The following is a 57,671-nucleotide window of genomic DNA, read 5'->3' on the forward strand; positions in this document are numbered from 1 at the left end:
AACTTCGTGACGCTCGGCATCTTCGCGGCACTGCAGGTCGTGTTCATCGCGCTGCTGTCCGGGTCGTTCGGGCACGTGTGCCTCGGGCTCCGGGTCGTCCCGGTCCGTGGCGGCTACGTCGGGGTGTGGCGGCCGCTCGTCCGCACGGTGCTGCTCTGCATCGTCGTGCCGGTGCTCATCCACGCGAAGGACGGGCGGCCGCTGCACGACGCGGTCGCCGGCACGGTGCTCGTCCGCCGCTGAGGCCCTGTCGGTGCCCCGCGCAGAGGTCGCACGACCTGCCGGGCCCCGTCCGCCGAGGTCGCACGACCCGCCGTGGCCGCTCGGCCGAGGTCGCACGATCTGCCGCCCCGACGCCAGGCGCGCGGCACATCGTGCGACCTCGACCGGCGCCACGCCTCACCTGCACGCCACACAGCACGACGCCCCCGATCCGCAACGGGATCGAGGGCGTCGAGGTGCTCGGACGACCGAGGTCAGCGCGGGCGACCGGCACGGACCCGCGTCGGGTCGATGCCCTTGGGGATCGCAGCGGCCGGACCGTGGGTGAGGGAGTCGAGACGGTTCGAGACCGCCAGGACCTCGTTGCGGTTCAGCGCCTTCTTGTACTTGTTCATGGCACGCGGCAGCTTGTGGAGGGTGACCTCGTCCTTCCCGTCACCGACGTTGACGACGTGGATCGGGACGTTCGGCACGATGCGCGCGACCTTGCGCCGCTCTTCCTCGACCTGGCGCTTGAGGTTCGTGACCGGGCCCTCGGTGATCAGGACGACACCCGGGGTGCCGACGGCACGGTAGACGGCCGCCTGCGACCGGCCGTGGACGGCGACGGGCATCTCACTGGAGCGCCACTGCCGACGCAGCGAGTTCGACAGGACGGCGCCGACGGCACCGGGCTGGCCCTCGATCTGCGAGTACGCGGCACGCTCGGCCAGACGGCTGAGCACGATCAGGAAGAGCAGCACACCGAGCATCACGCCGGCGATGATCCAGAGCGTGATCGCGAGCCAGTTCTGACCCGGGATGAGCAGCGCCGCGAGGACGCCGACCACGACCGGTCCGAGGAACGCGAGGGCGAACCACCAGACGGAGCTGGGGTCGGCCCGACGGGTCATGGTGAAGACCTGGTACATCTGCTTGAGACGACCGGGCTCCTTCGCCGGGGAGCTGGAGGAACTGCTGCGTGCCATGCCGACAAGGATACGGCCTGGCACGTCGATCGGGGACCGCCCGCCGCCAGGCTGTGGGCGAACAGGAGTTGTCCACAGGGCACCGCCCCGGCCGGGAGGCGCGCCCAGCCCCCGACACGATGGTCGCCATGGAACCGTGGGAACAGATCGACCTCTGTTGGCGCGTGCCGGAGCCCGCCGACGCGTTCGCCGAGTGGCTCGCCGACCGGAGCACCATGACGCACGACCACCTGGTGGGGGTCGCCGAGGTCGGTCGTGACGAGACCGGCGCGCTGGTCGCTCGGGCATCGGCACCCGCCGGCCTCGCACTGCCCGCCGCCCTCGACCGCATCGGAGCACCGACCGTGGGCGTCGCCGTCACGCTGACGCTCCCGCTGCTCGAGATCGCCCTGCTCGCCGATGCCGGGGCGCTGCTGCTCGGTCGCGCCGGGCTGGACGACGTCCTGGTCGACGACGCCGGGGCGGTCGTCCTGGTCGACCGTCCGCCGGGCGCCACCGGGGACACCGGACCGGGCGTCGTCACGGGTGCCGAGGCGCTGGTGCTCGCCGTCCGGGCGGTCTGGGACCGGGTGGATCCGCGCGAGCCGGGCCGCGACGCCATCGACCAGGCGTGCGCCGCGGCTCGTCGAGACGGCGGAGCATCGCTCCTCGCGCTCGACCGCCTGGTCCGTGCGACCGCCCCGCCCCGGCCGGTCCGGTGGGACCCACCGCCGATGACGTTCACGTTCGCCCTCGATGCGGGTGCCGCACCCCCCGCGGCTCCGGAGTCCGTGGCCGGCCGGCTGCTCGCGGCGGTGCGCGCGCTCCTCCGGACCGGCCTGCCGGTCGGATCGCACCGGATCGGGCTGCGCGGGCTGATCACCGCGGGCGTCGTCGTGACCGGGGTCGTCGTGGCCGGGCTGTGGGGTGTCGGGTGAGTCACGCCGGAAGCGCGGACGACGGCGGCCCCGCCTCCCACCGGGGGAGACGGGGCCGCCGTCGAACCTGTCAGCTCCTGGAGATCAGTAGCCGAGGTTGGGTGCGAAGTTGCCCTCTTCGAGACGGTTCTTCACGGCCACCAGGTACCGGGACGCGTCAGCGCCGTCGATGATGCGGTGGTCGTAGGAGAGCGCCAGGTAGACGAACGACCGGATCGCGATCGCTTCCTGCCCGTCGACCTTGACGACCGCCGGGCGCTTGGTGACGATGCCGGTGCCGAGGATCGCCGACTGCGGCAGGAAGACCACCGGGGTGTCGAACAGCGCGCCACGCGAACCGGTGTTGGTCAGCGTGAACGTGCCACCGGCGAGCTCGTCGGGCTTGAGCTGGTTGTTGCGCGTGCGCTCCGCCAGGTCCGCGATCGACTTCGAGAACTGGGCGAGGTCGAGCGACGCCGCGTCCTTGATCACCGGGGTGAGCAGGCCGCGCTCGGTGTCCACCGCGATGGAGACGTTCTCGGACTCCGGGTAGACGATCTCGTCGCCGTCCACGGTCGAGTTGATCTTCGGGTGGGCCTTGAGCGCCTCAGACGCCGCCAGGGCGAAGAACGGCATGAAGGAGAGCTTCGAGCCGGTCTTCTCGAGGAACTCGGCCTTGCGGGCGTCGCGGAACTGCGCGACCTTGGTCACGTCGACCTCGACCACGCTGGTGAGCTGTGCCGTCGAGGTCATCGACTGCACGGCACGCTCGGCCACGACCTTGCGCAGGCGGGTCATCTTCTCGCGCGTCCCACGGAGCGGCGAGACCTCGGCGACGAACGGACCGGACTGTGCCGACGCGGACGAACCCGAACCGGATGCGGCCGGGGCGGCAGCAGCAGCGGAGGCCGCGGCGAGCACGTCCTCCTTGCGGATGCGTCCACCGACACCGGTGCCGGTGACGGTCGCGAGGTCGACACCCTGCTCGTTGGCGAGCTTGCGCACGAGCGGGGTGACGTAGCCGGACGCCGCACCGTTGGCGGTGGGGTTCGGGACCGCAGCGGACGGCGTCGACGACGGAGCCGCGGCGGCGGGGGCAGCGGCCGGAGCAGCCTTGGCCGGTGCGGGGACCGCGGCCGGCGGTGCGGCGGCGGGCGGCGGGACCGGGGCTGCTTGCGGCACCGGCGACGCGGCCGGCGGGGCCGACGGCGCCTGGGGTGCTGCGGGCTGGGTCTGGCCGGCCGGGGTCGGCTCGGGCTCGGTGGGCTCCGGGGCCTTGGCCTCGGTGTCCTGCTCCGTGCTCGGTGCGGTCTCGGGCTCGGTGTCCTCGGCGGCGGCCTCGGTCTGGTCGTCGGCGGACTCGGACCCACCCTGGTCGGACGAGTCAGCGCCACCGGAGCCGTCGCCGATCTTCACGAGGGCGGTGCCGACCTCGACGGTCTCGTCCTCCTGGACGAGGATCTCCTCGATGACGCCGGCGACCGGCGACGGGATCTCGGTGTCGACCTTGTCGGTGGAGACCTCGAGCAGCGGCTCGTCGACCTCGATCCGGTCACCGACGTTCTTCAGCCATCGGGTGACCGTACCCTCGGTGACGCTCTCTCCGAGCGCCGGGAGGTTGACGGATTCGCTCATCGGGTGGACTCCTTCTCGCAGGCGTGGTTCTGGTTTGTGGTGTTCGTGGTGCGCACGACGGCGCTGCTCACAGTGCGTGGAGCGGCTTGCCCGCGAGGTGCAGGAGCGCTTCGCCGAGTGCTTCGCTCTGCGTCGGGTGTGCGTGGATGAGCGGCGCGACGTCTTCCGGGTGCGCTTCCCAGTTCACGGCGAGCTGGGCTTCGGCGATGAGCTCACCGACGCGGGCGCCGATCATGCTGATGCCGACGACGGGTCCGTCGACGACGCGCACGACCTTGACCGCACCGGACGTGCCGATGATGTGGCTCTTGCCGTTGCCGGCCAGGTTGTACTCGTACGAGTCGACCTTGTCGGCGCCGTACTGCTCTTCGGCCTTCGACTGCGAGAGGCCGACCGAGGCGACCTCGGGGTCGGAGTACGTGACCTTCGGGATGTTCGTGTCCGAGATGACGACGGGGTTCAGACCCGCGATCTCCTCGGCGACGAAGATGCCCTGCTGGAACCCGCGGTGGGCCAGCTGCAGGCCGGGGACGATGTCGCCGACGGCGTACACGTTCGGCAGGTTGGTGGCGAGGCGCTCGTTCGTGGTGACGAAACCGCGGTCCATGGCCACACCGACCTCTTCGTAGCCGACGTTCTGCGTGAGCGGGCCACGACCGACGGCGACCAGCAGGACGTCGCCGTCGTAGGTCTTGCCGTTCTCCAGCGTCACGACGACGCCGTTCTCGTGCTGCTCGACGCCCTGGAACCGGACACCCAGCGAGAACTCGATGCCGCGCTTGCGGAACGCACGCTCGAGCTGCTTGGACATCGACTCGTCCTCGGCCGGGATCAGGTGCGGCAGGCCCTCGACGATCGTGACCTCGGCGCCGAAGGACTTCCAGACGCTGGCGAACTCGACGCCGATGACGCCGCCGCCGAGGATGACGACCTTGTTCGGCACGTAGTCCATGCGGAGCGCGGTCTCGGAGGTGATGACGCGCCCACCGATCTCGAGTCCGGGCAGCGACTTCGAGTAGGACCCGGTGGCCAGGACGACGTTGCGACCGGTGACGGTCTGGTCGCCGACCTGCACGGTGTTCTGCGAGGTCAGACGACCCCAGCCCTCGACGACGGTGGTGCCGCGGGCCTTGATCAGGCCCTGCAGGCCCTTGTACTTCGAGTTGATGACGCCCTGCTGGTACTCGATGACCTTGGGCACATCGACGCCGGCGAACTCGGCGATGACGCCGTACTTCTCCGCGTCGCGGGCGCCGTCCGCGATCTCGGCCGAGTGCAACAGCGCCTTCGTCGGGATGCAGCCGCGGTGCAGGCAGGTCCCTCCGAGCTTGTCGCCCTCGATGAGCGCGACGCTCATCCCGAGTTCAGCGGCTCGGAGCGCTGCGGCGTAGCCGCCGCTGCCGCCACCGAGGACCACGACGTCGTAAGTCTGTTCCGTCACCTGGTGCAACTCCCTCGTGCGTGTCGGGGGCGGCTTCGTGTCTCATGGACGCCGTCCCGGTGGACACCGCGCGGCGGCGTCCGGCGGTCGGACCGTCTGTACCGGTCCCGTCCCGTCAGTTCCGGCGGGGAGCGCGCGCGGACGCGGCGGCCCCGCCGGAACCCAACCTACTACTTGGACTGCAGGTCTTCTGCGAGTGCGACCAGGGTGCGGACCATCACACCGGTGGCGCCCTTGCCGAGCCAGCCGTACCCGGCGCCGCGGTTCTCCGACGGGCCGGCGATGTCGAGGTGCGCCCACGGGATCGTGGTGCCCTCGGCGGTCTGCCCGACGAAGCGCTCGAGGAACTTCGCGGCGAGCAGCATGCCGCCCGCGGTCTGCCCGACGGTGGCGTTGACCATGTCGGCGACGTCGCTGCTCAGGCGGCCGTCGAGCTCTTCCGGCATCGGCATCGGCCAGATCGGCTCCGCGACCGTGTCGGCGAGCGTGCGGACCCGGGCGACGAGGTCGTCGCTCCCCATCAGGCCGGTGGTCCGGTCACCGAGGGCGACCATCTGCGCGCCCGTCAGGGTGGCGATGTCGACGATCGCGTCGGGCTGCTCGAGCGACGCCGCGGCCATGCCGTCGCCGAGGACGAGTCGGCCCTCGGCGTCGGTGTTCGTGACCTCGACGGTCTTGCCGTTCTTCAGGGTCAGGACGTCACCCGGACGGATGGCGGAACCGGAGGGCATGTTCTCGGCGAGGCAGAGCCAGGCCGTGACCTTCGTGTCGAGACCCAGGCGAGCGGCGGCGACCGTCGCTGCGAGGACCGTGGCGGCACCGGTCATGTCGGTCTTCATGCCGAGCATGGAGGCAGCCGGCTTGAGCGAGAGTCCGCCGGAGTCGAACGTGATGCCCTTGCCGACGAGCGCGAGGTGCTTGGTCGCACCGGCCGGCTCGTACCGCACGACGACGAGCCGCGGCGGGCGGACCGAGCCCTGGCCGACTCCGGCGATCCCGCCGAAGCCCTGCTCTGCGAGTTCGGTCTCGTCGAGGACCTCGACGGTGAGGGGCAGGCCGTCGGCCTGCGCGTGCGCGACGTCGGCGACGTCGGACGGCCCGAGGTCCCCGGCGGCGGTGTTGACGAGGTCGCGGACCAGCGCGGCCGCGTCGGCGACGATCGCCGGGCGGACGGTGGCGTCGGCGCTGACCGAAGCCGGTGCGACGACCGTGATGCGCTGGTCGCCACGGGTCGGACCGGTCGTCCCGGCGCCCTTGTGGCGGGTGAAGGAGTAGGTGCCGAGCGCGGCGCCCTCGAGTGCTGCGGCGACGGTGGCGTCGTCCTCGGTGGGCAGGGCGAGTGCGATGGCGGTGACGTGCGGCAGCTGGCGCACGGCACTGCCGGCGGCGCTGCGCACGGCGGCCGGACCGGTGGCACTGCCGAGACCGACGAGCGCGATGCCCGCGGCGGCGACGCCGACGGCCGAGCCGCCGGGGATGCGCACGAGCTGGTCCTTCGCGCCGGTGGCACCGACGGCGGCGAGGTCGAGGTCGGCCAGTCCGTCGACGGGGCCGGCCGCGGACGGCACGAGTGTGGCGGGCGCGCCGTCGGCGCCGGGGCGGACGCCCAGGACGAGCACGTCGGCGTCGACGGAGGAGGGGGCGGAAGAGGTGGTGGAGAGCGTCGGTCGGACCATGCGTCCAGCCTACTGACGGCGTCCTGCCAGGCGGTGAGGACCGCCGGACGGGTGACGCGCCTCCAGTCAGGCTGTCGGACTGGAGGCCCGTCACCTGTTCGCTGTCGGCGTCGCGACCCGACACGGGTCGCGTCGGTGCCCCCGCCTAGCATTGGCGTGATGAACCACCCCGAGGACCTCTACACGCTCGACGCATCCGCCCCGACGGTGCCGGCCGGGCTGCACCTCGTCGCTGCCCTGACGGGGTTCGCAGACGCGGGCTCGGCGGTGGCGCAGATCACGACGTCGATCACCGGATCGCTCGAGTCGCAGCTCGTCGCCGAGTTCGACCCCGACGTGCTGCTCGACTGGCGTGCCCGTCGCCCGGTCATCACGTTCGAGCACGACCACATCACGGCCGTCGAACCACCCCGGCTCACGCTGCACCTGGTGCGCGACGAACTCGGGCAGCCGTTCCTCTTCCTCTCCGGGTACGAGCCCGACTTCCAGTGGAACCGCTTCGTGCAGGCCGTCCTCGACCTGGCCGAGGACCTGCAGGTGACCGACACGACGTGGGTCCAGGCGATCCCGATGCCCGTCCCGCACACCCGGGCCATCGGCGTCACGGTCTCCGGCACCCGCGCCGACCTGGTCGAGTCGATGAGCGTCTGGAAGCCCGAGACCCAGGCGCCGGCGAACGTCCTGCACCTGGTCGAACACCGCCTGTCCGAGATCGGCCAGCAGGTCACCGGGCTGGTGCTGCTCGTCCCGCACTACCTGGCGGACACGGAGTTCCCGGACGCAGCCGTGGCGGCGCTCTCCGGCATCTCGGCCGCCACCGGACTGATCTTCCCGACCGATGCCCTGCGTGAAGAAGGACGTGAGTTCCTTGCGCGCGTCGACGAGCAGGTCGCCGGCAACGCGGAACTGCAGCGCCTGGTCGGGACGCTCGAGCAGCGCCACGACACCTACATGGAGGGCAACCCGGTCGCCTCGCCGCTGACCGGGGCGGACGGACAGGTGCCGACCGCCGACTCGATCGCCGCCGAGCTCGAGCGCTTCCTGGCGGACCGCCGCACCGCAGCCGACGAGGACTGAGCACCGGCTGCTGCGTCCGGACGGCTGACTGCCGACCGATCGCTAGCCTGGTCCGGTGAACTCCCGCCGTGCCTTCGTCGTCTGGGGCGTCGCCGTCCTGGCCTACGTCCTGGCGGTCATGCAGCGGTCGTCCCTCGGGGTCTCCGGGGTCGACGCGCAGGACCGCTTCGCCGTCTCCGCCGCCGTCCTGTCCACGCTCGCGGTCGTGCAGATCGCGGTCTACGCGGGGCTGCAGATCCCGGTGGGCATCGCGCTCGACCGGGTCGGACCGCGGCGCCTGGTGCTGCTCGGCGCACTGCTGCTGACGATCGGCCAGGCGGTCGTCGCGCTGTCCCCGACGATCGGGCCGGCCATCGTGGGCCGGGTGCTGGTCGGCGCCGGGGACGCGATGACCTTCATCTCGGTGATGCGCCTGTTGCCGATGTGGTTCAGCGGGTCGCTCCTGCCGCAGATCTCGCAGTGGACGGGCAACCTCGGCCAGATCGGCCAGATCGTCTCGGCGTTCCCGTTCGCCCTGCTCCTGCACTCCGTCGGCTGGGACGCGGCGTTCGGCGTGGCGGCGATCGCCAGCGCGGTGGGGCTCGTCCTGGCGGTGGTGTTCGTCCGTGCCGGGCCGGTGGCCGTGCGGACCGACACGATCCCGCTGCCGCACTCGTGGGGAGCGGCCTTCCGCACCTTCGGGCACGCGCTCCGACGCCCGGGCACGCAGCTGGGCTTCTGGTCGCACTACGTGACGCAGTCGTCCGGCACGGTGTTCAGCTTGCTCTGGGGGGTCCCGATGCTCCGGGGGCTCGGCTACTCGGCGACCGAGGCCGCGACCTTCCTGACCGTGATCGTCCTCGTCGGGTTCGTCGCCGGCCCGGTCCTCGGTCTGCTCTGCGCCCGGTTCCCGATGCGTCGGTCGAACCTGGTGCTCGGGATCGTGACCGCGCTCGGTGTCGTCTGGACGGCGGTGCTGCTCTGGCCGGGGCAGCCGCCGACCTGGCTGCTCGTCCTGCTGGTCGTGGCGATGGGCGTCGGCGGCCCGGGCTCCCTCATCGGGTTCGACTTCGCGCGCTCGTTCAACCCGGTCGGTTCGCTCGGGTCGGCGAACGGCGTGGTGAACGTCGGCGGGTTCCTGGCGGCCTTCGTGATGATGTTCGCGATCGGCTCGCTGCTCGACGTCCTGGCGGCGGCGTCCGGCACCGACACGTTCGCGTGGCAGAACTTCCGCGTGGCGATGACCGTGCAGTACGTGGTGGTCGGGTTCGGCGTGGTGATGCTGCTGCTGGCCCGCCGACGGACGCGCGCACGGCTGCACGCGGAGGACGGAATACGGGTGGGTCCGCTGTGGGTTGCACTGGTTGCACGCTTGCGGAACGGTCGCGTGCAATAATGACCACGGACCCTTTCGGGTTCCTCGCGTTCAGCGTCGGGGGACTTGACATGGGTCCTAGTGCTGCCCGGAACGGTAGGACCAGACGACGTGGGGGACTGCGGCGGTGGCCCTGGGTGGCGAGGGAAGGCCACGACCCCAGGAACGTGGCACGACGAGGAAGGTGATCGCATGGCTGCCCGGAGCACGACGGTCGATCCCACGAAGGACACCACGCCCGACGGCGTCGTGGCGGAAGACGCCACGACCACGACGGAGGGCACGGCCGCGCCGAAGAAGCGCGCCCCCAGGACCACCACCGCCGCCAAGAAGGCCGCCCCGAAGAAGGCGGCCCCGAAGAAGGCGAGCGGCAAGAAGGCCGCATCGTCAGAGGACGACGAAGCGAGCGCCGAGGACGAGACGCCGGTCGAGGTGGCCGAGGACGCCACCGACGACGCGACTGAGGACTCGGACGACGACTCGGCTGCGAAGCCCGCGACGGAAGCGGCCGCGGTCGCCGCCGGAGCGCTCGTCATCTCGCAGACCGACGACGACGAAGCGCCGGTCTACTCGACGACCATCACGGGTGCCACCGCGGACCCGGTGAAGGACTACCTCAAGCAGATCGGCAAGGTCGCGCTGCTCAACGCCGAGCAGGAGGTCGAGCTCGCGATGCGCATCGAGGCCGGCCTGTTCGCCGAGGACAAGCTGCAGCACTCGACCGGGCTGTCGAAGCCGGCCGAGCGCGAGCTGCGCTGGGTGGCCCGTGACGGGCAGCGTGCGAAGTCGCACCTGCTCGGCGCGAACCTCCGCCTGGTCGTCTCGCTCGCCAAGCGCTACACCGGTCGTGGGATGCAGTTCCTCGACCTCATCCAGGAAGGCAACCTGGGCCTGATCCGTGCCGTCGAGAAGTTCGACTACACGAAGGGCTTCAAGTTCTCGACCTACGCGACGTGGTGGATCCGTCAGGCCATCACCCGCGCGATGGCGGACCAGGCACGCACCATCCGCATCCCGGTGCACATGGTCGAGGTCATCAACAAGCTCGCCCGTGTCCAGCGGCAGATGCTGCAGGACCTCGGACGCGAGCCCACGCCGGAAGAGCTCGCCCGCGAGCTCGACATGACGCCCGAGAAGGTCGTCGAGGTCCAGAAGTACGGTCGCGAGCCGATCTCCCTGCACACCCCGCTCGGTGAAGACGGCGACTCCGAGTTCGGTGACCTCATCGAGGACACCGAGGCGGTCGTGCCGGCCGACGCGGTGGGCTTCACGATGCTGCAGAAGCAGCTCGAGAGCCTGCTCGACTCCCTCTCCGAGCGCGAGGCCGGCGTGATCCGGATGCGCTTCGGCCTGGGTGACGGTCAGCCGAAGACCCTCGACCAGATCGGCGACACGTTCGGCGTCACGCGTGAGCGGATCCGCCAGATCGAGTCGAAGACGATGGCGAAGCTCCGCCACCCGTCCCGGTCGCAGTCGCTCCGCGACTACCTCGAGTAGGCCGACCGGTGCGTTTCGTGGTCCCGATCCTGGTCGGGCGGATCCTCCGTGCCCTCGCGCGAGCGCGGGGCGGCGGGTCCGCCTACCCGGGATACATCGTCCTCAAGCTCGTGCCGGACTTCCTGCAGCACGTGACGCGGCAGTTCCCGAACGGCGTCGTCTTCGTGCTCGGGTCGAACGGCAAGTCGACGACGACCCACATGATCTCGGAGATCGTGCGGGCGCACGGCCTCCGGGTGTTCACGAACCCGTCCGGCGCGAACCTGCCGCAGGGCATCGCGTCCGCGCTGCTGTCCGAGGTCTCGCTGGGCGGCAAGCTCAAGGCCGACATCGGGATCCTCGAGGTCGACGAGGCCTTCGCGGTCGAGCTCGCCGGCATCCTGTCGCCGTCGACGGTGACGATGCTCAACGTCCAGGTCGACCAGCTCTACCGGTTCTTCGAGACCGAACGTGTCGCGACGATGATGCTCGACACCGCCGCACTGTCGAGTGCGAACGTCATCACCAACCACGACGACCAGTTCCTCGACGCCTACCCGGCCGTCGACGGGCAGCGGGTCCTGCGCTTCGGCGCGAGCACCGACGTGGTGGCCGCGGCCCCGAACGGCCTGCAGAACGCCGACGACTTCGTGGCCGGCGCCGACCGGGCACAGACGACTGCTGACGCCGAGATCGTGACCTTCACCGGTGACGCCGCGACCATCGCCTTCGCCGGTGCCGAGATCCCGGTCCGCCTGCCGGCCCGCGGCCTCCACTACGCGGTGGACGCGGCCGCGGCTGCCGCGACGGCCAGCGCGGCCCTCGGCGACCAGTTCCGTCCGGCCGCCGTGACCAAGGCGTTCGAGCGGATGAAGCCGGCCTACGGGCGCGGCGAGCGTCTGCCGATCGCGGGGGAGTCCGCCGAGTTCACGATGTTCAAGAACGCCGCGAGCCTGCAGCTCAACCTGGACGCCCTGCCGGCGCACCCGGAGCAGGTCCTCATGGCGATCGACGAGGGCACGCCCGACATCTCGTGGATCTACGACATCGACTTCTCGAAGCTCGACCACGTCGACGTCGTGTCCGGCGACAAGGCCTGGCAGATCGCGATCGCGCTCGAGCACGCCGGTGTCCGCATCGGTCGCGTCGAGCCCGACGTCGAGTCGGCGATCCGCCACATGCAGGGGCTCGGGTCGACCACGACCGGCACGAAGAACTTCATCGTCAACTACGAGATCATGATGATCGCCCGGAAGGCCCTCGGCCACCCGGACATGGAGAAGACCGCATGACGGCCGATCGCCTGACCATCCTGCACGTCTACCCGCGTCAGATGGGCGTCTCGGGGGACCGCGGCAACGTCGCAGCCCTCGTCCGCCGCGCCGCCGCCGCCGACATCGCGACCGAGGTCCTCGAGTACGCGCCCGGCGACGCGTTGCCGTCGACGGCCGACGTGGTCGTCGTCGGCAACGGCCCGCTCAGCGCGATGCGCTCGCTCGGGGCCGACGTCGTCCGCATCGGTGCCGCCCTGCGTGACTTCGCAGTCGCCGGTGTTCCGGTGATCGCGGTCGGCGGCGGGTTCGACCTCGCCACCAACCAGGTCGTCCCGACCGACGGTGCCCCGATCGACGGCTTCGGCGTGTTCGACGCCCGCGCCGTCCGCGGTGCCGAGCGTCGGGTCAACTACTTCGTCCTCGAGTCGCGGTACCCGGTGCTGCCGGGCGCGTCGACCCGACTGGCCGGCTTCGAGGACCACGCAGCCCGCATCGAACTCGCCGACGGGGTGTCGCCGTTCGCGGACGTCGTCTCCGGTGGTGGCAACCAGGCCGGCTCGCCGGTCGAGGGTGCGGTCAGCGGCAACTCGTTCGGCACCCACACCCAGGGGCCGATCCTGCCGCTCAACCCGCAGCTGACCGACGGTGTGCTCGCCGCCGCGACGACGCGCCTCGGCCGCGGCTACACGCCGGACCCGGCGCGGATCGCGACGATCGACCGCTACGCCAGCGAGGCTCGCGCGACGATCGACCGCTACGTCGACAAGGCGTTCAAGCGCATCGCCTGACGCTCGTCAGGCCCGCCCGCCAGGGCAACGCGCCAGGTCCGCCTGCCAGGGCAACGCACTGGAGGCCCGGTGCCGGTTCTCAGAACCGGCACCGGGCCTCCAGTGCGTTGCGGGTGTGTCGCCTACTTGGACTCGCGGAGCCGGGACGACTCGTCGTGCCACTCGAGCGCGGTCGCAGCGAGCTTGTCCTTGAACTCGGCGCCGTGGTGGGCGCAGAACAGGAGTTCACCACTGGCCATGGTGGCGCGGATGTAGGCCTGCGCACCGCAGCTGTCGCAGCGGTCGGCCGCGGTGAGCTGGTGGTTGTCGTTGAGTTCGTCGACGGGGAGGTCCTGCACGGTCTGGGTCATTGCTGTGCTCCTCACGGATCGCAGTACGGTGCGGTGAATGCACCCATTCCAACACGTCCTGGCTGGATGCCCGGCATCCTGAGGCCCCTCGTTCGCTCTGCGCGCAAGGGTTGTCCCCAGGCCGAGGCACACCGGCCGTGCGCCCCGGCAGTGTCGGTCTCGATCGCTACGCTCGTCAGGTGAGCTCCGACTACTCCGCACGGCATCTCTCCGTCCTCGAAGGACTCGAGGCGGTCCGGAAGCGTCCCGGCATGTACATCGGCTCGACGGACTCCCGCGGCCTCATGCACTGCCTGTGGGAGGTCATCGACAACTCGGTCGACGAAGCCCTCGCCGGACACGGGGACGAGATCGGCGTGATCCTGCACGCGGACGGATCGGTCGAGGTCTCCGACGTCGCCCGCGGCATCCCGGTCGACGTCGAGCCGAAGACCGGCCTGACCGGGGTGGAGGTCGTGTTCACCAAGCTGCACGCCGGCGGCAAGTTCGGCTCGGGGTCGTACGCGGCGTCGGGCGGACTGCACGGCGTCGGTGCCTCGGTCGTGAACGCGCTGTCGGAGCGTCTGGACGTCGAGGTCGACCGTGGCGGCAAGACCTACGCCATGTCGTTCCACCGTGGCGAGCCCGGCGTCTTCGACGACGCGCAGGGCATCGGCCCGGACGCCCCGTTCGCGCCGTTCACGTCGGGCAGCGAACTCCGCGTCATCGGCAAGGTGAAGAAGGGTGTCACCGGCACCCGGGTGCGGTACTGGGCAGACCGGCAGATCTTCACGAAGGACGCCGCGTTCAGCACCGGGGACCTGGTGAACCGGGCGCGCCAGACGGCGTTCCTGGTCCCCGGCCTGGGGCTGACGATCACCGACGCCCGTCCGGCGTCGATCCGGGCCGCGGCGGAGCGAGCCGCGTTGGCGGCACCAGCGCCGGCGCTGGCCACGACCGGCGCCGACGTCGATGCCGACGCCGAGCCGAGTGCGCTCGTCGAGCAGGGCCCCGTCATCGAGCGGTTCCGCTACGAGGGCGGGATCGGCGAGTTCGTCGAGCACCTGGCCGTCGACGGCGCGAAGACCGACGTCTGGCGCATCCAGGGCTCGGGCACGTTCAAGGAGACCGTGCCGATGCTCGACGACAAGGGCCACATGGTCTCGACCGAGGTCGAGCGGACCTGCGAGGTCGACGTGGCCCTGCGTTGGGGCGACGGCTACGAGACGGTGTTCCGCAGCTTCGTCAACATCATCGCCACGCCCAAGGGCGGCACGCACCAGGCGGGCTTCGAGGCCGGACTGGTCAAGGCCGTACGCACCCAGGTCGAGGCGAACGCCCGCAAGCTCAAGGTCGGCCAGGACAAGCTCGAGAAGGACGACGTGCTCGCCGGCCTCACCGCCGTGCTGACCGTCCGGCTGCCGGAGCCGCAGTTCGAGGGGCAGACGAAGGAGATCCTCGGCACGCCGGCCGTCCGCCGCATCGTCGACTCCGTCGTGTCGAAGCGGATGACCGAGATCCTGACGTCGACCCAGCGCACCGAGAAGGCGCAGGCCGCCGGGCTGCTCGAGAAGGTCGTCGCCGAGATGAAGACCCGCATCTCCGCTCGAGCGCACAAGGAGACGCAGCGCCGCAAGAACGCGCTCGAGAACTCCTCGCTGCCGACCAAGCTCGCCGATTGCCGGTCGAACGACGTCGAGGGCACCGAGCTGTTCATCGTCGAGGGCGACTCGGCCCTGGGCACCGCGAAGCTCGCACGGAACAGCGAGTACCAGGCGCTGCTGCCGATCCGCGGCAAGATCCTCAACGTGCAGAAGGCGTCCGTGTCGGACATGCTGTCGAACGTCGAGTGCGCCTCGATCATCCAGGTGATCGGTGCCGGCTCCGGCCGCACGTTCGAGCTCGACCAGGCCCGGTACGGCAAGGTCATCATCATGTCGGACGCCGACGTCGACGGTGCCCACATCCGGACCCTGCTGCTGACCCTGTTCTTCCGCTACATGCGCCCGATGATCGAGCAGGGCCGGGTGTTCGCCGCGGTGCCGCCGCTGCACCGGGTCGTGGTCGTGAACCGCGGCAAGCCGAACGACACGCTGTACACGTACTCCGAGCAGGAGCTGACGACCCTGTTGAAGAAGCTCGAGCGGTCGAACAAGAAGTACCTCGAGCCGATCCAGCGCTACAAGGGCCTGGGGGAGATGGACGCCGACCAGCTCGCCGAGACGACGATGGACCGCGCGCACCGCACCCTGCGCCGGGTGAACGTGTCGCACGCCGAGTCGGCCGCGAAGGTCTTCGAGCTGCTCATGGGCAACGACGTCGCGCCCCGCAAGGAGTTCATCCTGGCGGGCGAGGGCCTGGACCGCGAGCGCATCGACGCCTGACCGGGCGCCGACGTAGCGCCCGACGACGGAACGCCCGCGTCAGGCCTCGCCGCGCGTCCCGTCCACCGCGGCGGCACTGCCACCGATGGTGACGACCTCGGCGTCGAGCGGACTGCCGGACCCGTCGCGCTTGGACAGCCAGTCCGGCAGCGTCCGAGCGGCGCCGTCCGAGCCGACCGCGTGCGGGGGCGCGACGCCCGCCCACGCGACCGTGAGCCCGTCCTCGCCCTTCAGGAAGGCGTGTGCCCGGACACCCTGGGTGCCGCGGCCCTTCGCCGGGAACTCGGTCAGCGCCGAGACCTTGGCACGACCGGCGTCGGTGCCCGGCAGGGCGCTCGAGGTGGTCGAGACGGTGGCGACGACGGTGTCCTCGGTGACGGCGACGGAGCCGAACCAGATGACGCTGGCGCCACCGGCGAGCGACACGCCCGCGACGCCACCGGCGGGGAGCCCCTGCGGACGGACCGCGCCGGCCGGGAACCGGAGCAGCTGGGCGTTCGAGGTGACGAAGACCAGGTCGTCGGACTCCGGTGCCTGGGCGGCGCCGACGACGTGGTCGCCGGGCTTCAGTCCGATGGCGGGGAAGTCCGGCTTGTCCGGCCAGGCAGCCGGGACGACGCGCTTGACGACGCCCTGGGCGGTGCCGATGGCGACGGAGTCCGCGACGGCGGCGTCGAGGGACACGAGGGCGACGACGGTCTCGCTCTTCGGCACACCCAGGTACTCGGTCACGCGGACTCCGGCGTCGAGTCGCACCGACGCGGGCGGCACGGCGGGGACGTCGACGGGGGAGAACCGCACGACACGCCCGGTCGAGGTCAGCGCACCGACCTGTCCGCGGACGGTGCTGACGACGGTGGAACGGACGGCGTCGTGCTTCGAGCGCTTCGGCACGTGCACGATGCCGGACTCGGCCGCCGGGATGTCGACGCGGACCAGGCGCCCGGTCGTCGAGAGCAGCACCCGGCAAGGAGCGTCGGCGACCTGCAGCGACTCCGGGTCGACCGTGGCCTTCCGACCACCACGGACCGGGGCGTCGGCCTCGGTCAGGAGCGTGCGGCGGGGCGTGGCGAACTTGTCGGACACCTCGGTGAGCTCGGTCGCGACCTGGGCTCGGAGCCGGTCGTCCGACGCCAGCAGTTCCTCGAGCGCGGCGATGTCGGCGAGCAGCTGGTCGCGTTCGCCCTCGAGCTCCATGCGCGAGAACTTCGTCAGGCGGCGCAGGCGGAGTTCGAGGATGTACTCGGCCTGCACCTCGGACAGGTCGAACACGTCCCGCAGTCGGCTCCGCGCGGCCTCGGAGTCGTCCGAGGTGCGGATGACCTGGATGACCTCGTCGATGTCGAGGATCGCGATGAGCAGCCCCTCGACCAGGTGCAGGCGCTCACGGCGTCGGGCGAGCCGGTACTGGGAGCGCCGCGTGACGACCGACAGGCGGTGCTTGACGTAGACGTCGAGCAGGTCGCGGAGCCCGAGGGTGCGCGGCGAGCCGTCGACCAGTGCGACGTTGTTGATGCCGAAGTTCTCCTCGAGCGGCGTGTGCTTGTACAGCTGCTCGAGCACGGCCGTCGGGTTGAAGCCGGACTTGATGCCGATGACGAGCCGGAGGCCGTGGTTGCGGTCCGTCAGGTCGTTGACGTCCGAGATGCCGACCAGCTTCTTCGACTGCACCCCGTCCTTGATCTTCTCGATGACCCGCTCGGGGCCGACCAGGTAGGGCAACTCGGTGACGACCAGCCCGGTCTTCCGGGGGGTGAGGTTCTCGACCGAGACCTTCGCCCGGGTGCGGAACGTGCCGCGGCCGGTGGCGTAGGCGTCACGCACGCCGGAGAGCCCGACGATCGTGCCGCCGGAGGGCAGGTCGGGCCCGGGGACGAACTCCATCAGCTCGTCGAGCGTGGCTTGCGGGTGCATCAGCAGGTGCTTCGCGGCCTCGACGACCTCGCCCAGGTTGTGCGGCGCCATGTTCGTCGCCATGCCGACCGCGATGCCCGACGCGCCGTTGACGAGCAGGTTCGGGAACGCCGCCGGCAGCACGCTCGGCTGCATGATCTGGTTGTCGTAGTTCGGGACGAAGTCGACGACGTCCTCGCCCAGGCCCTCGGTCATCGCCATCGACGGTTCGGCCAGGCGGGCCTCGGTGTACCGGGCGGCAGCGGGGCCGTCGTCGAGCGAGCCGAAGTTGCCGTGGCCGTCGATGAGCGGCACGCGCATGGTGAACGGCTGCGCGAGTCGGACGAGTGCGTCGTAGATGGCGCCGTCACCGTGCGGGTGCAGCTTGCCCATCACCTCGCCGGTGACGCGGGCGCTCTTCACGTGACCGCGGTCCGGCCGCAGGCCCATCTCCGCCATCTGGTAGAGGATGCGGCGCTGCACCGGCTTCAGGCCGTCGCGGGCGTCGGGCAGTGCGCGGGAGTAGATGACCGAGTACGCGTACTCCAGGAACGACCCCTGCATCTCCTCCGAGACGTCGACGTCCTCGATGCGCTCACCGTCGGGCAGCCCGACGACGTCCGTGCGTGCCATGACACCTCTCTGCCGACCCAGCTCGATCTGGAAGACTCTGGGGGTGGGAACAAGCGTACCGACGGCCCCCGACGCCGCCGTGAACCTCGCCGACGTGCTGCCGAGTTGCCTGGTCGCGCTGGGCGCCGCCGACGACGCCTGGTTGCGGGACACCGGACGGGAGGCCCGGATCACCCTCCGCCCCGCCCGTTCCGCGATCGTCGTCCTGGTCGACGGCCTCGGTGCGAACGCCCTCGCGGCACGCGCCGGCCACGCCCGGTTCCTGACCACGACGAAGAAGCGCCTGCGCAGCGGCTTCCCGACCACGACCGCCGCGGCACTGACCACGCTGACGACCGGCCGGCAGCCCGGCGAGCACGGCGTCGTCGGCTACAGCGGCTGGAACCCGGAGGAGTCCCGCGTGATGAACCTGCTCAGCGGGTGGGACACCGAGGTGCCCGCCGGGTGGCTGCGCTCCGAGACGGTGTTCACCGCGGCGTCCGGGCTCGGCGTCGACCCGGTCGTCGTGGCACCGAGCCGCTACCGGTCCTCGGGCATGACGGCGAACGTCCTCGGCGGTGCGCGCTTCGTGGCCGCTGACACGATCCCGGCCCGGATCGACGCCGCGCTCGACGCCACCGGCAGCGGACGGCAGCTCGTCTACCTCTACATCCCCGAACTCGACTCGATCGGGCACAAGCACGGCTGGCAGTCCGACCGGTGGACCGCGGCACTCGAGCTCGTCGACGCCGAGCTCTCCCGTCTGGACGCCCGGGTGGACCCGGACGTCGGGGTGCTCGTCACGGCGGACCACGGCGTGCTCGACGTGCCGCCGCACAGCAACGTCGCGATGGACCCCGCCCTGCTGGTGGACGTCGTCGGTGTGGCCGGGGACCCGCGCTGCCGGCAGCTGACCGTCGCACCGGGTACGGACGTGCCGGCCCTGGTGGACGCGTTCCGGGCGTCCCTGGGCAAGCGTGCGGTGGTGGCCAGCCGGGACGAGGCCGTGGCCGCCGGGTGGTTCGGCCCGGTCGACGACGCCGTCCTGCCGCGCATCGGCGACGTGCTGCTCGTCGCGAAGGGGTCGTGGGCGTTCAACGACGACCGCGAGGTCCGCGACGGCACCGAGCCTGGCCGGATGATCGGTCAGCACGGGGCGATGAGCGACGACGAACTGCTCGTGCCCTTGCGCCTCGCGGGCGCGTTCGCCCAGTAGGACCCGCCGGTCCTGCGCCGGCCCCGACCGCATCGGGCCCGGGGACTCGGCCCCGAGACGGACAGGAGGCCCGCCCCACGGACGTGGGACGGGCCTCCTGTCAGAGTCGGTCGGGTCAGACGGTGTCGTCGTCCGGACGGGTGCCGAAGACGATCTCGTCCCAGCTGGGCATCGCCCGGCGGTTGCGCTTGCGGCGGTCCGAGCGGCTGTCGCCGTCCGGGACGGCGGTGGGCCGGGCCTCCGGCTGCGGGGCGGTGTCCGAGTCGTCGACGGGGGACACGGGCAGGTCGACGAGTCCGACCGAGGTGCCGCGCGGGGCGTCCTGCTGGTCGGGGAAGGACGCGGCCTCGCGCTCACCGCGGCGGCGACGGAGCGCCTCGAGCAGGTCCGCGGTCTCGTTGCCGGGCGCGCGCTCCTCGACGTACGAGGTACCGATGCGGGGGAGCGGCGGACGCAGCGAGGTGCGCTCGACCGCCTCGGGGGCAGCCGGTTCCTCGGCGGCGGGCTCCTCGACGTGGAAGGCGCCGGAGTCGAACCGGGTGCCGTCCTCGTCCTGACGCTCGTACTCGACGGCGCGGAGACGCGGGGCGATGCCCTCGTCCTCGGTGTGGGACAGGCGGTGCGCGTCACCGTTGTCCGGCACGAGCGTGGCGGTCTTCGGGTCGAAGCGCCACTGGGCGTCGTGCTCGACCTCGGCCGCGGTGTAGCGGACCTGCACCTGCCAGCCGTTCTCGACGTGCTTCCAGCTCGACCACGCGATGTCGGTGGCGTCGCCGGACTCGAGGCGGGCCGTGATGGCCGCGCCGAAGGTGTCGGGGGAGGCGTCGTCGACCGGGGTCACACTGACCCGACGGGCGGCGTCGAGGACGAACGCGCGCTCGGCGAGCACCGGGCCCTCGAAGCGGCGGACGTAGTCGACCTCGACCCCCAGGACGGCGGCGACGTCGGCGGCGTCGGAACCGCTGCGGATGCGTGCCTGCACGTCCTTCGGCGAGACGCGCTTCTGCGGCCCGGAGTCGGGGTTCGCCTGCCGGACCTGGCCCGGGAGCGACGCGGTGACGGGCAGCCGGAACTCGGTCCCGCCGTCGGTCGCCAGGAGGAGTGACCCGGATTCGACTCCGATGACTCTCACGTCTTGCATGGGTTCCGCCCTCCGCTGCCTGCGTACGGTCGTGCCTCGTACCCGAGGAGTATGCAGGCCGCTGCAGCACTTTCGGCGCAGGCACCCGGCGTGCCGCGCGTCTCGTCCCCGGCATCGGGAATGGTCGGGATGCGCGCCGGGTTGCACGGCCAGAACGCACCGCTCGAGTACTCGGTTTGCACTCGGACGGGCCGTGGTGCAAACTGTCGCCGCCGAATCCGGCGACGACCTCTCGATACGAGAAATGGATGGGCATGGCCACCGATTACGACGCCCCTCGGAAGACCGACGACAACTCTGACTCGGAGTCGATCGAGGCCCTCAAGGAGCGCGTCCCCGACAAGATGTCGGGAGTCGTCGACGACGATTCTGACAACCCGGGCAGCTTCGAGCTCGCGGGCCAGGACCTCAGCGACGTCGACCTCGACGTCGTCGTCCTGCCCCCGCAGGTCGACGAGTTCACCTGTGTGGAGTGCTTCCTGGTGAAGCACCGCTCGCAGCTCGACCACGAGACGAAGCTCGGCCCGGTCTGCATGGAGTGCGCTGCACTCTGAGACACCGACCGAACGCCGGAACGGCCCGCATCCTGCTGGATGCGGGCCGTTCCGCATGTGCGGGGTGCGCGGTCAGGCCGGTCCGGTGCCGTTCGTCTGCGTGGCGCCGCTCGTCAGGGCCCGGGTGACGGCCTCCGGGTCGCGGACGCTCACCAGCCAGTACGGCGTCGGGTCGGCGGCGTCCCGGACCTCCACCTTGACGACCCCGTGCACGTAGCCGCGGAACAGGGTCCAGGCGCGCGCGTCCAGCTCCGGTCCGCGCTGGCTCGTCGCCGCAGCACCGTCGAACCCGGCGACCTCGCCGACGACCGAGCGGGGCAGGTGGGCCCGTCCGGCACGGAACTCGGTGTCCGTCACCTCGATGACGGGTGCGAGTGCCCACAGGAGCAGGAGCACGCCGAGCTCCATGCCGATGGCCACGGCGACCCCGGCGGTCGCGCTGATGGGCAGGAAGACGAGGAGGCTCGCGGGGATGACGAGCGCCGTCGCCAGGTACAGGGCGGGCGGGGCCCACAGTCGTTCGCGGTACACGGTCACCCCTCCATTCGACCACGAGCCGCTGCGTGCTCGGAGCAGGTCACGGATCGGTCACGGTCTGCACTACCCTCGTCTCGTGACCGAAGCAGTCGACGTCCTCTGGACCGGCAACGCCGCCCCCGTGTTCGCCAAGCCCGGCGACGCCGGGGCCGACCTGGTGTCCGCCGAGTCCTTCGTGCTCGCGCCCGGGGAGCGCCGCCTGGTCGGCACCGGGCTCGCGATCGCCCTGCCGGACCAGCACGTCGGGTTCGTCGTGCCCCGCAGCGGGCTCGCGGCCAAGCACGGCATCACGATCGTGAACGCGCCCGGCACCATCGACTCGGGCTACCGCGGCGAGGTCAAGGTCGCGCTGCTCAACACGGACGCCACCGAGCCGTACGCGGTCCAGGTCGGGGACCGGATCGCGCAGCTCATCGTCCTGCCGGTGCCCCGCGTGACGTTCACGCAGGTCACCGAACTGCCGGAGAGCGTCCGCGGACAGGGCGGGTTCGGGTCGTCGGGCTACGGTGACCGCACCGGTCACCAGGGATCCGCCGACGTCGTCGACGCCGAGCAGGACACCGAACGGAACGGCGGAGCGGGAACGCCCGTCGACATGCACGAGCAGGGTCTGGAAGGGACGCGGTCATGAGGATCGGACGACGCAAGCGCGACGAGGTCGAGGTCGCCGAGGCTGTGGTGGACGACGTCGAGGTCGCCGGGCCCTCGGCCGAGATCGAACTCGCCGACGACGCCGACGCGGGCTTCGACGAGGTGCTGGCCACCGAGTCGACCGACAAGTCGGCGCCGCTGGACCGCAGTGACAACGGCCCCCTCGACGAGACCGAGGCGAACCTGGTCCGCCCGTACGTCGACCTGGGTGGCGTGAAGATCCTGCCGCGCGAGGGCCTGCACCTCCGCCTCGAGGTGGAAGAGGACTCGCAGCGCGTGGTCGCCGTCGGGCTCGACTTCGACGACTCGACCCTGCAGGTGCAGCCCTTCGCCGCACCGCGGTCGACCGGGCTCTGGCACGAGATCCGCGCGCAGATCGCGGAGCAGATCCAGCAGCAGGGCGGGGTCGTGACCGAGGTCGACGGCCCGTTCGGCCCCGAACTCCGCGCCCAGGTGCCCGTCGTCGGTGGCGAGGGTGTCACCGACGGCGTCCGTGCGGCCCGGTTCGTCGGCGTCGACGGCCCGCGCTGGTTCCTCCGTGGCGTGATCGCCGGCAAGGCCGCCGACCAGCCCGACGACTCCGCCGACATCGAGGAACTGTTCCGCAGCGTCGTCGTCGTGCGCGGCACGACGCCGATGCCGCCGCGCGACCTCATCCCGCTGCACATGCCGAAGTCGGCGCAGTCGACCATCTGACGCGGCTGCGGCCGACCCCACGAACCAGCCTGGAGGCCCGGTGACGGACCACGACGACCGCTCCCGTCCCGATGCGGTCACCCCGGACCCCTTCGCCGAGGAGCGCGCCGAACCGCTGTCGCTGCAGGCCCAGCTGCGCGACGCGGTGCGGAACGCGGGCATCGGGCAGGTCGCCCCGGGGGAGGCCCCCTCCGGCAAGGCGCTGCTGACGGCCGTCGGGGGTGTCCGCGGGCTCGCCGAGTCGGTGCTGCCGGGCTTCGCGTTCCTGATCGTCTACGCGATCACGAAGGAGGTCGTGCCGAGCGTCGTCGTCCCGGTCGTGATCGGGCTCGTCTTCGTGGTGCTCCGCCTGCTCCAGCGCCAGTCGATCATGATGTCCTTCGCCGGCATCTTCGGCGTCGCGATCTCGGCGGGCCTCGCCCTGCTGACCGGTCGCGCCGAGAGCAACTTCATCCCCGGCATCGTCATCAACGCGGTGTTCCTGGCGGTCATCCTCGTCACGCTGGCGATGCGTCGGCCGCTGATCGGCCTGATCGTCGGGCTGCTCGTGCCGGGGGACGACGACGGGCACGACTGGCGGGACGACCCGGCCAAGCGACGGGTGCTCACCGTCGCGACGTGGATGTGGGCCGGGCTCTTCGCCTTCCGCCTGGCCTTCGAGATCCCGCTCTGGTTGGCAGCGCAGGTCGAACTGCTCGCCGGCATCAAGCTCATCACCGGCGTCCCGCTCTACGCAGCCCTGCTCTGGGTGACGTGGCTGCTCGTCCGGACCGTCTTCGTCAAGGACGAACCCGCCGCGGTGTAGAGTTGTCTCGACGTCAAGACACTTTCATCCGGGCACGACGGAGTCCCCGGGTTTAGGTTCACCTTGCTGGTGGGACGTCCCGCGGCCCGCGAGGATGAGGGCACACCGATCAACAGGGAGGCGGCACAGTGGCTGCAGTCAACAGCTTCGGCTCGAAGGACACACTCTCGGTCGGGGGTGTCGACTACGCCATCCACCGGATCGACGCCGTGCCCGGGCACGAGAAGCTCCCGTACAGCCTCAAGGTGCTGCTCGAGAACCTCCTACGCACCGAGGACGGCAAGAACGTCACCGAGGGCCAGATCCGCGCGCTCGGCTCGTGGAAGCCCGAGGCCGACCCGGACACCGAGATCCAGTTCTCCCCGGCCCGCGTGGTCATGCAGGACTTCACCGGTGTCCCGTGCATCGTCGACCTCGCCACCATGCGTGAAGCGATGGCGGAGATCGGCGGCGACCCGAACAAGATCAACCCGCTGTCCCCGGCCGAGATGGTCATCGACCACTCGGTCATCGCGGACCTCTTCGGCAGCTCCGACGCCCTCCAGCGCAACACCGACCTGGAGTACGAGCGGAACGGGGAGCGCTACCAGTTCCTCCGCTGGGGCCAGACGGCGTTCGAGGACTTCAAGGTCGTCCCGCCGGGCACCGGCATCGTCCACCAGGTCAACATCGAGTACCTGGCGAAGGTCACCTACACGCGTGACTTCGACGGCGAGACCTACGCCTACCCGGACACCCTGGTCGGCACCGACTCGCACACCACGATGGTCAACGGCCTCGGTGTGCTGGGCTGGGGCGTCGGCGGCATCGAGGCCGAAGCGGCGATGCTCGGCCAGCCGGTGTCGATGCTCATCCCGAAGGTCGTCGGCTTCAAGCTCTCGGGTGAGATCCCCGCCGGCGTGACCGCGACCGACGTGGTGCTCACCATCACCGAGCAGCTCCGCAAGCACGGCGTGGTCGGCAAGTTCGTCGAGTTCTACGGCGAGGGCGTCGGCGCGGTGCCGCTCGCGAACCGCGCGACCATCGGCAACATGAGCCCCGAGTTCGGCTCGACGGCCGCGATCTTCCCGGTCGACGACGTCACGCTCGACTACCTGCGCCTGACCGGTCGCGACGAGGCACAGATCGCCCTGGTCGAGGCCTACTCGAAGACGCAGGGCCTCTGGCACGACCCGTCGGTCGAGCCGGCCTACTCGGAGTACCTCGAGCTGGACCTCTCCACCGTCGTCCCCTCGATCTCCGGCCCGAAGCGTCCGCAGGACCGCATCGTCCTGTCGCACGCGAAGGACCAGTTCGAGGTCGACCTCGCCAACTACGCGAGCATCGACCACACCGAAGAGGACAAGGCCGTCGCGGACACGTTCCCCGCCTCCGACCCGGTGGCCGCGGTCCCCGGCGACGAGCACGCGGTCGACGACCTGCAGGACGCACCGGCGTCCGAGGTCCCGGCCCACGCCTCCAGTGCGCCCGGCACCGTGTCCAAGCCGACCTCGGTCGCCATCGCCGACGGTGACCCGTTCACCATCGACCACGGCGCCGTGGCGATCGCGGCGATCACGTCCTGCACGAACACGTCGAACCCGTCCGTGATGATGGCCGCCGGCATCCTCGCCCGCAACGCGGCGAAGAAGGGCCTGAAGGCCAAGCCGTGGGTGAAGACCACCCTGGCCCCCGGGTCGAAGGTCGTCACCGACTACTACGAGAAGGCCGGACTCACGACCTACCTCGAGGACCTCGGCTTCTACACGGTCGGCTACGGCTGCACCACCTGCATCGGCAACTCCGGCCCGCTGCCGGACGAGATCTCGCAGGCCGTGCAGGACAACGACCTCGCCGTCACCGCGGTGCTCTCCGGCAACCGCAACTTCGAGGGCCGCATCAACCCCGACGTGAAGATGAACTACCTGGCCTCGCCGCCGCTGGTCATCGCGTACGCGCTCGCCGGCTCGATGCACTTCGACTTCGACACCGACTCGCTCGGCACCGACACCGACGGCAACGCGGTGTACCTCAAGGACATCTGGCCCGACACGGCCGAGGTCCAGCAGGTCATCGACGCCTCGATCGACACCGAGATGTTCACCCACGAGTACGGCTCCGTGTTCGAGGGCGACGACCGGTGGAAGAACCTGCCGACCCCGACCGGTGACACGTTCGAGTGGGACAGCGAGTCCACCTACGTGCGGAAGCCCCCGTACTTCGATGGCATGACCATGCAGCCGGACGCGGTCTCGGACATCTCGGGTGCCCGCGTGCTCGCGAAGCTCGGCGACTCGGTCACCACCGACCACATCTCGCCGGCCGGTTCGATCAAGGCGGACAGCCCGGCGGGCAAGTACCTCGCCGACCACGGTGTCGACCGCAAGGACTTCAACTCCTACGGCTCGCGTCGCGGCAACCACGAGGTCATGATCCGTGGCACGTTCGCGAACATCCGTCTGCGCAACCAGCTGCTCGACGGGGTCGAGGGCGGCTACACCCGCGACTTCACCACGCCCGACGGTGCCCAGTCGTTCATCTACGACGCGTCCGAGCACTACCAGGCGCAGGGCACCCCGCTCGTCGTCCTGGGTGGCAAGGAGTACGGCTCCGGTTCCTCCCGTGACTGGGCGGCGAAGGGCACGAGCCTGCTGGGCGTCAAGGCCGTCATCACCGAGAGCTTCGAGCGGATCCACCGGTCGAACCTCATCGGCATGGGCGTCGTCCCGCTACAGTTCCCGGAGGGCGAGTCGATCGAGTCCCTCGGGCTCGACGGCACCGAGTCGATCTCGATCTCGGGTCTGACCGCGCTGAACGACGGCACCACGCCGAAGACCGTGCACGTCACGGCCGAGCCGACCGAGCACTCGCCGGCCGGCAAGCAGCCGATCGAGTTCGACGCGGTCGTCCGCATCGACACCCCGGGTGAGGCCGACTACTACCGGAACGGCGGCATCCTGCAGTACGTCCTCCGCTCCCTCGTCTGACCCCTCGCAACACGCAACCTGGGCGGCTCCACGCAGCGGTACTCCGTTGCGAGGAGCCGCCCTGGTTGCGTTCCGCGGAGGACGGGAGGCGCGTGGCGGGCCGTCACCGCGCCTCCAGTCCGTGTGCCGGTCGCGCGCATAGAGTGGGCCGTCAGCCGTACGAAAGGAGCGCCCGTGAGCCTGCTCGCCAGCATCACGTCCCCGCGCGACCTGAAGCGTCTCTCCGACGCGCAGATGACCGAACTCGCCGCCGAAATCCGCGCCTTCCTGGTCGCCGAGGTCGCCAAGACCGGCGGCCACCTCGGGCCGAACCTCGGCGTCGTCGAGCTGACCCTCGCCATGCACCGGGTCTTCGAGTCGCCGCACGACCCCTTCGTCTTCGACACCGGCCACCAGTCGTACGTGCACAAGCTCGTCACCGGGCGCCAGGACTTCTCGCACCTGCGTGAGCGCGGCGGCATCGCCGGCTACCCGCAGCGCAGCGAGTCGGAGCACGACATCGTCGAGTCCTCGCACGCGTCCTCGTCGCTGTCGTGGGCGGACGGCATCTCCCGCGCCTTCCAGCAGACCGGGCAGTCCGACCGCACGGTCGTCGCGGTGGTCGGTGACGGTGCCCTCACCGGTGGCATGACATGGGAGGCGCTCAACAACATCTCGGACCAGAACGACCGCCGCCTGGTGATCGTGGTCAACGACAACGGCCGCTCGTACGCGCCGACGATCGGTGGGATGGCCCGGTTCCTCAGCTCGGTCCGCACCCGCCGCGAGTACCGCACGCTGTACGAGAAGAGCCGCGCCGCAGCCGACCACTTCGGCGCGCCCGGGCGTGCGGTGTACCGCGGCCTCCGTGGCGGACTGCACGGGTTCCTGTCGCGCTTCACGAACAACGAGGCGCTGTACTCGAACCTCGACATCAAGTACATCGGCCCCGTCGACGGGCACGACCAGCAGGCGATGGAGGCGGCGCTCCGGCAGGCGAAGGGCTACGGCTCGCCCGTCATCGTGCACGTGATCACCGAGAAGGGGCACGGCTTCGAGCCCGCGCTCCGCGACCAGGCGGACCAGTTCCACGCCGTCGGGCACATCGACCCGGAGACCGGCGAGTCGCTCGACAAGGCCTCGGGGCCGTCGTGGACCTCCGTCTTCGCCGCCACCCTGGCCGACGTCGGTCACGAGGACCCGCGCATCATGGCGATCACCGCGGCGATGCTCCGCCCCACCGGGCTGCACCTGTTCCAGCAGGCCCACCCCGACCGGGTGATCGACGTCGGCATCGCCGAGCAGCACGCGGTCACCACGGCCGCAGGTCTGGCGTACGGGGGACTGCACCCCGTCGTGGCCCTCTACGCCACCTTCCTCAACCGGGCGTTCGACCAGGTGCTCATGGACGTCGCCCTGCACCGCGCCGGGGTGACGTTCGTCCTCGACCGGGCCGGCATCACCGGCCCGGACGGTCCCTCCCACCACGGCATGTGGGACCTGGCGCTGCTCCAGGTGGTCCCGGGCATCCGGATCGCGGCGCCGCGCGACGCCGTCACCCTGCGCGAGGAGTTCCGGGAGGCTGTGGCCGTCGACGACGCGCCCACGGTCCTCCGGTGGTCCAAGGGCCAGGTCGGACCGGACATCCCCGCGGTGTCCCGGACGGCGGACGGGGTGGACGTCCTGCACGCCTCCGACGCGTCGGAGGACGTGTTGATCGTGGCCGTCGGGTCGATGGTGCCGACGGCGCTCGAGGCCGCTGGACTGCTCGAGGCGCAGGGCATCGGTGTCACCGTCGTCGACCCGCGGTGGGTCGTGCCGATCCCGGCGTCGCTCATCGACCTGTCGCGCGACCACCGGCTCGTCATCACGATCGAGGACGGCGTCCGCGTCGGCGGCGTCGGGACCCGGTTGCGGCAGGACCTCCGCGCTGCCGGGGTCGACACGGGTGTGAACGAGCTCGGGCTGCCGGACGAGTTCATCGCCCATGCGAGCCGCAGTCAGATCCTCGCCGATGCCGGGCTGACGGCGCAGGCGATCGCCCGCGACGTCATCGACCAGGTCGTCGGGACGAAGGTGCCCCAGGCGAAGCCGGCGCGGTCGCGGGAGTCCGCGGAGCGCTGACGCTGACGCTGGCGCGGGCCGCGCGGCCGCGGTGCGGGGGCGCCGTGCCCGGCGCGCTTCGGCGTCGCACAACAGGAACCGCCCCGAACCATGGGATCCCGTGGTTCGGGGCGGTTCCTGTTGTGCGGAGCCTGCCGGCGCCAGGCACTGGGCAGCAGCCACCCGGCCGCCGGGTCAGCGGGAGGCGGGCCCGACGATCGGCGGCTCGTGGAACGTGCCACCGAAGACCCGCTCGGACGCCCCGCTGCGGTCGAGGTACGGGCTGATGCCGCCGGCCTGGAACGGGTAACCCGCGCCCAGGATCAGCCCGAGGTCGATCTCCTCGACGTGCTGGACGACCCCGTCCTCGAGCATGCGGTGCACCTCGTCGGCCAGGGCGTCCTCGAACCGGCGCTGCATCTCGGCAGCGTCGACCGGGTGAGCGTCCTTCTTCGACGGCGCGACGAGCTTCACGGCGGCGGAGTCGTACCCGGTCGCGTTGCCCTTCTTGTCGCGGGTCAGGATCGTCCCGTGCTTAGCGATCCGCTTCAGGCCGTCGCCCGGGTAGAAGCGCTCCGGCCACGCCGCGTAGTGCGAGTCGAGCACGTGCGCGCCGACCGGCAGGCCGACGAGCTCGAGCAGCTCGAACGGCGACATCGGCAGGCCCAGGGGAGCGGCGCCCTCGGCGACGGTCTCGAACGAGGTGCCCTCCTCGACGCCGCGCATGGCCTCGCCGAGGACGCGTGCGAGCACCCGGTTGACGACGAAGCCCGGCTGGTCGGCCGTGACGATCGCCGTCTTCTTCAGGGTCTTCGCGACCGAGAGCGCGGTGGCGACGGCCTCGTCGGACGTCCGGGAAGCGCGGACGACCTCGAGCAGCGGCATCACCGCGACGGGGTTGAAGAAGTGGAACCCGACCAGACGCTCCGGGTTCTGCAGCACCGACGCCATCTCGTCCACCGACAGCGACGAGGTGTTCGTGGCGAGGATCGCGTCCGGTGCGATGACCTGCTCGATCTTCCGGAACACCTCCTGCTTGACGCCCATCTCCTCGAAGACGGCCTCGATCACCCAGTCGGCGTCCGCGAAGGCGTCGTACGACACCGAACCGCTGACGAGTGCGGTGATGCGGTTCGCGTCGTCCTGCGAGACCCGGCCCTTGGCGAGCATCTCGTCCACGGACTGGCGGATCCGGGCGACACCGGCGTCGACGCGCTCCTGCGAGACGTCGGTGATGACGACGGGGACCCCGAGTCGGCGGGCGAAGAGCAGTGCGAACTGCGAGGCCATCAGCCCGGCGCCGAGGACGCCGACCTTCGTGACCTTCTTCGCGTCGACGCCCTCGGGAGCGCCGACCGGGCGCTTTGCCCGCTTCTGCACCAGGTCGAACGCGTACATCGACGCGGCGAACTGGTCCCCGGCGAGCAGGTCGGCGAGGGCGTCGTCCTCCCCGGCGAAGCGCTCCTCGAGCGACCCGGACTTGGCGGCGGCGACGAGGTCGAGCGCGCGGAACGGCGACTTCGGGACGCTGCCGATCTTCGACGTCACCTGCTGTCGGGCGACCTTGACGATGGTGCCCCAGGCGGCCTTCTCGATCATGCCGGGCTCGTTCTTGCGGACCACCTTGGTGCGACCGGACACGACGCCGTCAGCCCAGGCGACCGCGGACGGCAGGAAGGTCACCGAGGGGATGAGGGCGTCGCCGATGCCGAGGTCGACCGCGGCCTTCCCGTCCATCAGGCGGTTGTTCTTCAGCGGGTTCTCGACGATGACCCGCAGGGCCTTCTCCGGGCCGATCAGGCGGGGGAGCAGCGTCGCACCACCCCAGCCGGGGATGATGCCGAGGAAGACCTCGGGCAGCCCGATGCCCTGGGCAGCGGACGAGAACACGCGGTAGGTGCAGTGCAGCGCCACCTCGAGCCCGCCGCCGAGCGCGATGCCGTTGACGAACGCGAACGACGGGACTCCGAGCTCGCTGAACTTCCGGAGCGTGGCGTGGCCGAGCACACCGAGCTCGTGGGCGACCTCGCGGGAGGGCAGCGCTGCCGCCTGGGACAGGTCGGCGCCCGCGGCGAAGCAGTACTCCTTGCCGGTGATCGCGACGGCCTGGACGGTGCCGGCGGCTGCGGCGGCACGGAGCTCGTCGAGGACGCCGGACAGCTCCCGCATGGTGCGCGGGCCGAGCGTCGAGGGGCGCTTGTAGTCCTTGCCGTTGTCGAGCGTGATGAGCGCGAGCGTGCCACCGGAAGGCAGCGCGACGTGCTTGACGTACGAGTGGGTGACGACCTCGTCCTCGCTCAGCGCGGTCAGCTGGTCGATCGGGGTGGTGGTCATGGTCAGGCCGCCTTCCGTGCCGCGGACTTGCTGAAGTTCGGGTTCTCCCAGATGACGGTGCCGCCCTGGCCGAGCCCGATGCACATCGTCGTGATGCCGTACTTGACGTCCGGACGCTCGGCGAACTGCGCCGCGAGCTGGGTCATCAGACGCACACCGCTCGAGGCGAGCGGGTGCCCGACGGCGATCGCACCACCCCAGGCGTTGACGTTCGGCGAGTCCTGCGCGATGCCGTAGTTGTCGAGGAACGCGAGCACCTGCACCGCGAACGCCTCGTTGATCTCGAACAGGCCGATGTCGTCGATCGACAGGCCGGCCTTCAACAGGGCCTTGTCGGTCGCGGGCACCGGGCCGACGCCCATCACCTCGGGCTCGACGCCCGCGAAGGCGAACGAGACCATGCGCATCTTCGTCGGCAGCCCGTGCTCCTTCGCGCCGGCGTCCGAGGCCAGCAGACTCATCGTCGCGCCGTCGTTCAGGCCGGCGGCGTTGCCGGCGGTGACCCGTCCGTGGGACCGGAACGGCGTCTTCAACGCGGCCAGGGCCTCCAGGGTGGTGCCGGGACGCGGCGGCTCGTCGGCCGACACGATGTCCCAGCCCTGACCGGTGTTCACCTCGACCGGGATGACGTCCGGCTGCAGCTTGCCGGCGCCCCAGGCGGCGGCGTACCGCTGCTGCGACTGCACGGCGAAGGCGTCGGTGCGGTCCTTCGTGATGGCGGGGAAACGGTCGTGCAGGCGCTCGGCGGTGTTGCCCATCACGAGCGCGTCGGGGGCGACCATGCGCTCCGCGACGAAGCGCGGGTTCGGGTCGGCGTTGAAGCCCATCGGGTGACGACCCATGTGCTCGACCCCGCCGGCGATGGCGACGTCGGCGGCACCGAACGCGATCGCGCCGGCGAGGGTGGTGACGCTCGTCATCGCACCCGCGCACATGCGGTCGATGGCGTAGCCGGGGACGGACTTCGGCAGGCCGGCGAGCATCCCGACGGTGCGTCCGAGGGTCAGGCCCTGGTCGCCCTGCTGGGTGGTCGCGGCGACCGCGACGTCGTCGACGGCGGCTCCGTCGAGCGAGCTGTTCCGGTCGAGCAGCCCACGCATCGCGTGCACGGCGAGGTCGTCGGCGCGGGTCCGCCAGAACACCCCCTTCTCACCGGCGCGGCCGAACGGGGTACGGACACCGTCCACGAACACGACGTCTGATGTCTTCGGCAATGCGAGCCTCCAGATCCACAACGATCGGGCCGGAGCGACGTGTCACCCCGACCGGCCGGGCCTCGCCCGGCGACGCTCCGACGCTAGTACCCCCGGCTGGGCAGGGGCACGTCGGTTGGGCGGTTCCTACGAGCCGGTGGTCCCGGTGGCGTCGTCGGCCTGTCCGTCTGCGACAAGCGCGGCGTCGCCGGTCTGCGCGTCGGCATCCGGGTCGTCGGTCGCGCCGAGCGCGTCGGCGTCCGCCGTCGTGTCGTCCGGCCGGGAGGCCGTGGTCGCCGTGACCTCGGCCGCCGGGTCCTCAACGGAACGGTCCGCAGCCACCTCGAACGCGTGCGCGATGACCGACGCGGTCTCCTCGACCTGCCACGGCCGGGCGTCGTGCGACGCGAGGGTCGCCCCGACGGTCTCGGTCGCGACGGTCTTCGGCGGCGTCCAGGACACCAGACGCAGCGTCTCCGGCGTCAGCAGGTTCTCGACGGGCAGGTCGAGCTCGGCGGCACGCGCGGTGACGGCGGCACGGGCGGCGCGGTACCGGCGGTCGGCGGCCGGGTTGCGTTCGGCCCATGCGCGGGGCGGCGGGAGGCTCGGCTCGCTCCCGCCACGCAGGCGCGGCAGGTCCTCGGTGGTGCGACCCTCCTCGAGGGCGGCCCACCACCGGTCGAGTTCGGAGCGGCTGGCGCGGCCCGTGAAGGACTTCAGCGCTCCGAGTTCGGCACGCGAGGTCGGGGCGGCAGCGGCGGCGGCCACGATCGCCGAGTCCGGGATCGTCCGGCCGGGGGCGATGTCGGTCTCCTGCGCGTACGCGTCGCGGGCGAGCCACAGCGACCGGGCGATCGCGAGGGCCCGGGCACCGCGGAGCACGTTCATGCCCGACAGTCGGCGCCAGGGCTCGGCGCGCGGCGGCTTCGGCGCACGGGCGAGGACGGCGGCGAACTCCTCCTCCGCGATGCGTGCCTTGCCGGCTGCTTCGAGGACCGCGGCGAGCGAGTCGCGGAGGTCCGGCAGCAGTTCGACGTCGAGGGCGGCGTACACGAGCCAGGCCTGGGGCAGCGGCCTGGTCGACCAGTCCGCGGCGGAGTGCGCCTTCGCCAGGGTGATGCCGAGCAGCTGCTCGACGACCGCACCGAGGCCGACACGGGGGAAGCCGGCGATGCGCGCGCCGAGCTCAGTGTCGAAGATCCGGGTCGGGACCAGGCCGACCTCGCGGAGGCACGGCAGGTCCTGCGACGCGGCGTGGAACACCCACTCCTCGTCGACGAGCGCGGCCTGCAGGTCGGTGAAGTCGCCGATCGCGATCGGGTCGAACAGGAACGAGCCGGACCCGCGGCGGAACACCTGGATCAGGTAGGCCCGCTGCGAGTAGCGGTACCCGCTGGCGCGCTCGGCGTCGACCGCGACCGGACCGGTGCCGGCGGCCAGGCGGGCGACCGCGTCGAGGTACTCGTCGCGCTCCTCGATGACGTGGACGGCGGCGTGCGCGTCCTCGTAGGCGGGATCGGCGTCAGTCACGGGCGAGCCTCCGGGGGGCCAGGAGCGAGACACCGTCCGAGGCCGGGGGGAGTCCGGCGAGCATCGCCACGATCTCCTCCCACGCCTGCACGTGCGGCGTCAGGTCGTCGTCGAGGGGCGTCCACGACGCCCGCAGTTCCAGTTGGGCACCGTCGCCCTGTGCCGCGAGTTCGCCGTACCCGCGCGAGATGATCTTCGTCGCCGTGCCGGACGCGTTGCCGTACCGGGCACCGTGCGCGTCGAGGGCGTCGACGAGCCAGCTCCAGGTGACGTCGGCGACGAACTCGTCGACCCCGATCTCGGGCTCGAGCGGGGCCTGCGCGAAGGTGACGATGCGGTACGCGCCGCCCCACCCCTCCGGCTCGGCGGGGTCGTGCAGGGCGATGAAGCGTCCGGTGCCGAGGTCGGAGTCCACACCGTGCACCGCGCCCGACACGTCCGCCGCCAGGGCGAGCGAGAACGGGGCGATGCGACTCGGCGACGGGATCTCGGTGACCGTGGTCTCGGTGCGGGTCCTGCCGCTCGACACGAACTGGCGGAGACGCGCGAACGCCTCCGGTTCGGCGTCGGGGTCTCGGGATTCGGGCACGGATGCAGACTAGGCTCCGGACCCAGCACCGGTACGGGCGGCACGCCGTCCGCCCCGCAGTCGTGCTGCCCGCAGTCGCCCTCGTCCTGAGTCGTCCTCTTCCTGGAAGGCCCGCATGGCCCGCCGTCCCGATGCCGTCCGGTCCGTCGGCCTCCTCGCGCTGGGTGCCGGCGTCACCGCCGCTGCCGTCGGCGTCGCCGTGGTCGCCGGCTCGGTCGCCGCCGTCGCCCGGGCCGTGGTCACCCCGGACCGCAAGCGCACCGAGCGGGTGCCGATCACGGCCGTCGACCTGGAGGCGCGCACCGTCTCCCTGGGACGCAGTCCCGACACCGAGTCCCCGGGTCGGTACAGCCTGTGGTTCGGTGGCGCGACGGGGCACATGCGCATCGGCGAAGTGCTCGACACCACCGACACGACCGTCACCCGCCGGGTCATCGCCGTCGACGCCGGCGACCCCACCGTCGCCCGACGCGGCCGGTGGGGCGGCTGGTTCTACCTGACCCCGGGGGAGCTCGGGGTGCCGGTCGAGGACGTCGACGTGCAGACCCCGAACGGCCCCGCCCCCGCCTGGGTCGTCCGTGCCGAGGACCCGGCCGCGCCCTGGGCCGTCCTGGTGCACGGCCGGGGCGTGACCCGGGCCGAGACGATCCGTGCGGTACCCGTGTTCCGGGCCGCCGGCTACTCGGTCCTGCTGGCGTCGTGGCGGAACGACGGCGTCGCACCACCGAGCCCGGACGGTCGCTACGGCCTGGGGTCGACCGAGTGGCAGGACGTCGACGCCGCCCTGGACTGGGTCGCGCAGCAGGGCGCCACGAGCGTCGTGCTGATGGGCTGGTCGATGGGCGGTGCCGTCGTCCTGCAGACCCTGGTGCGCTCGGGCCTCGCCGGACTCGTCAGCGGCGTCGTCCTGGAGTCGGCGGTCGTCGACTGGCACGCGGTCCTGAAGTCGCAGAGCCGGGCGCTCCGGCTGCCCCGACCGGTGCGGAAGGTGGCGCAGTGGGTCCTCCGCACACCCGTCGTCCACCGGGTCGCCGGACTGGACCAGCCGATCGACCTGCGGGAACTCGACATGGTCGCCCGCGCCGACGAACTGCGGGTGCCGATCCTGCTGCTGCACAGCGACGACGACGGGTTCGTACCGGCATCGGCGTCGTACGCACTCGCCGCGGCCCGGCCGGACCTGGTGCAGCTCGAGGTCGCCCACGTCGCGCGGCACACCAAGCTCTGGAACCACGACGCCGAGTGGTTCGACGCGCGGATCCTGGCGTGGCTGACCGACGTGGTGCGGCCGGCGGCCGACGTGCGGTGACATGCGTGCGGTGACGTGCGCGCGGTGACGTGCGCGCGGTTCCCGACGTACGGTGACCGACGTCGGCCGGGAGGCGCGGGACGAGCTATGACGCGCCTCCCGTCCGTCGGGTGGTGACCACCCGACGTGCGCGCCGCGACCGGCCCGTCTGCAGCGCCTGCCCGCCTCAGCGGCTACCGGCTTCAGCGGTCGGGGAAGAGGTCGACGGACCGCGGGGTGGAGCGGTAGCGGAGGTGCTCGAAGTCGGGGTGCCAGTCGACGAGGCCGACCACGGCGCGGACGGCGATGTCGATGAAGTACGGCGACACGACGACGCGGCGGGGGATCGTCGTCGCCTCGATCTCGATCGCGGGTCGAGAACGCGACCCGGAGAAGTCGGTGACGTGCACGCCGTCGAGGTCCGTGCCCCAGGTGTACGCGGGCAACAGCCGGGCGGTGTCCGGGGCGACGTTGCCGACGACCTCCCACATGCCCGGCTGGAACCGCGCCGGCAGGGTCAGCCCGGCCACCACCGGCTGCGTGGCGAGCACGACGAGCGGGTCGGCGGGGCGCGGCAGGTCCTCGGGGCGCTGGAAGACCGCGACGTAGACGGCGTCGTGCAGCGTCGCGAGGACGTGCCCGAGCAGCACGCTGCCGCCGCCGTCCGGGATGAAGAAGACGTCACCGGTCTCGGCGATGAACGGCTGGCGGCTGAGTGGGACCAGCTCGTCGGCGGACGGATCGGCGCGTGCGGACGAGCGGTCTGCTGCTGCTGCTTCCGTGGCTGGCGGATGCGACGCCGTCACACCGGAGCGTCGAAGTCGTTCGACCTGTTCGTCGAGGTCACGGCCGGGTGTGCCGCGGCCGACCATGTCGATGGTGAAGACCTTCTCGGGGTCCGCCCTGGTCTCGGCCAGGAGCTGCGCGAAGAGCTGCTGTTCGCTGTCAGCCTGGTGGAACTCGGAGCCCGATGGCTGGTCCTTCTTGCGCTTGCCGAACACGTCGTCCGTTCCCCTCGTCCGATGACACCCCATCGTGGCACGACTGGTCAGTCGGACGTTGCTGGTGGGTCGACGACTGCCAGGCCACCGCCGGGCATGGCGATGATCATCCGGGGCTCCGGCCCGGCGCCGTGGTGGTTCCACGACTCGTACGACTCGTCGGGCCAGGCCTGCAGGACCGTCCCGGATGCGAAGTCGAGCCGGAGGTCGGCGCCGTCGAGTGTCGCGTTCCTGACCGTGTCGCCGTGCAGGGCCAGGACGGGTGCGAGCGATGTCGGGTCCGTCGGGTCCACGAGCCGGCGTTCCCCGTCCGGACCGGTGATCGCGAACTCGGCCTCGAACTGCATCGTCGTGCCGTTCGAGAACCCGATGGAGGTCTGGAAGGTGATGGTCAGGACGTCCACCCGGGCGCCGGTGAGATCGAGCCTGTGGTCGTCGGTCACGGAGCCTCCTCCGGGGCCGTCGTGACCCGCTCCCGCGCTCATGACGGCGTCCCTCCGGGCAACGTGCGGGCGACGACCTCGCCGCCGGTCAGGACGTCGATGTCCAGGCGCGCTCGTCCTGGTTCGGACCAGTGCCACGACGGCCGGTCGCGGTGCGACCACCCCTCCAGCAGCTCACCCGATGCGAAGCGGACGGCGATGCGGGCGCCGGTGACGGTGCCGCGTTCCACCACCTTCGTGTGGAGGGCGAGGAGCGGCAGGAGCGAGGGCGGGTCGCCGGGCTCCATGAAGGTGTGCGTGCCGTCGGTCTCGGTCAGCGAGAAGGCGGTCTCGAACCGGAGGGTCGCCCCGCTCGAGAAACGGACGGTGACGGCGGTGTCGATCGCGATGGCGTCGACCGTGTCGCCGGCGACGTGCAGTTGGACGGTGGCCGACGTGGTGTTCGTCACGGTCCTCTCCGTCACTGGCGTCTCGCTGCGCGGGAACACGAGCTGATCGACACGCGGCAGTTCAGTCGGCATCGCGTCGGTGAACCACGGGAGCTCGACCATCTGCATCCTGCCGTCGTGCACCCAGATGAGCAACTCGCCGCCGACTGCCTCGGCGTCGGTCCGGTAACTGGGGGTTTCCGGCAGCGGTCCGTCGGGGAGGTCGACGCGGGGTGCCTCGTCGCGTTCGAGCGTGAGCGCCCACGCGCGCGGCCCGGATGGCGTGACGTCGACCAGTGCGTCGAGCTGGGTGAGGAGCGCCGGCGCCTCGTCGATCCGAGCGTTCTGGAGGCACGCGCGGACGAGTGCGCGGATCTGCTGACCGTCACGTTCCTCCTGTGCGCGGCGTTGCTCGTCCTGTGCACGGCGCTGCTGGGCGGCGGTCTCCTCGTCGCGGCTCCCGATGCCCGGTACGGCAACGCCGGGTCCGAGGAACAGTTCGAACTCCCAGGAGGTCCCGATCACCGAACGATCCAGGGTCACCGTGACCGTCGTGCTGTCGAAGAAGTCGATGCGGATCACTGCCTGCGAGGCGTCCGTCGTGGTGCTGTCGATCGGGGAGCCGAAGAACTCGCCGTCGATCATCTGGTGGTTGTCCCGGACGAAGCGCCGCATGTCGTCGTCGGTGATCCACAGACCGGCGCCGCTGCTGTCGCGCAGCTTCTGCTCCCACTCGAGGACATCGAGGTCCGAGTGGGGCAGCGCGACCATGTCCAGGTCGGTGACGAGCCAGCGCAGTGGGGGGATCATCATGCCGTTGACGACGTTGCGGAACGTCAGGACGCCCGTCGGTTGCGAACCGATGAAGCGGTGGTAGCTGACGAATTCCGGCTCCGGCCGCCTGATGGCCGGACGGCCTGATCTCCTGCGGGAGGTCATTCGTCGAACAACTCAGCAGAGGACGGGACGGGGACGTAGCGCGCTTCCTCGAGCGCTGGGTTGTAGGGACCGATACCCGCGTGCATGAGCAGGAAGTCCTCGATGAGCATGGGTGATCGCGTGGTCTTCAGCGGGATGGTCGCTGCTTCCTCGGCGGTGGCGAAACGCGTCCTCGATCCATCGAAGTTCGTGATGCGCACACCCCCGGTCTCGGGGAAGCCCCAGGTGCGGGCCGGCAGGAAGCGCCGACGGTCCGCCGGCGCATTCGTCACGATCTCCCACATCCCAGGGCTGAACCGCGCGTCGAACGTCAAACTGGCGACGAGCGGGTCGTGCTGGAGCGCGCGGAGAGCCTCTGCAGCTCTGACTGGAACATCGACCGGATGGTCGAAGACGACGACGAAGAGAACGTGTCGACCGGCGTCCACGACCTGCCCGACGTAGGCCGTACCGTCGCTCAGCGGGACACAGAACACATCACCTTCCGTGACGTCGAAGATCGTGCGCTTCGGGCTCATCAGGACCAGCTCTCGCTTCCACGCCGGGTGAAGGGCGCCCCATCGGTTCCGGCGCCGAACCACTTCCGGAAAGTCGCATCCACCTGTACCCGGGCCGGGTCAACAAAGACCGTCCACTCGGAGCTGTCGACGGCGTCGATCCGAACGAGCGGATCGCGCACAGCCGAGGCGTCTGCTTCGGACCCGAAGCCGATGAACTCCCCGTCGATGTCCTTGAAGCCCCAGAGGAAGAGGTTGGCCTTGTTCACCGGAAGCGTGTACTCGATCATCGACTTTCCCTCTTCCCTCGTTGATGTTCGCGGTGTGTTCACGAGCCGAAGATGCTGTCGACGGGGATGGCGAACACATCACCGGCGTGAACCGGTTCGATCTCGGCCAACCGAGCGCTCATGAAGGGCCTTCCGTCAGGTGTCGTGTGGGCGGCGGGACATGGCCGCAGCCGGTGTCCCTTCCCCGAAGATCGAAGTGAACCGGTCTTGCACTCCGACTCGATCCAGGTCGAGGATCACCGTCCACCACGCTCCGTCCACCACATCGATGACGATGACGGCTTTGTCGAGCTGACCCACATCTGCTTCCTCGAAGCCGATGAACTCGCCCTCGATGAACTGGACCGTGGCCGCAACGAGACGAGTGAACGTGGCGTGGTCGAGCACCGGATTCGGAAGACTTCGCGTGCCGGACACTCGTTCGAGTTCGCGAATCTCCAACCCAGAACCAGGGGAGACGTTGACGAATATGTCCTCGGCTGTCCAGTACAGCTCGGGCAGACGCAGAGATCCGAAGATGTCGTCGAGTTCGACATCCGCGTCTTCGTTCTGGATCAAGTCAAGAGTGAAGAGGCGCAGCATCGGTGACCTTTCTGCTCAAGGGGAGACAGGGCGATCCTGCTGTGACAGCTGGTGTCTGTTCGTTGCATGGGTCACGTGCGGGTAGGCGGCGATGCGCGATCGGAATCAGGAGCCGAACAGCTCGGCTGATGTCGGCGTCTTCGTGTAACGGATCTCGTCGAACACCGGGTACCAGGGGTCGAGGCCTGCGTGAGCCCGCAGGGCCCTCTCGAGAAGCATCGGACTCCGATGAATCTCGGGAGGTACGGTCTCGATCTCTGCCGGCGAGGCTGATCAGCTGGTCGTCCCGGTGAAGTTGGAGACTCGTGCTCCTCCGGGTTCTGGAGATCCGTAGCAGAACGCTGGCAGGAAGCGATCCGGCTCCGGAGTTGTCTGCCCGATGATCTTCCAGTCGCCGTGGTCGAAGCGGGCATCGAACGTGGGCGCAGCGAAGAGCGGATCGACCGTGAAGTTCCAGGGTGCGTCCCCTCTGCTGTGCAATGGAAGGGTTTGGTCGTACACGAGGACGTAGAGGCTGGCGTTTCGTTCTGCGACCACCGTGCCTGGGTAGCCCCGGCTGCTGTCCACGGGAATGAGGAACACGTCGCCGGCATTCGCGAGATTTCCCGGTTCCGTCATGTCCAATGCGGGCCTCCTCCTGCAAGTCGGTCACGTTGCTCGCGCATGTGGTGTCCCCTGCTTGCCAACCAGCCATTTGTGTCATGCGCCGAAGAGTTCCGCGGAAGTCGGCGTTTTCTTGTATCGGATGCCGTCGAAAGCTGGAAGCCACGGTTCCGATCCAGCGTGCGCACGAACGGCCATCTCGAGCAGTAGCGGAGAACGAGTGATCATGTGCGGGACGGTTGCTGACTCTTCCGGCGTCGCGAGGCGTTCTCGAGTGCCACTGAAATCTGTGACGCGCACCCCTCCGGTCTCCACGAGGCCGTGCGTGAAGGCCGGAAGGAAGCGTTCACGGTCTGGCTCAGCGTGGCCGATCACTTGCCATGCTCCTTCGTCGAATCTCCCATCGAAGGTCTGGATGGCGAACAACGGTTCAGTATCGAGCTGCCATGAGCGACTGTCGCTAAGTGCATCGATCTGCACGACCTGGTCGGACACGATCATGTAGAGGCTGACGCCGCGTTCCGCGATCACCTGTCCCAGATGCGCCGATGAGTCGCTGATCGGGATCATGAAGACATCGCCTGCTGTGGCATGCGGCGCCTTGCTCGTACTCAATAGGGGTCCTCCGCTGCTGTCGAGTGACACCACGATACGGCTTTCGGGTCGTCAGTCGAACAGTTCTGCATGGTGGTGCCGGCCTTGGAACGGTATGCCGAACACGTCTCCCGGCCGCGCGTCGTACGACTGTTTCCTGCTGCTCAAGCTGCGTCGCCTCATCCGGGCCACTTCGGTAATCATCGGGCGGGGGAAGTGCGTCCGGCCGGGGGCAGGAAACCAGTGATGAAGAGCACGCCAACGATCTGACGAGCAGTCGCGCCCAGGGCTGCGGTCACCAATGAGTCCTGCAGCCAGATCGAGCCCAGCAGAACGTCCATGGATCCAGCATCAGAAAGGTCCTTCGTGAACTGTTCCAGTCCGACCACCACGACGCCCTTCTCACGTGCCAGGTTGTACTTCGTCCAAAGCGTCCTCGCGATGCTGGAGGCCTCGGTCTCGCCGAGGCGGAGGAGCCGGTCGTCGGGCAGCGCTTCGATCGCGGACAGGGCGCGGCCTGCTGCCGGGAGTGTCGACGCCCGAAGGAGCCCGCGGAGGTCCCCGACCGAGATTGTCCTCGCCGTCCGGGATCGATCGAGGTAGGTCACAGCGAGCACCTCGTGTTCGTGCTCGTCGAGCACGAGCGACACCACCTCCTCGCCGGACTCCACCTGGCAGAAGAGGACCGGAGCGCTACCCAGGCTGCCAAGCGGCTCGATCAGCTCGCGGAGGTTCGGTTCGCGCGCCAGGTACTTGGAGCGCACCATGGTGACGAACTCCGCTGCGCTGAAGCGGTTGGCGAGGACCTTCTCGTCCTTCTGAGCACGAGCCATCACCGACTCCACCTCCGGGGGAACCGGTACGGTGGAGTGCGCGAGGATCCGGTCGAGGTCCCGAACGGTCAACATTCCCATCAGCCGCCGTACCTCTCAACTTTCGCATCGCGGACCGCTCCGCGGATGAGAAGTTCCGATTCGTTCTCGTTCTGGATCAAGTTCAGTGTGAAGACGCGCGGCGCGCCCGGACCGGGAAGCGTGTCAACGACCAAAGAGTTCGGCTGATTTGGGATGATTCGTGTACTTGAGCGCGTCATAATCTGAGCTCCAAGGCATGATGCCCGCGTGTGCGAGCACTGCTTTCTCCAAGCATATCGGGGCGCGAGATTGCCGATGGGGGACCATAGCTGCCTCTTCCGGCGTTGCGTCACGCTGAACCTGATCCCAGAAATCGGTGATCTTGACCCCGTTCGTCTCTGTAGACCCGTAGGAGAATGCCGGCAGATACCGATCAAGATCAGGATTCACGTTTCCGATGGTTCTCCACATACCAGGACGGAAGCGGCCGTCGAACGTCGATGTTGCAAACAGTGGATCCCCCTCTGGGGTGTTCGCGAAGTGAAGCTCGGCCTCAACGGGGACTTGCTCGTCGAAGACGAGCACGTACAGCGCGCCCGCCTTTGAAGTCAAGACTTGTCCCACGTACGCTCGACCGTCTCCGAGTGGAATTATGAAGATGTCTCCCGACCTGACCTGGTCGACTACGTTCTTCGTGTTCATCTAGGTTCGCCTCCAGCTTCGGTCAGTGTCGATGGGTATGGCGAAGATGTCTCCGTCGTGGACTGGTGTGATCTCAGTTGTCGGGGACAATTGGACCGCCTCCTGCTGCGTTGTAACGGCGCTCGCTCATCTGACGCCGCTCCTTCAGGGGTCGTGTGGCCGGCGGGACATGGCCGCCGCCGGTGTCCCTTCCCCGAAGATCGAAGTGAACCGGTCTTGCACTCCGACTCGATCCAGGTCGAGGATCACCGTCCACCATGCTCCGTCCACGACATCGATGACGATGACGGCTTTGTCGAGCTGACCCACATCTGCTTCCTCGAAGCCGATGAATTCGCCCTCGATGAACTGCACTGTGGCTGCGACGAGACGAGTGAAGGTGGCGGGGTCGAGAACCGGACTGGGGAGACCGGCTGTGCTCGAGACCTGTTCGAGTTCAGTAATTTCCAATCCGGAACCGGGGGAGACATTGACGAATATATCCTCTGCTGTCCAGTAAAGCTCGGGCAGGTACAGAGACTTCAGAATGTCGTCGAGTTCGACATCCACGTCTTCATTTTGAATCAAGTCAAGAGTGAAAAGGCGCAGCATACGGAAGCCTCGATCAGGTGCTCGGCCCTTCGGGTGACACATCGCCGCGGAGTAGATCAGAGCCGTGCGTCTCGAAGTCTTCGGGAAGCTCAGCGAGTTCCTCTGGCCACTCTTGCAAGAGACGTTTGATGTCCTTGACGATCCACATGGGAACAGTGAGGTTGCGCTCCGCGATGAGCCCCGCTGCGATGCTCAGACCGATAGGGGCTTCGTTGCATTCAACGAGATCGCGCGCATCTTCCAGTGCTTGAATTCCGAGCCGCTCTTCGAGGCCGCTAATGATGTGGAGTGCCTGATTTCGGTAATTGCCAAGTTCGTTCATTGTGGGTTTTTCGGTGTGTTGGTAGGGAATCCGGAAATGATCTCATCGTTTCTGATGACTACTCGAATCGCGACGCCGTCCCGCATGCCGTTCGCGATGAAGGTCGTCCCGGCTTTACCCTGCCGCACCCACTCGAGATTTGGGTCGGTCGCGACGTCAGAAATATCGTGGATGATTCTGCCATCGCTCCAAGAAGCAGGGAATTCCGACTTGCCGGGGAATCCGGTGCCGTGCCGATGCCCGCCACCGAATGACCCGTCCCCACGAACCTCGCCATCGAGGATGTGCTTGCGTCGAACAGCTGAAACCAGGTCCGTGACGTATTGACCATTCGGTGGTGACGGGGTGTCATCTCCGAGCTTTTCAATCGCATGCGGCAGATGCACCTTGTTGAGCACCCCGCCGGTCGCCGCAGACGTCGCCGCCCCCTCCGCAGCGTTCCGCAGCAGGCTGCCCGGCGTGACCGGCTGCCCACTGACGACGGTGTTCGCGACGTTCTCGACGGCACCCTCGACCGCGTTGCCGACGAAGTGCTTCCCGATCGCCGCACCGAAGCCGCCGCCGACGGCACCGAACGCTCCGCTGACCGCGACCTGCCCCCAGTTGACCTCGCCGGTGGTGGCCTTCTGGATGATGGTGTCCGCGCCGGCGCTGATGAGCATCATGCCGACCGGGCCGCCGACGCCGGTGGCCATGAGGAGTCCACCGCCGACGACCATCGCGCCACCGGCGACGTACTCCCAGTTGTCCTTGAACCATTCGCCCGTGGCCGCTGCGGCCCGGGCCAGGGGACCCTGCTCGCTGGCAGCGTAGGCCTCGAGTTCGGCGTCGGTGATCGGCGCGAGCCCGAGCGGGTCGAGCGCGTGCAGCGGGTCGTTGCCGGCGAACGAGTACGGGTTGCCACCCCAGGCGGCTCCGGCGGGCGGAGCGAGCGGGTCGACGGAGACGAACCCGCGGGTGGTCGGGTCGTAGGCGCGGGCGCCCATCCACTCGAGTCCGGCGACCTGCAGGGTGCCGTCGGCACCCAGACCGACGGCTGCGGGCAGGGACGCGCCTCCGACGTCGGCGAGGACCTGCCACGGGTCCGCTTCCGAGGCCGCACGGGCGCTGCGCCAGCCGGCGGTCGTCCAGGCGTCACCGACTCCGGTGATGCCACCGGGAGCACGGAGGACCGGGGCGTCGCCGACCGCGAGGAGCGTCGGCGTGGCCGCCGCGGTGTCCCACGTGATCGAGACACCGTCGACCTCGGCGAGTTCACCGAGGGCATCGACCGTCAGGTTGATCGTCTCCGAGCCGTCGGGTCCCTGCTTCCGTGTGGCGGCGAGCCACCCGCGGGCGTCCCAGAGTGAGTCGGTGGTGCTGCCGTCGCTCCGGAGTTCGCGCGTTCGCTGGCCGCGCCCGTCGTACTCGTAGGTGACGGACTCGTCACCGTCCTCGACCCGGAGGAGCTGACCTGCCGCGTCGTGGTGGAACCGGCGGACTCGATCATCGGTGCGTTCCTCGACGAGCCGTCCGGCTGCGTCGTAGACCCAGTCGGACCGGTGGTCAGGTCCCACCGCTGACACGAGTTCGGCGGAGACCAGCTGTGCCCCGTCGTCGTGGCCGTACCCGGTCCGTCCGGTGGGGCCGTCCACCGACAGGATCCGCCCGTCGGGATCACGCTCGATGCGGGTCACGTCGGACCCGTCGGCGTCGGTCGTCGTGTGCTCGACGAGCTGGCCGTCCGCGTAGCGCCAGGACTGCAGCCGGTCACCGGCCCGGAGGCCCGTCAGACGTCCGGCAGGGTCGTGGTCGTACCGGACCTCGCCGAAGGCAGTGTGCTCGAGACGGCTGACACGTCCGACGGCGTCGCGGTCGTACCGGGTGACCGTGCCGTCGGGGGAGTACACAGCGGTGCGGAGGCCGTCGGCGTCGTGACTCCACCGGGTCTCACGGGAGTCGGTGCTGCGACGGACGAGCTGTCCGAGCCGGCTGTACTCCAGCGTGTGGGCCACCGGATCCCCGCCACGGGTGTGGTCCGTGATCGTGACCGTGCGGGAGCGCGGGTCGCGGTCGATGCGGGCGAGCAGTGCGTCATCCGCGTACTGGGCGACCTCGAGCCCGGCGGCGTCGTGCTCCCATCGCAGGACCCTGCCGTCGGGATCGGTCTGGGTCAGCTGGCGTCCGGCCGCGTCGTACGTCGCGGTGGTCGTTCGTCCCAGTGGGTCGGTCGACGTCGCCACCTTGTCCAGCTGCGTGTACGTCCGCACCGTCACACCGCCGAGTGGGTCGGTGGTGCGGACGAGGCGCCCACGTTCGTCGTACTCGTAGCGGGTCACCCCACCGAGTCCGTTCACCGCGGCGGTCAACTGGCCGGCGGCGTCGTACCGGAACGACCGCTGTCCGAACCGGGAGTCCCGTGCCGAGACGACTCGACCGACCCGGTCGTACCGGTACTCCGCGGTGCCGACACCCGGCACCTGGGAGCGTACGACACGGCCGACGGCGTCGTACTCGGTCCGCGCGACGGTCCCGTCGGGCATCGTCCGCGCGGTGATCCGCGAATCGGCGTCGTACGTCAGCGTGGTGCGGGCGCCGGCCGGGTCGACGGCGGCAACGGGACGACCACAGCGGTCGTACTCGTAGCGGCTGGTCCGCCCGGCGGGCGTGGTCACCGCGACGACACGACCGGCCCGGTCGCGCTCGATGACCGTGAGGCCACCGTCGGCGTCGACGAGTTCCACCGGGCGCCCAGCGGCGTCGTAGGTGGTCAGTTCCGCGGAGGTGTCGGCGTGTTCGACCGACAGCGGCCGACCGAGTTCGTCCGTGCGGACGGTGACGTCCTCGAACGCGTTCCGCACGACCGCGATGCCGTCGACACGTGCGCGCTCGGTGTCGGTCCGGACGCCGGTGGGGTCGACGGTGGCGCTGACCTGCCCGGTCGCGTCGTACTCGCGGGTCCAGCTGCCGCCGGACGGGTCGACCACGGTGCCGAGACGGGAGAGCGCGTCGTGGACGAAGCGCCACTCGGCCCCGTCCGGCAGGGTCGCCGTCGTCACGTTGCCGAGCGCGTCGAAGTCCTTCGTGACGACCCGACCGAGCGGGTCCGTCGTCGCGACGACCTGGCCGTGCGGTCCGTACCTCAGCTCGGTCCGCGCACCGGTGGGATCGACCGTCGCGGTGACCCGGCCGCCCGGACCGTGTTCGTACCGCCACACGCCGCCGTCGGGCTCCTCGCGGGAGGTCAACAGCCCGGTGGCGTCGTACCGGTAGCGCGTGCGGTGGCCGAGGGGTGTCCGGGCTTCGACGACACGACCGGCGTCGTCGCGTTCGAGTCGTGCGACCGCGCCGTCGGCGTCCTCGATGCCGACGACGTCGCCGAACCGGTCGTGGTGGAAGGTGACGGTCACCCCGGTCGGATCGGTGCACCGGACGAGCGTGCCGCCGCGCCACTCGAGCTCGGTCCGACCGCCGACGGGGTCGACGACGATCGACGGGTTGCGGTCCGATGCGTCGGCGTACTCGTACTCGACGACGCCACCGGCCGCCGTGACGACCGTCGTGACGCGGTCCTGCTCGTCGTGGCCGTACGTCAGGTCGGCGCCCTCCGGCGTCACGGTGCGGACGCGTCGGCCATGGTCGTCGTACCCGTGGACGGTCGTCTGGCCGTCGCGCTCGGTGACCGACACCAGGTTGCCGTGCGGGTCGTACGACATCGACTGACGGCGGCCGTCGGCGTCGACGATGCCGACGACGCGGCCCTTCCGGTCCGAGATCCAGGTGTTCGTGGCGGTTCCGTCGGTGTCCGACACCGAGGTCACCCGGCCCTGCAGGTACGCGAACCGGACGGTGCGTCCGAACGGGGTGCGCTGCTCGACCACACGGCCCTGCGCGTCGTACATGTTGACGCACTCGACGACGCCGGAGGCCGCGGTCACCTGGTCGACCAGGCCTGCGTCGTCCCACCGGTAGCGTCGCGTGCCGACCGCGTCCTGCGCGGCGACGAGGCGGCGGGCGTCGTCGTACCGGTACTCGACACGGCGGCCGTCCGACGCCGAGACGGAGGCGACGCGGTCGTCCTGGTACTCGACGTGGACCGCGCGGCCGAGTTCGTGCTCGAGCCGGGTGATCCGGTCGTCGGCGCCGCGGACGACCGAGACGCCGGTGCCCGGCCCCCGGTCGGTGCCGAGCCAGAGCCCGGCCGGCGTGAACGTCCATCGACCGCCGGCGTTGTCGGCGACGACGAGCACGGCGTCCTCACGGCGGAGCCAGAGGTCCTCGCCGACCCCGCGTCCCCAGCCGTCGCCGTCCCGGGGGAAGTCGACCTGGCGTCCGTCCTCGAGCACGATCGACGCGACCTCGTCGCCGAGCTCCAACCGGACGTCGAGCACCGACGACCAGCCGATGCCGAACCACCCGACCCGGGTGTCGAGCGAGTTGTACATCCGCGAGACGTGCAGCGCTGCCGCGGCCCCACCGAAGCGCAGGTCCGTCTCCGGCTCGAGGAAGTTGCCCGTCGCGGTGTTCACCGGGTCGTCGGCGAAGCCGTTCGTCGGCGGGGTCCCCATCGCCGAGAACGGGCCGATGGTCAGGTCGTCGCGGGTGGCGTCGATGCCGGCCGCCGCCAGGGCCGCCGAGATCGAGGCGTCCGACAGTGTGGCGGGTCCGGTGCCACCGCCCGCGGCCTCGAACTGCGCCGCGACGGTGCCCGCCCAGGCCGCGTCCTGACCGTTCGCGGTCAGCCAGTCGTTCACGGCGGTCACGAGCGACTGCGCGTTCAGCGTGCCCCAGCACGGGTTGCAGCCGGACTCGTAGTCGGTCAGGGCATTTCGGAAGGTCGAGACCGCGCCGGCGAGTGACTCGTCGCACGACCGGATGCCGGACTGGAACGACCGGAGGTCTGCGGGCACCGCCGACGACGTGCCGCCTCCTCCGCCACCCCCACCGGCCGGGATGGTCCGGCCGCTCACGGTCACGGCGTCGGCCTGGCGGTGCGGCTCGGGCTCCGGCTCCGGTGGCTTCGGGTCGTCATCGGCGCCGAACCAGGTCCCGACCTCGTGGGTCGCGGCGACGAAGAGGTTGTCCTCGCGCTCCTTCTTGCGCGCCGCCCAGGCCTTCGCCTTCGCCCGCCGGTCGTCCTCCTGCTTCGCGGCCTCACGCAGCTGCTCGACGAAGCCGGACAGGCTCTGCAGAGCGCCGACGAGCTCGGACGCCCCTCGGGAGGCGACGTCCGCGTTGTCCGCGAAGACCTGGGAGAAGTACCCCCGGAACTCCCGGCTCGCGGTCGTGACGTACGACGCCCGTGACCCCGATTGGCCGCTGATCGCGTTCGCGAGCCCCGTCGCAGCGGACTTCAGTCCGTCGGCGTCTCCGTATGAGTACCCCGTCGGGTCGTTGCCGTGGATCTTCCCCATGTCGTCCCGTTCCCCTCGTCGGTTGACGGGCCCATCCTGTCACGTGCACCGCTCGTTCCGCCGGAACGCTCAGCAGACGGCGGGAACGACGGACGGGAGGCGCGTCACCGCTGAGCGGGCCGCGCCCGTCCGGAACGAGGCAGCTACGCGACCGCGGCCGTGACCTGCCGCTGCACCCGGCCGAGCATGCCGACCATGCCGCGGATCCGCAGCGGACTGACCGCCTCGGACAGCCCGATCGTGAGCGGGTAGTCGGCCGGCACGGCGAGCACCTGCTCGGCGGTCAGACCGGAGAGGCCCTGCGCCAGGATCGAGGCGAACCCGCGGGTGGTGGGCGACTCGCGCGGCGCGGTGGCGTGCATCCGGACGACGTCGGGGGCGTCGCCGTCCTCGCCGACCGTGACGGTGATGAAGACCGGGGACTGGCACTCCTCGACACGTTCGAGTTCGTCCTCGTGGCCCTGCAGACGCGGCGGCAGGGCCGGCAGCTCGTCGGAGAACTCGAGCAGGAGCTGCAGGCGGTCGTTCAACGAGAGCGCGAGGAAGTCGTCGCGGATCTCGGCGAGGGGCTGGGGGAGTGCTGCGTCCGTCATCGAGAGGGCAGCGTACCCGGCTCCGAGCCCTGCACGATCGGGACGCGGACGGCGCTGCCCCACTCGGTCCACGAGCCGTCGTAGTTGCGGACGTTGTCGTAGCCGAGCAGGTGCTGCAGGACGAACCAGGTGTGGCTCGAGCGCTCACCGATGCGGCAGTAGGCGATGACCTCGTCCGCGTCGCCGATGCCGGCACCGTCGCGGTAGACGGCGTCGAGCTCGTCGCGGGACTTGAACGTGCCGTCCGCGGCGGCGGCGGTCGCCCAGGGGATGTTCACGGCGGTGGGGATGTGGCCGCCGCGGAGAGCGCCTTCCTCCGGGTAGTCCGGCGCGGTGGTGCGGGAGCCGTCGTACTCGGGGGCGCTGCGGACGTCGATGAGCGGCTTGCCGAGGTGCGCGAGGACGTCGTCCTTGAAGGCACGGACCGGCTCGTCGTGGCGCTCCACGACCGGGTACTCCACCGGCGCGACGGTCGTCCGGTCGGTCGTCATCGCGCGGCCCTCGGCGATCCACTTCGCCCGGCCGCCGTCGAGCAGGCGGACGTCCTCGTGCCCGAAGAGCGTGAAGACCCAGAGGGCGTAGGCGGCCCACCAGTTGTTCTTGTCGCCGTGGATGACCACGGTGGTGTCGCGGCCGATGCCCTTGCCGCCGACCAGGCGGGCGAACGCCTCGCCGTCGATGTAGTCGCGCTGCACCGGGTCGTTGAGGTCGGTGTGCCAGTCGATCTTCACCGAGCCCGGGATGTGTCCGGTCTCGTAGAGCAGCACGTCCTCGTCGGACTCCACCACGACGAGCTCCGGCGATCCGGCTCCGGCGTCGAGTTGCTCCTGCAGCCACTCGGTGGACACCAGGCGCTCGGGGTGCGCGTAGGAGCGGAACTTCTCGGACGGGTCGACCGGTGCGGTCATCGGGGGTACCTCCTGGGGATCGGTGGCGTGCGGACTACGATCGGTCCTTGCGCGTCGACGGCAACGGTACGCGGGCGGGCCGAGTCCCCGCCGCACCGTGACACCGCACGACGAACACGACACGCACGCTCCGCACCGGAAGGCCGTCTTGCCCGAACTCGCTCCCGTCGCCCACCTCGTGGACCGCGACCCGCAGGTGACCCCGCAGCAGATGGCCGAGTCGCTGGTGCCGCCGCCGCAGTTCACCACCGCGTCGTTCGCCTCGTACCGCCCCGACCCGGAGTACGCGTCGCAGGCCGAGGTCCGGGACGCGGTCGAGGCCTTCGTCGCGACGCCGCCCGAGCCCGCCAAGCGCGGCCTGTTCGGCCGGAAGCGCAAGGAGCCCGAGGTCCCGGTGAAGTCGGGCGTGTACCTGGACGGCGGTTTCGGCGTCGGCAAGACCCACCTGCTCGCCGCCGCCTACCACGCGGCGTCCGGCCGGAAGACGTTCGGCACCTTCATCGAGTACACGGCCCTGGTCGGCGCACTCGGCTTCCAGGGCACCGTCGACCTGCTCCGCGGCACCGCGCTGGTCTGCATCGACGAGTTCGAGCTCGACGACCCGGGCGACACCATGGTCATGACGCGGCTCATCAAGGAGCTGTCCGAGTCCGGCACCCGCTTCGCCGCCACCTCGAACACCCCGCCGGGCGCACTCGGCGAGGGCCGGTTCGCCGCGCAGGACTTCCTCCGCGAGATCCAGGCGATGTCGGACCGGTTCGACACGATGCGCATCGACGGCCTCGACTTCCGTCGTCGTGCCGTCGACGAGTCCGCCTCCGTCGTCGACGACGTCCCGTCCGTCCTGGCGACGGTGACCGCGTCGGCGTCTGGTTCCGGGACGGGAGGCCCGGCCCGCGTCACACAGGACGACTTCCGGTCCGTCGTGGCCCACCTGGCGTCGGTGCACCCGTCGAAGTACGTCGCGCTGGTCGACGGCCTCGACGCCGTGGGCCTGACCGACGTGCAGGCGTTCACCGACCAGACCGATGCGCTCCGCTGGGTGGCGCTCGTCGACCGGCTGTACGACGCGCAGGTGCGGATCGTCGCGTCCGGCATCCCGCTCGACACCGTGTACCCCGAGGTGATGCTCGAGGGCGGGTACCGCAAGAAGTACCTGCGTGCAGCCAGCCGCGTCGTGGCCCTGACGCGCGCGGAGACCCAGCCCCGGGCCTCCTGACCGTCCTCGCACGTCGCTCGCGGCACCTGCACACCGCACTGACCGGTCCACGAAACACAGCGTTCACAGAAGGCGCCGTGACGTTACCTCCGCGAAACAGACCGAGCGCTCCGGTGAAACACGCCGTCGCCAGACTCGGTCGCACCCGAGGCGGACGAGAGCCGCACAGCTCACGAGAGGTGCACACATGCTTGATCAGGGCAACACGACGTTCGTGTTGGTGATGGCCGCGCTGGTGTTGTTCATGACACCCGGCCTGGCCTTCTTCTACGGCGGATTGGTGAAGGCCAAGTCCGTCATCAGCATGATGATGATGTCGTTCGGAGCGATCGCCCTGGTGAGCGTGCTCTGGGTGCTCTACGGCTACGCGATCGCCTTCGCCAACCCCGGCGACCACACGGCGATCTCCGGAGTCGTCGGCTTCTTCAGCATCGACTGGAACCAGCTCGGCCTCGGCCAGGCGTTCGAAGAGGCGAAGGCCTCGAAGATCGACGCGGCCTACCCGTCGATGGCCTTCGTCGGCTTCCAGGCCACGTTCGCGATCATCACCGTCGCCCTCATCTCCGGCGCCATAGCCGACCGTGCCAAGTTCGGCGCGTGGATGGTCTTCGCCGGTGTCTGGGTCACGGTCGTCTACTTCCCGGTCGCCTCGTGGGTCTTCAACCTGACCTCGGGCTGGGCCGCCACGTGGGGCGTCATCGACTTCGCCGGTGGCACCGCGGTGCACATCAACGCCGGTGCCGCGGGCCTCGCCCTGGCCCTGGTGCTCGGCAAGCGCGTCGGTTTCGCCAAGGGCGCCCACAAGCCGCACAACCCGCCCTTCGTCCTGCTCGGTGCCGCCATCCTCTGGTTCGGCTGGTTCGGCTTCAACGCCGGCTCCGAGGGCGCGGCTGACGGCATCGCCGCCATCGCCTGGGTCAACACGCTCGCCGCCCCGGCTGCTGCGATCCTCGGCTGGCTGCTCGTCGAGAAGCTCAAGGACGGCAAGGCCACCTCGGTCGGCGCCGCCTCGGGTGCCGTCACCGGTCTCGTCGCGATCACCCCGGCTTGTGCCAACCTGACGCCCGGTTGGGGCCTGGTGCTCGGCTTCCTCGCCGGCATCGTCTGCTGCTTCGCCATCGACTGGAAGTACCGCCTGGGCTTCGACGACTCGCTCGACGTGGTCGGTGTGCACCTGGTCGGCGGCATCTTCGGCACGCTGTTCCTCGGCTTCTTCGCCAACGACACCGGCCTGATCTACTCCGGCTCGTTCGCCCAGCTCGGCAAGCAGGCCGCGGCCGCCGGTGCGGTCGGTGCGTACTCGTTCGTCCTGGCCTTCATCATCGGCTTCATCATCGAGAAGACGATCGGCTTCCGCGTCAAGACCGAGGACGAGGTCGCCGGCATCGACACCGCGGTCCACGGCGAAGAGGGCTACGTCCTCTACGACGAGGAGGACAAGAGCCCGGTCGGCGTCCGCTGACACGCTCTCCCGCACGACGACGGCCCCCGCTCATCCGAGCGGGGGCCGTCGTCGTACACGCAAGGGGTCAGGTCACCAGGCGTAGTCCTCGGGGGACGTGTCGTGGCCGGGGAACAGCTCGTCGAGACGGGCGAGTGACGCGCTGTCGAGGCGGACGTCGACGGCACGGACCGCGGACTCCCACTGCTCCATCGTGCGCGGGCCGGTGATCGGTGCGGTGACGCCCGGCTGGTGCAGCAGCCAGGCCAGCGCGAGCTCGCCCGGTGTGTGGCCGAGCTCCTTCGCGAACGACTCGTACGCGGTCAGCTGGTCGCGGTGGGCGTCGACGTACTCGGCGCTCCGCCCGGACAGACGGCGCGACCCGTTCTCGGACTTCTCGATGACGCCACCGAGCAGACCGCCCTGCAGCGGCGACCACGGGATCACACCGAGGCCGTAGTTCTGCGCGGCCGGCAGGACCTCGCGCTCGACGTCGCGGACGACCAGGTTGTAGATCGACTGCTCGCTGACGAGGCCGAGGAAGTTCCGGTGCGCCGCCGCCTCCTGCGCCTGGGCGATGTGCCACCCGGCGAAGTTCGACGAGCCGACGTAGAGGACCTTGCCCTGGCCGACGGCGATCTCCAGCGCCTGCCAGATCTCGTCCCAGGGGGTGTCCCGGTCGACGTGGTGCATCTGGTAGAGGTCGATGTGGTCGGTCTGCAGGCGACGGAGCGAGGCGTCGATCGACTGGCGGATGTTGTACGCGCTGAGCTTGCCGCCGTTCGGCCAGCCGGTCATGTCGCCGTAGACCTTCGTGGCCAGGATCGTCTTGTCGCGTCGGCCGCCACCCTTGGCGAACCAGCGCCCGATGATCTCCTCGGTGGCGCCCTTGCCCACCGAGCCGCCGTAGGCGTTGGCGGTGTCGAAGAAGTTCACGCCGAGCTCGTGCGCCCGGTCCATGATCGCGTGCGAGTCGTCCTCGCTGGTCTCCGGTCCGAAGTTCATCGTGCCGAGCACTGCCCGTGACACCGACAGCCCTGTCCGTCCGAGGTGTGTGTAGTCCATCATCCAGGTCTACGCCTGTCCCTCGACCGGCTGCCAGGCCCTGGGAGTACCGGTGGAGGCACCCACCGATCGCCGACCGGTGCAGACCACCCGAGCAGTGAAGGAGCCCGACATGCCCGCTGACGACGACCTCCCCAGCACCCTCCAGCGGTCCCCGGAGCACGCGCAGGACGTCTACCGCGCCGCCCGGAAGTCCGCCGAGGCCGAGTACGGCGACGGGCAGCGCGCCGGCCGGACCGCCTGGGCCGCCGTGAAGCACGAGTACGAGAAGGTCGGCGACCACTGGGAGGAGAAGGAGTCCGCCGGCCCGTCGGACTCCGGTGCCGCCGGCTCGCGGGGCTCCGGCACCACCGAGGAGGGCGTCGACGCCAACGCCTCGAAGGCGCACCTGCTCGACGTCGCGAAGCGCCTGGACGTCAGCGGACGATCGAGCATGACGAAGGACGAACTCGTCGACGCGATCAAGAAGGCGAACCGCCGCGCCACCGCGAAGGCGCGCGACTGACCGGGCCGCCGCATGCCGCGTCCGGCATGCTCCGCTGGACGACAGGCGTAGCGTGCCGGGTGTGAACATCCCAGCACTCCGAGGCAGCCGGATCATCGGGTTCGGCCACCACCAGCCCGACCGGATCCTCATCAACGACGAACTGTCGACCATGGTCGACACGAACGACGAGTGGATCACCACCCGCACCGGCATCAAGACCCGGCACATCGCCGGTCCCGACGACAGCGTGACGTCGATGGCGACCGAGGCCGCGCGCAACGCCCTGGCGGACGCCGGGCTCGCACCGACCGACGTGGACCTGGTCGTGGTCGCCTCGACCACCCACCGCGACCGCTCGCCCTACACGGCCGGACGGGTCGCGGCGGCACTCGGGATGTCGAACGGCCCCGCGCCGATCGACATCAACACCGCCTGCAGCGGCTTCGAGTACGCGATGGCGATGGCCGACCAGGCGATCCGCACCGGCTCCGCCGACACCGCTCTGGTGATCGGGTCCGAGACGCTCTCCCGGATCGCCGACTGGACCGACCGCTCGACCTGCGTCCTGGTCGGCGACGGCGCCGGCGCCGCGGTCCTCGGCGTGTCCGACGAGCCGCAGATCAGCTCCGTCTCGTGGGGGAGCGTGCCGCACCTGCAGGACGCCGTCCGCGTCACGCACGACCCCGAGATCTTCCAGCAGGAGGGTCGTTCCATCTACCGGTGGGCCATCACCGAGGCCGAGGGACACGCCCGCGCCGTCGTCGAACGCGCCGGCCTGACCCTCGACGACATCGGCGTGTTCGCGTTCCACCAGGCGAACCTGCGGATCATCGAGCCCCTCGTCGCCGCGCTCGGTGGCGAGGGCAAGTACGTCGTCCGCGACGTCGTCGAGTCCGGCAACACCTCGGCCGCCAGCGTCCCGCTCGGGCTGTCGAAGGCCTGGCACCGCGGGGAGCTCCCCGAGGGCGTGCCCGCGCTGCTGTTCGGCTTCGGCGGCGGCTTCGCCCATGCCGGTCAGGTCGTCATGACGCCGACGCGTCAGCGCTGACAGGGGCGCGGGACACCGCGGCTGACCGGCGCGACGACGGACGGGAGGCTCCCCACCAGCTGGTGAGGAGCCTCCCGTCCGTCACGTGGTGCGCGCAGCGTCAGCGACCGCGGTCCAGGGCACGCTGCTGCCGCTTGCTCAGCGGCTTCGGTTCCTTCGCGGTCTTCCCGCCGGAGGGCTCGAGCACGACCGTGAAGTGCGCGGGCGGCGGGCCGAACGCACTGCGTGAGGACTGCACGACCTTGCGGCCGAGCGCGTGGTTGCCGAGACCGCCGACGACCGCCCCGATGCCGAACGGGATGGCACGGCCGAGGACCGAGGTGCCCTGACGGGTCAGGAAGCGCTTCACGAACGAGGCCCGGAGCTTGCCGCCGATGCCGCTGATCGCCGACTTCGGCAGCGACGACGTGACGAGCTCGCCCCAGAACGCGGTGCGGCCCTGACCGCCCCCGGCCTGGCCGGCGAGCTGCTTGACGAGCTGTGTGCCCGGTGCGCCGAGCATCATCGCCATGACCAGGGCGCGGGCGCGCTCGGGGTCCTCGACGGTGATGCCGTGCACCTCGGTGACGGACTGGGCGAAGAGCGCGCTGGCCTCGAGGAAGCCGACGGTCTCGGCGCCGCTCAGCCCGAGGCTGGCGATCATGCCGACGCCGGGGATGACCGCGCTGGCACCCACCGCGGCACCGCCGGAGGTCACGGCGGTCAGGTACTGGCGTTCCAGGATCTCGATGACCTGGGCGGGCGAGGCGTCCGGGTGACGGCGACGGACCCGGGCGACGTGGGCGACGACGGCCGGGCGCTGGACCGAGATCGCCCGGTCGAGCCAGCCGTTCCAGGCGGGCGCGTCGGCCTGGACGCGCTGGCCGTCGGGCGTGGTGGCGGACTGCACGGGCGCGGGCGGCATGGGCACGAGCGCGTCGTGGTCCTTCGGGGAGCTGGACATGTGATTGACGCTACCCGTGGGGTGCCCGGGGACGCTGGGCGCCGACGTACCTCAGCTGCGGGCGAGCTCCGCGCGGAGCGGCAGGTCCTGGTCCTCGAGGATGCACTGCGCGCCGACACCGGTCCGGGCGTTCACCACGACCGGCGCGAGCAGGTTGACGGTGGTGCCCGCGGCGTCGGGGTTCGCGACGACGAGCAGCATCGCGTCCTCGGCACGGGTCAGGCCGATGCCGGCAGCCTGCTCGTCGGTCAGCAGCGGTGCGTAGTCCGGCAGGTGCACCGCGGCGTCGAGCAGGTACAGCCGCGGGGCGTCCACCCCGGCGTCGGTGGTGCCCGAGCCGACGAGGGTGAACAGGCCCTCGGCGCCGTCGACGACGTCGAGTGTGAAGGAGCGCAGTGGCTCAAGGCCGAACGGTGCGACGGGGAAGGTCAGGTCGATGCTCATCGGAGGTAGTCCATCAGGGTCGGCTGCAGGACCTTCGCGGTGACGGCGAGGGCTGCCTGGTAGTTGGTGCTCTGGACCTGCAGGTCGAGGACGGCCTGCGCGAGGGCCTTGTCCTCGACACCGGAGCGGCGGCCCTCCAGGGTGGTGGACAGCGTCTTCAGCGCGTCCTGCGCGGACAGCGCGGCCGAGTGTCGGACGCCGACGTCGGCCTGGGCGCCGCGGACGGCGAGCTGGGCGGCGTCGATCTGGGTGAGTCGTGGGTTCACGTTCGTGCCTGCCTGCAGGTCGGCGACGATGCCGTCGAGGAGTGCGAAGACCGACGAGCCACCGGTCCCGAAGACGGCGCTGCCGTCGGTGTCGACGCGGACCTGCTCACCGGTGCCGATCGCGCGGGTGACACTCGTGCTCGCGCTGCCGGCCCACGTGGTGTCGGCGGCGTACGCGGCGCCGGCGGGGGAGGACCCGGCGAACACCGACCGGGTGCCGTACTTCGTGTTCGCGGTGCTGAGCAGGTCGGCCTTCAGCCCCTGCAGCTCCTTGACGAAGGCGTCGCGGGCCGTGGGGTTCATGGTGCCGTCGCTCGCGGCCTGCACGGTGAGGTCGCGGACCTTGCCGAGCACGTTCCCGACGTCGGCGAGGGCCGTGTCGGTCGTGGCGAGCCAGCCGACGGCGTCGTC

At 70.3% G+C, this 57,671-nt stretch carries 50 protein-coding genes and 1 pseudogene (2 of these 51 only partly in view); 20 read left to right on the top strand and 31 right to left on the bottom strand.

What is annotated here, in order from left to right; translation table 11 throughout:
- Positions 1-243: the 3' portion of an RDD family protein gene (locus DEI97_RS07800; protein WP_111073272.1), read on the top strand. It extends 195 nt beyond the left edge of the window; only the last 243 of its 438 coding nucleotides appear in the window; its start codon lies off the left edge, out of view; its stop codon occupies positions 241-243.
- A 233-nt stretch (positions 244-476) separates the two neighbouring features.
- On the opposite strand, the gene DEI97_RS07805 is transcribed toward DEI97_RS07800, so the two are convergent.
- A complete protein-coding gene (locus DEI97_RS07805; RefSeq protein WP_111073273.1) occupies positions 477-1,190 on the bottom strand; it encodes a DUF4191 domain-containing protein in 714 nt (237 codons plus the stop codon).
- A gap of 128 nt (positions 1,191-1,318) precedes the next feature.
- On the opposite strand from DEI97_RS07805, the gene DEI97_RS07810 reads away from it, so the two are divergent.
- Positions 1,319-2,107: a hypothetical protein gene (locus DEI97_RS07810; RefSeq protein WP_111073274.1), complete on the top strand. Its 789-nt coding sequence runs from the start codon at positions 1,319-1,321 to the stop codon at positions 2,105-2,107.
- A gap of 84 nt (positions 2,108-2,191) precedes the next feature.
- On the opposite strand, the gene sucB is transcribed toward DEI97_RS07810, so the two are convergent.
- The 3 genes from sucB to DEI97_RS07825 form a co-directional block, all read right to left on the bottom strand.
- The gene (gene sucB, locus DEI97_RS07815; protein ID WP_111073275.1) at positions 2,192-3,721 is read right to left on the bottom strand and encodes a 2-oxoglutarate dehydrogenase, E2 component, dihydrolipoamide succinyltransferase; all 1,530 of its coding nucleotides are present in this window, start codon (positions 3,719-3,721) and stop codon (positions 2,192-2,194) included.
- 67 nt (positions 3,722-3,788) lie between these two features.
- The gene (gene lpdA / locus DEI97_RS07820; RefSeq protein ID WP_111073276.1) at positions 3,789-5,162 is read right to left on the bottom strand and encodes a dihydrolipoyl dehydrogenase; all 1,374 of its coding nucleotides are present in this window, start codon (positions 5,160-5,162) and stop codon (positions 3,789-3,791) included.
- Positions 5,163-5,332: 170 nt separating this feature from the next.
- Positions 5,333-6,838, bottom strand: a complete 1,506-nt coding sequence (locus DEI97_RS07825; RefSeq protein WP_111073277.1) for a leucyl aminopeptidase — start codon at positions 6,836-6,838, stop codon at positions 5,333-5,335.
- Positions 6,839-6,997: 159 nt separating this feature from the next.
- Between DEI97_RS07825 and DEI97_RS07830 the strand changes: the two genes are divergently transcribed.
- From DEI97_RS07830 to DEI97_RS07850, 5 genes are all read left to right on the top strand, one after another.
- On the top strand, positions 6,998-7,915 hold the full coding sequence (locus DEI97_RS07830; RefSeq protein WP_111073278.1) for a proteasome assembly chaperone family protein: 918 nt from the start codon (positions 6,998-7,000) through the stop codon (positions 7,913-7,915).
- A 55-nt stretch (positions 7,916-7,970) separates the two neighbouring features.
- Complete coding sequence (locus DEI97_RS07835; protein WP_111073279.1) at positions 7,971-9,290, top strand: MFS transporter; 1,320 nt, start codon at positions 7,971-7,973, stop codon at positions 9,288-9,290.
- A 171-nt stretch (positions 9,291-9,461) separates the two neighbouring features.
- Positions 9,462-10,766: an RNA polymerase sigma factor gene (locus tag DEI97_RS07840; RefSeq protein WP_111073280.1), complete on the top strand. Its 1,305-nt coding sequence runs from the start codon at positions 9,462-9,464 to the stop codon at positions 10,764-10,766.
- Positions 10,767-10,774: 8 nt separating this feature from the next.
- Complete coding sequence (locus DEI97_RS07845; RefSeq protein WP_111073281.1) at positions 10,775-12,037, top strand: MurT ligase domain-containing protein; 1,263 nt, start codon at positions 10,775-10,777, stop codon at positions 12,035-12,037.
- Positions 12,034-12,807, top strand: a complete 774-nt coding sequence (locus DEI97_RS07850; RefSeq protein ID WP_111073282.1) for a type 1 glutamine amidotransferase — start codon at positions 12,034-12,036, stop codon at positions 12,805-12,807. The genes DEI97_RS07845 and DEI97_RS07850 overlap by 4 nt, the downstream gene beginning before the upstream one ends.
- Before the next feature lie 122 nt (positions 12,808-12,929).
- On the opposite strand, the gene DEI97_RS07855 is transcribed toward DEI97_RS07850, so the two are convergent.
- On the bottom strand, positions 12,930-13,157 hold the full coding sequence (locus DEI97_RS07855; protein WP_111073283.1) for a DUF7455 domain-containing protein: 228 nt from the start codon (positions 13,155-13,157) through the stop codon (positions 12,930-12,932).
- Positions 13,158-13,336: 179 nt separating this feature from the next.
- Between DEI97_RS07855 and DEI97_RS07860 the strand changes: the two genes are divergently transcribed.
- The gene (locus tag DEI97_RS07860) at positions 13,337-15,520 is read left to right on the top strand and encodes a DNA gyrase/topoisomerase IV subunit B (protein ID WP_111073284.1); all 2,184 of its coding nucleotides are present in this window, start codon (positions 13,337-13,339) and stop codon (positions 15,518-15,520) included.
- A gap of 39 nt (positions 15,521-15,559) precedes the next feature.
- On the opposite strand, the gene DEI97_RS07865 is transcribed toward DEI97_RS07860, so the two are convergent.
- A complete protein-coding gene (locus DEI97_RS07865; protein ID WP_111073285.1) occupies positions 15,560-18,046 on the bottom strand; it encodes a DNA gyrase/topoisomerase IV subunit A in 2,487 nt (828 codons plus the stop codon).
- Between the two features lie 43 nt (positions 18,047-18,089).
- On the opposite strand from DEI97_RS07865, the gene DEI97_RS07870 reads away from it, so the two are divergent.
- Positions 18,090-19,241, top strand: a complete 1,152-nt coding sequence (locus DEI97_RS07870) for an alkaline phosphatase family protein (RefSeq protein WP_181439103.1) — start codon at positions 18,090-18,092, stop codon at positions 19,239-19,241.
- A gap of 115 nt (positions 19,242-19,356) precedes the next feature.
- Here DEI97_RS07870 and sepH read toward each other — a convergent pair whose 3' ends face one another.
- Positions 19,357-20,382, bottom strand: a complete 1,026-nt coding sequence (gene sepH, locus DEI97_RS07875) for a septation protein SepH (protein WP_111073286.1) — start codon at positions 20,380-20,382, stop codon at positions 19,357-19,359.
- A 254-nt stretch (positions 20,383-20,636) separates the two neighbouring features.
- Between sepH and DEI97_RS07880 the strand changes: the two genes are divergently transcribed.
- Positions 20,637-20,936, top strand: a complete 300-nt coding sequence (locus DEI97_RS07880) for a DUF4193 domain-containing protein (RefSeq protein ID WP_110825450.1) — start codon at positions 20,637-20,639, stop codon at positions 20,934-20,936.
- A gap of 72 nt (positions 20,937-21,008) precedes the next feature.
- On the opposite strand, the gene DEI97_RS07885 is transcribed toward DEI97_RS07880, so the two are convergent.
- Positions 21,009-21,473: a DUF3093 domain-containing protein gene (locus DEI97_RS07885; protein WP_111073682.1), complete on the bottom strand. Its 465-nt coding sequence runs from the start codon at positions 21,471-21,473 to the stop codon at positions 21,009-21,011.
- A 76-nt stretch (positions 21,474-21,549) separates the two neighbouring features.
- Between DEI97_RS07885 and dut the strand changes: the two are divergent.
- The 5 genes and pseudogenes from dut to dxs form a co-directional block, all read left to right on the top strand.
- A pseudogene (dut, locus tag DEI97_RS07890) lies at positions 21,550-21,978 on the top strand (dUTP diphosphatase); the annotation flags it as partial.
- A 122-nt stretch (positions 21,979-22,100) separates the two neighbouring features.
- A complete protein-coding gene (locus DEI97_RS07895) occupies positions 22,101-22,820 on the top strand; it encodes a DUF3710 domain-containing protein (protein ID WP_111073288.1) in 720 nt (239 codons plus the stop codon).
- A gap of 40 nt (positions 22,821-22,860) precedes the next feature.
- Positions 22,861-23,625: a DUF3159 domain-containing protein gene (locus DEI97_RS07900; RefSeq protein WP_111073289.1), complete on the top strand. Its 765-nt coding sequence runs from the start codon at positions 22,861-22,863 to the stop codon at positions 23,623-23,625.
- Between the two features lie 128 nt (positions 23,626-23,753).
- The gene (locus DEI97_RS07905; protein WP_111073290.1) at positions 23,754-26,591 is read left to right on the top strand and encodes an aconitate hydratase; all 2,838 of its coding nucleotides are present in this window, start codon (positions 23,754-23,756) and stop codon (positions 26,589-26,591) included.
- 174 nt (positions 26,592-26,765) lie between these two features.
- Positions 26,766-28,694, top strand: coding sequence for a 1-deoxy-D-xylulose-5-phosphate synthase (dxs, locus tag DEI97_RS07910; RefSeq protein ID WP_111073291.1), 1,929 nt, complete (start codon positions 26,766-26,768; stop codon positions 28,692-28,694).
- Between the two features lie 174 nt (positions 28,695-28,868).
- Here the strand turns inward: dxs and DEI97_RS07915 are convergent, their stop codons facing one another.
- From DEI97_RS07915 to DEI97_RS07930, 4 genes are all read right to left on the bottom strand, one after another.
- Positions 28,869-31,007, bottom strand: coding sequence for a 3-hydroxyacyl-CoA dehydrogenase NAD-binding domain-containing protein (locus tag DEI97_RS07915; RefSeq protein WP_111073292.1), 2,139 nt, complete (start codon positions 31,005-31,007; stop codon positions 28,869-28,871).
- Positions 31,008-31,009: 2 nt separating this feature from the next.
- The gene (locus DEI97_RS07920; protein ID WP_111073293.1) at positions 31,010-32,221 is read right to left on the bottom strand and encodes a thiolase family protein; all 1,212 of its coding nucleotides are present in this window, start codon (positions 32,219-32,221) and stop codon (positions 31,010-31,012) included.
- A 126-nt stretch (positions 32,222-32,347) separates the two neighbouring features.
- A complete protein-coding gene (locus DEI97_RS07925; RefSeq protein ID WP_111073294.1) occupies positions 32,348-33,730 on the bottom strand; it encodes an HRDC domain-containing protein in 1,383 nt (460 codons plus the stop codon).
- Positions 33,723-34,319, bottom strand: a complete 597-nt coding sequence (locus tag DEI97_RS07930) for a DUF3000 domain-containing protein (RefSeq protein ID WP_111073295.1) — start codon at positions 34,317-34,319, stop codon at positions 33,723-33,725. The genes DEI97_RS07925 and DEI97_RS07930 overlap by 8 nt, the downstream gene beginning before the upstream one ends.
- A 115-nt stretch (positions 34,320-34,434) precedes the next feature.
- Between DEI97_RS07930 and DEI97_RS07935 the strand changes: the two genes are divergently transcribed.
- The gene (locus tag DEI97_RS07935; protein ID WP_111073296.1) at positions 34,435-35,628 is read left to right on the top strand and encodes an alpha/beta hydrolase family protein; all 1,194 of its coding nucleotides are present in this window, start codon (positions 34,435-34,437) and stop codon (positions 35,626-35,628) included.
- Between the two features lie 182 nt (positions 35,629-35,810).
- Here the strand turns inward: DEI97_RS07935 and DEI97_RS07940 are convergent, their stop codons facing one another.
- The 15 genes from DEI97_RS07940 to DEI97_RS08010 all read right to left on the bottom strand — a co-directional run bounded on the left by DEI97_RS07940 (position 35,811) and on the right by DEI97_RS08010 (position 50,347).
- Positions 35,811-36,608, bottom strand: a complete 798-nt coding sequence (locus DEI97_RS07940; protein ID WP_111073297.1) for a hypothetical protein — start codon at positions 36,606-36,608, stop codon at positions 35,811-35,813.
- A 47-nt stretch (positions 36,609-36,655) separates the two neighbouring features.
- A complete protein-coding gene (locus DEI97_RS07945) occupies positions 36,656-37,051 on the bottom strand; it encodes a DUF6188 family protein (RefSeq protein WP_111073298.1) in 396 nt (131 codons plus the stop codon).
- Positions 37,052-37,089: 38 nt separating this feature from the next.
- Positions 37,090-38,418, bottom strand: a complete 1,329-nt coding sequence (locus DEI97_RS07950; RefSeq protein ID WP_111073299.1) for a DUF6188 family protein — start codon at positions 38,416-38,418, stop codon at positions 37,090-37,092.
- Entirely contained in the window at positions 38,415-38,936 is a 522-nt protein-coding gene (locus DEI97_RS07955) for a hypothetical protein (protein WP_111073300.1), read from the bottom strand. The genes DEI97_RS07950 and DEI97_RS07955 overlap by 4 nt, the downstream gene beginning before the upstream one ends.
- Positions 38,936-39,205 carry a hypothetical protein gene (locus tag DEI97_RS07960; RefSeq protein ID WP_111073301.1) on the bottom strand — a complete coding sequence of 90 codons (270 nt, stop codon included), beginning with the start codon at positions 39,203-39,205 and terminating at the stop codon, positions 38,936-38,938. The genes DEI97_RS07955 and DEI97_RS07960 overlap by 1 nt, the downstream gene beginning before the upstream one ends.
- Positions 39,206-39,340: 135 nt before the next feature.
- On the bottom strand, positions 39,341-39,787 hold the full coding sequence (locus tag DEI97_RS07965; protein WP_111073302.1) for a hypothetical protein: 447 nt from the start codon (positions 39,785-39,787) through the stop codon (positions 39,341-39,343).
- Positions 39,788-40,060: 273 nt separating this feature from the next.
- Positions 40,061-40,411 (bottom strand): hypothetical protein, encoded by a 351-nt coding sequence (locus DEI97_RS07970; RefSeq protein ID WP_146248032.1) that lies wholly within the window; start codon positions 40,409-40,411, stop codon positions 40,061-40,063.
- Between the two features lie 75 nt (positions 40,412-40,486).
- Entirely contained in the window at positions 40,487-40,960 is a 474-nt protein-coding gene (locus DEI97_RS07975; protein ID WP_111073304.1) for a hypothetical protein, read from the bottom strand.
- Between the two features lie 224 nt (positions 40,961-41,184).
- Complete coding sequence (locus DEI97_RS07980; RefSeq protein WP_284158343.1) at positions 41,185-41,829, bottom strand: hypothetical protein; 645 nt, start codon at positions 41,827-41,829, stop codon at positions 41,185-41,187.
- Between the two features lie 192 nt (positions 41,830-42,021).
- Entirely contained in the window at positions 42,022-42,540 is a 519-nt protein-coding gene (locus DEI97_RS07985; protein ID WP_111073306.1) for an Imm26 family immunity protein, read from the bottom strand.
- Between the two features lie 144 nt (positions 42,541-42,684).
- Entirely contained in the window at positions 42,685-43,131 is a 447-nt protein-coding gene (locus tag DEI97_RS07990; protein WP_111073307.1) for a hypothetical protein, read from the bottom strand.
- A 13-nt stretch (positions 43,132-43,144) separates the two neighbouring features.
- Positions 43,145-43,453: a hypothetical protein gene (locus tag DEI97_RS07995; RefSeq protein ID WP_146248034.1), complete on the bottom strand. Its 309-nt coding sequence runs from the start codon at positions 43,451-43,453 to the stop codon at positions 43,145-43,147.
- A complete protein-coding gene (locus DEI97_RS08000) occupies positions 43,450-48,846 on the bottom strand; it encodes a DUF6531 domain-containing protein (RefSeq protein WP_111073308.1) in 5,397 nt (1,798 codons plus the stop codon). The genes DEI97_RS07995 and DEI97_RS08000 overlap by 4 nt, the downstream gene beginning before the upstream one ends.
- A 143-nt stretch (positions 48,847-48,989) precedes the next feature.
- Entirely contained in the window at positions 48,990-49,439 is a 450-nt protein-coding gene (locus DEI97_RS08005) for a SufE family protein (protein WP_111073309.1), read from the bottom strand.
- Entirely contained in the window at positions 49,436-50,347 is a 912-nt protein-coding gene (locus tag DEI97_RS08010; RefSeq protein WP_111073310.1) for a sulfurtransferase, read from the bottom strand. Before DEI97_RS08010 ends, DEI97_RS08005 begins: the two co-directional genes overlap by 4 nt.
- Positions 50,348-50,495: 148 nt before the next feature.
- Between DEI97_RS08010 and zapE the strand changes: the two genes are divergently transcribed.
- Both zapE and DEI97_RS08020 read left to right on the top strand, forming a co-directional pair.
- Positions 50,496-51,566, top strand: coding sequence for a cell division protein ZapE (gene zapE, locus DEI97_RS08015; protein ID WP_258376604.1), 1,071 nt, complete (start codon positions 50,496-50,498; stop codon positions 51,564-51,566).
- A 187-nt stretch (positions 51,567-51,753) separates the two neighbouring features.
- Positions 51,754-53,028, top strand: a complete 1,275-nt coding sequence (locus DEI97_RS08020) for an ammonium transporter (RefSeq protein ID WP_111073311.1) — start codon at positions 51,754-51,756, stop codon at positions 53,026-53,028.
- A 72-nt stretch (positions 53,029-53,100) separates the two neighbouring features.
- On the opposite strand, the gene DEI97_RS08025 is transcribed toward DEI97_RS08020, so the two are convergent.
- Complete coding sequence (locus tag DEI97_RS08025; RefSeq protein WP_111073312.1) at positions 53,101-54,072, bottom strand: aldo/keto reductase; 972 nt, start codon at positions 54,070-54,072, stop codon at positions 53,101-53,103.
- A gap of 112 nt (positions 54,073-54,184) precedes the next feature.
- On the opposite strand from DEI97_RS08025, the gene DEI97_RS08030 reads away from it, so the two are divergent.
- Together DEI97_RS08030 and DEI97_RS08035 are read left to right on the top strand one after the other, a co-directional pair.
- Positions 54,185-54,577: a ChaB family protein gene (locus DEI97_RS08030; protein WP_111073313.1), complete on the top strand. Its 393-nt coding sequence runs from the start codon at positions 54,185-54,187 to the stop codon at positions 54,575-54,577.
- Positions 54,578-54,638: 61 nt separating this feature from the next.
- Entirely contained in the window at positions 54,639-55,607 is a 969-nt protein-coding gene (locus DEI97_RS08035) for a beta-ketoacyl-ACP synthase III (protein WP_111073314.1), read from the top strand.
- 100 nt (positions 55,608-55,707) lie between these two features.
- Here the strand turns inward: DEI97_RS08035 and DEI97_RS08040 are convergent, their stop codons facing one another.
- The 3 genes in view from DEI97_RS08040 to DEI97_RS08050 are tightly spaced (at most 51 nt apart) and all read right to left on the bottom strand, a layout consistent with a single transcriptional unit that may run on beyond the window.
- Positions 55,708-56,550, bottom strand: coding sequence for a hypothetical protein (locus tag DEI97_RS08040; RefSeq protein WP_181439104.1), 843 nt, complete (start codon positions 56,548-56,550; stop codon positions 55,708-55,710).
- 51 nt (positions 56,551-56,601) lie between these two features.
- Positions 56,602-56,994: a flagellar assembly protein FliW gene (gene fliW, locus DEI97_RS08045; RefSeq protein WP_111073315.1), complete on the bottom strand. Its 393-nt coding sequence runs from the start codon at positions 56,992-56,994 to the stop codon at positions 56,602-56,604.
- Positions 56,991-57,671: the 3' portion of a flagellin N-terminal helical domain-containing protein gene (locus tag DEI97_RS08050; protein WP_111073316.1), read on the bottom strand. It continues 204 nt past the right edge of the window; only the last 681 of its 885 coding nucleotides appear in the window; the start codon falls outside the window, past its right edge; the stop codon is at positions 56,991-56,993. The genes fliW and DEI97_RS08050 overlap by 4 nt, the downstream gene beginning before the upstream one ends.

The sequence above is a fragment of the Curtobacterium sp. MCLR17_032 genome, from assembly GCF_003234795.2.
Taxonomy (GTDB): Bacteria; Actinomycetota; Actinomycetes; order Actinomycetales; family Microbacteriaceae; genus Curtobacterium.

What these genes read in the sequence shown, in the direction of transcription:
- DEI97_RS07805 (WP_111073273.1), bottom strand. Translation starts at nt 1,190, where the DNA reads ATGGCACGCAGCAGTTCCTCCAGCTCCCCGGCGAAGGAGCCCGGTCGT.
- DEI97_RS07810 (WP_111073274.1), top strand. Translation starts at nt 1,319, where the DNA reads ATGGAACCGTGGGAACAGATCGACCTCTGTTGGCGCGTGCCGGAGCCC.
- sucB (WP_111073275.1), bottom strand. Translation starts at nt 3,721, where the DNA reads ATGAGCGAATCCGTCAACCTCCCGGCGCTCGGAGAGAGCGTCACCGAG.
- DEI97_RS07825 (WP_111073277.1), bottom strand. Translation starts at nt 6,838, where the DNA reads ATGGTCCGACCGACGCTCTCCACCACCTCTTCCGCCCCCTCCTCCGTC.
- DEI97_RS07830 (WP_111073278.1), top strand. Translation starts at nt 6,998, where the DNA reads ATGAACCACCCCGAGGACCTCTACACGCTCGACGCATCCGCCCCGACG.
- DEI97_RS07840 (WP_111073280.1), top strand. Translation starts at nt 9,462, where the DNA reads ATGGCTGCCCGGAGCACGACGGTCGATCCCACGAAGGACACCACGCCC.
- DEI97_RS07850 (WP_111073282.1), top strand. Translation starts at nt 12,034, where the DNA reads ATGACGGCCGATCGCCTGACCATCCTGCACGTCTACCCGCGTCAGATG.
- DEI97_RS07855 (WP_111073283.1), bottom strand. Translation starts at nt 13,157, where the DNA reads ATGACCCAGACCGTGCAGGACCTCCCCGTCGACGAACTCAACGACAAC.
- DEI97_RS07865 (WP_111073285.1), bottom strand. Translation starts at nt 18,046, where the DNA reads ATGGCACGCACGGACGTCGTCGGGCTGCCCGACGGTGAGCGCATCGAG.
- sepH (WP_111073286.1), bottom strand. Translation starts at nt 20,382, where the DNA reads ATGCAAGACGTGAGAGTCATCGGAGTCGAATCCGGGTCACTCCTCCTG.
- DEI97_RS07880 (WP_110825450.1), top strand. Translation starts at nt 20,637, where the DNA reads ATGGCCACCGATTACGACGCCCCTCGGAAGACCGACGACAACTCTGAC.
- DEI97_RS07895 (WP_111073288.1), top strand. Translation starts at nt 22,101, where the DNA reads ATGAGGATCGGACGACGCAAGCGCGACGAGGTCGAGGTCGCCGAGGCT.
- DEI97_RS07915 (WP_111073292.1), bottom strand. Translation starts at nt 31,007, where the DNA reads ATGACCACCACCCCGATCGACCAGCTGACCGCGCTGAGCGAGGACGAG.
- DEI97_RS07935 (WP_111073296.1), top strand. Translation starts at nt 34,435, where the DNA reads ATGGCCCGCCGTCCCGATGCCGTCCGGTCCGTCGGCCTCCTCGCGCTG.
- DEI97_RS07950 (WP_111073299.1), bottom strand. Translation starts at nt 38,418, where the DNA reads ATGACCTCCCGCAGGAGATCAGGCCGTCCGGCCATCAGGCGGCCGGAG.
- DEI97_RS07955 (WP_111073300.1), bottom strand. Translation starts at nt 38,936, where the DNA reads ATGAGCCCGAAGCGCACGATCTTCGACGTCACGGAAGGTGATGTGTTC.
- DEI97_RS07960 (WP_111073301.1), bottom strand. Translation starts at nt 39,205, where the DNA reads ATGATCGAGTACACGCTTCCGGTGAACAAGGCCAACCTCTTCCTCTGG.
- DEI97_RS07965 (WP_111073302.1), bottom strand. Translation starts at nt 39,787, where the DNA reads ATGCTGCGCCTCTTCACTCTTGACTTGATCCAGAACGAAGACGCGGAT.
- DEI97_RS07975 (WP_111073304.1), bottom strand. Translation starts at nt 40,960, where the DNA reads ATGATCCCGATCAGCGACTCATCGGCGCATCTGGGACAGGTGATCGCG.
- DEI97_RS07985 (WP_111073306.1), bottom strand. Translation starts at nt 42,540, where the DNA reads ATGAACACGAAGAACGTAGTCGACCAGGTCAGGTCGGGAGACATCTTC.
- DEI97_RS07990 (WP_111073307.1), bottom strand. Translation starts at nt 43,131, where the DNA reads ATGCTGCGCCTTTTCACTCTTGACTTGATTCAAAATGAAGACGTGGAT.
- DEI97_RS07995 (WP_146248034.1), bottom strand. Translation starts at nt 43,453, where the DNA reads ATGAACGAACTTGGCAATTACCGAAATCAGGCACTCCACATCATTAGC.
- DEI97_RS08000 (WP_111073308.1), bottom strand. Translation starts at nt 48,846, where the DNA reads ATGGGGAAGATCCACGGCAACGACCCGACGGGGTACTCATACGGAGAC.
- DEI97_RS08005 (WP_111073309.1), bottom strand. Translation starts at nt 49,439, where the DNA reads ATGACGGACGCAGCACTCCCCCAGCCCCTCGCCGAGATCCGCGACGAC.
- DEI97_RS08010 (WP_111073310.1), bottom strand. Translation starts at nt 50,347, where the DNA reads ATGACCGCACCGGTCGACCCGTCCGAGAAGTTCCGCTCCTACGCGCAC.
- DEI97_RS08020 (WP_111073311.1), top strand. Translation starts at nt 51,754, where the DNA reads ATGCTTGATCAGGGCAACACGACGTTCGTGTTGGTGATGGCCGCGCTG.
- DEI97_RS08025 (WP_111073312.1), bottom strand. Translation starts at nt 54,072, where the DNA reads ATGGACTACACACACCTCGGACGGACAGGGCTGTCGGTGTCACGGGCA.
- DEI97_RS08030 (WP_111073313.1), top strand. Translation starts at nt 54,185, where the DNA reads ATGCCCGCTGACGACGACCTCCCCAGCACCCTCCAGCGGTCCCCGGAG.
- DEI97_RS08040 (WP_181439104.1), bottom strand. Translation starts at nt 56,550, where the DNA reads ATGTCCAGCTCCCCGAAGGACCACGACGCGCTCGTGCCCATGCCGCCC.
- fliW (WP_111073315.1), bottom strand. Translation starts at nt 56,994, where the DNA reads ATGAGCATCGACCTGACCTTCCCCGTCGCACCGTTCGGCCTTGAGCCA.